This window comes from Streptomyces sp. NPDC056160, from assembly GCF_042268205.1.
In the GTDB taxonomy this organism is placed as follows: Bacteria; Actinomycetota; Actinomycetes; order Streptomycetales; family Streptomycetaceae; genus Streptomyces.
On record NZ_JBHJUW010000064.1, the window covers coordinates 1 to 44,574 of the forward strand.

Sequence of the window (44,574 nt, forward strand, 5' to 3'; positions counted from 1 at the left end):
CGCCCGCGAGGTCTACCGCGCTCTGACCGCCACACCAACCGAACGAATCACCCAAACCGACCTCGCTCCTGCAGCTTGACAAGCATAGGAGCATCCGAAGGCAAGCGCGGCCGAGCGGTGCTGGACGCGCGCATCCGGACGATGAAGCAGTCCTATGACCAGAAGCTGGACGGCCTGCGGGCTGATCTCGCTTCCTCCGGCCTGGTGCTGCGCGTGGGGTCGAGCGCCGAGGACCAGGCGAGTACCGAGACCGACGCGGTCAGCACGGACTTCAAAATCGTCGCCGGTGCCGCGTATGACTTCGACGAGGTCAAGGCGCTGGACCTGCACCACCTGGGGTACGACTTCGTCACCGACGTCGAGATCGGGCCGCACGCACACCAAGCCTTCGTCGAGACGACCAGGGACCGCCGACGGCTGCTGCTGGCGGCGATGGACTACCTGGACCAGTCCGGCCAGGCCGAGGCCATTCCCGATCTGCCGGTGGACGATGTCGCGGCGATGACACGGGTCTCCCGGGAGCTGACACGTCAGCAGACGGACGAGGAATCCAGCACCCTTGCGTTGCGCTCCCGGATCGCGGAGCTGCGCGCCGAGCGCGAGCAGGCCGCGCGGATGCGGCGGTCCAAGGTTTCGTCGCTGGACGCCAACCTCGTCGTGCGGGTCCAGGCCCAGGTCGATCAGGCTGTGACCACAGCGGACGTCGAAATAGCATTCGACTCACAGTCCCTCACTATCCAGACTGACTTTGAACGCGAACAGAAAGACTAGTCGTCGGCCTTGTCGAATGCTCTATGAGAGTATTAGCGTGAAGAGTGTTCGGTGGGACTCAATACCTTGTCCGGACGATGTGACTGATCGCGGCCGACTTGTCAGAGGGCAGTCGGAACAAGCGGAAGGAAGAGATCATGGCACTTCTCAAGGGCAAGGGCGCGATGACCGGAGTCAACCTCATCGCGAAGGTCTACAAGAACGGCGCCACCAAGGACGGCAAGTCCCAGTACGCCGACGTCCAGGTCGACGCTCGAGATCCGCGCGGTCCGGAGCAGACGAACCTGCACCTGAAGTCCGATCGGGTTCAGGGTGAGGACGGCAAGGTCCGCTACAACAACGGCGCTCCGTACTCCATCGGCCAGATGGAGGAGATCGTCAAGGCCGCGGGTCCGAACACCGAGCCGATCCTCAACAAGGACGGCAACGAGGTCGGCACCATCTACGGCTTCAAGGGCAACGTGATGCCCGCGACGCGCGGCACTGGCCTGGTGGTCAACACCAAGTCCGTCGAGGCCTCCGAGTTCAAGGTCGACGACAAGACGCTGGACAACCAGTTCGCGTCCATGCGCGCCGCCCGCGAGGCACGGGCGGCGGCCAAGGAGTCGCAGGCTCAGGCCCCGGCTCCCGAGGCCAAGCAGGAGCAGGCAGCCGAGGTCGAGGTCAATGAGCCGGCGGTCGGCTGAGACCAAGACCGAGTCAAGCCTGATTCGAAAGGCCCTTGGATGTCACTGGGCGAACTCGCCGTCGTCGCAAGCGGAATGCTCGCTGTCGGCCTCGTTGCCGTGGGTGCCTCGATGCACTCGCGGCGCAGCTCCCGTCAGGGCGATCAGCCGGCTTCGCACGGCTGATCCACAGATGCCCTGCGCGTCCGCCGCGCTGGCCGGGGGCCGCGCCTCCAGCGGCCCCCGCACCTCGACGAACACCTCCAACCAAAGGGTTCTTCTCATGCGATCCGCCATCCGCAACGCCGTCATGACAACGACGGCCACCGCAGTCCTGCTCGGGGGGATCGCCGCGACGGCCACCCCGGCCTCCGCGGTCGGCTCCAGCGCGTGCACCCGGAATGACAAGAACCACTCCCTGATCGGCCCCAACCTGGAATGGCCGGCCATCCGCACCGGCCCGGGCGTGGCCTACAAGAAGAAGGGCCAGCTCGACTCTGCCGGCGAGTTCTGGGTGGAGTGCTCCGCCAAGAACAAGTACGGCAACCCTTGGTACTACGGCAAGTCCCTGTCCAGCGGCTCGTACGGCATGAAGGGCTGGGTCGCCGCCAGCTGGTTCTAGCACCACCGCGCGCCGCCGACGCGACGCGCCCCCAGACCGCTCCCTCGCGGAGCGATCGGGCCGATGCGCCGTGACCTGACCACGTGCCAGGCCCCGCCTTCCATGCCTCGGCGATGCCGGCGCCCGACATCGCGTCCATTGGCTGACCACCGACCTCTCGCCGAGGCACACCCCTACCCAACCGCACCCCTTTTATGGAGGTTTGTTTATGTCTGCACGTCGTATAGCCGTGCTCGCGGCCACCGCGGCCGCCGTCGCCCTGCCGCTGCTGTCCGCTCCGGCGGCCACCGCGGCCCCGCAGTCGGTCGCCACCGCGGTACCCGCCTCGTCCTGCACCACCAACCCCTACCTTCCGTGGGCGGTGCACGGCACCAGCGCGGTGACCATGCGCTCGAAGGCGACCACCCACTCCACCGCGCTCGGCATCCTGTACAAGTCGCACAAGTTCAAGGTGCACTCGTGGACCAAGGGCGCGAAGTGGGTGAACATCACCGACAAGAACACCGGCGTCCGGGGCTGGGTCTCCGGCCAGTACGTCTACCGCGACGTGAAGATGCGCCTGGACTGATTCCACCCCTGATCGCGGTGCCCCGGCAGCCCGTGCGGCCGGGGCACCGCCCCCCTTCGGTGGCCGCCGGCCCTCTCCCGCCTCGTTCTCCTTCTCTACCGCGCAGGTATCGCCATGCTCTCCTTCGCCGTTCCTGCGCCGATGGCGCGCAGCTCGTTGATGCGCGCCAGCGACGCCCTGGCCACCCAGACCACCACCTACGCCATCCCCCTGCTCATCCTGGTGACGACCCGCTCCACCGCCCTGACCGGCGCCGCGTTCATGCTGGAATGGCTGCCGCGGCTGATGGCCTTCACCATCGGCGGGCCCCTGGTCGACCGCTTCCGCGCCGACCGCGTCTTCCGCACCGCCGCCCTCGCCCGCACACTGCTGTGCGCGGCCGCAGCCTGCACCCTGGCCGTCGTGCCCGCCGCCGGCACCGCGGCCACCGTCATCGTCATGACCGTCGGCGCCGCCGGCGGGCTGCTCTCCCAGGCCTGCTTCGTCGCGGTCGAGACGCTCGGCGCACACGCCAGCCGCGCCGCCGGAGCCGATGCCCACCGCGTCCAGTCCGTGCAGATCGCCATCGACCAGAGCACCCTGCTGGCCGGCCCGCTCCTCGGCGGCCTGCTGCTGGCGGTCGGCCCCACCCTGATGCTCACCATCGTGGCCGCCCTGTCGGCCACCGCCGCCGCCAGCACGATCACCGCCCCAGCGTCCGCCGGCACCGCCGCCACTGGGGTACGCGTCGTGGCGGCCAGCCTGCGCACCGGGTGGCGCACCGTGCGCGGCATCCCCGCCCTGGCCTGGCTGGTCACCGGACTCTTCGCCAGCAACCTGGCCCTCGCCGTCACCCAGGCCAGCGCCCCGATCACCGTCATGACCAGCTACGGCCACTCCTCGATCGCGGTCGGCGCGGTCTGGAGCGCGGCCGGCCTGGTCTCCCTCGCCGCCGTCGCCGCCTGCCGCTACGCCATCGACCGCTTCGGACTGTGGCCCGTCGGAGCCGCCGGCGCCGCCACCGCCTGCGTCGCCTGCCTGGCCACCGCCCTGGCCCCCAACCTCACCGTGTACGCGGTGACTATCGGTGTCCTGATGGCCGGCGAGGGCGCGCTGACCGTCGTCCTGCGCACCCTGCGCGCCCGCCTCATCCCCGCCGCCGTCTTCGGCAGCACGCTCAGCGTGACCATCGTGCTCGTCGTACTGCCGATGCCCGTGGCTGGCGCCCTGGTCGCCGTCCTGCCCGCCGGCACCCTGCCGGGCCTGCTCCTGGCCTGCGCCGTCCTGCAGGGCGCGGCCATGGCCCTCGCCTTCCGCGGCCTGTGGCACCACCGCGCCTCCTACACGCCGAGCCGAACAGCCGCCGATCCCGCGGGCACCGACCACCTGGCCGCTGCCCAGGCCGACGCGCCGCGCGCGGCCTGATCCCGCCTCCAACCCGCCCGTTTCTCCCGGGAGTTCACCGTGTCCCACCCCATGCTCCTCGTCATCGGCTCCGGTCTGCGCCCCATGCGCGGCTACCTGCTGGAGCAGACCGCCGCCCACTACCCGCTGCTGCTGATCAACGACGCGCCCCTGACCTGGCAGAAGCCCTACGTCATCGACCACGAAGTCGCCGATCTCAGCGACCCGATCGCGGTGAACACCGCCGCCGCCTCCCTCGCCGTGCGATGGCCCATCGCCGGCGTACTGACCTGGGACGAGTTCCACCTGATGGCCGCCGCCCGGCTCGCCCACAGCCTCGGCGGCCGCCCCGGCAACACCCTCGCGGCCGTCGCCGCCGCCCGGGACAAGGCCACCTCCCGCCAGCGCTTCGCCGCCGCCGGAATCCCCTCCGCCGCCTCCACCTGGGTGCACTCCCTGGCCGCCGCGGCCTCAGCGGCCGAACGCGTCGGCTACCCGGTCGTGCTCAAGCCCGCCGCCTACGCCGGCAGCATCGGCGTCATCCGCGTGGACACCCTCACCGACCTGCCCGCAGCCTGGGCCATCGCCTCCGCCGGCGCCGCACACCAGGGCCCGGAGGGAGACGGCGTCCTCGTGGAGGAATACCTCGACGGACCCGAAATCTCCGTGGAGAGTGTCACCCGCCGCGGCGTCACCAGCGCCGTGGCCGTCACCCGCAAAGTGGTCGGCTTCGCCCCCTACTTCCTGGAGACCGGGCACAGCGTCAGTGCCGGCGACCCCCTCCTGCGCGAGGTCGCCCCCGTCGCCGCGGCCGCCCTGGAGGCGCTCGGCATCACCCACGGCGTCAGCCACACCGAGCTCCGCCTCACCCAGGACGGACCGAAGGTCATCGAGGTCAACGCCCGCCACGGCGGTGACCTCATCGGCGAACTCGTACGCCTGGCGACCGGGATCTCCCTGCCCCTTGCCGCCGCCGCCCTCGCCTGCGGCGAAATCCCCAACCTGCGCCCCACCCAGCAGCGCAGCGCCGCCATCGGCATGATCTACCCGCCCGACGAGGGCATCGTCACCCACCGCGACCTGCGCCCCGGCAGCGACCAGCACCTGGAGCACTTCCAGTGGCTGTGCGACGTCGGTGACACCGCCACCCTCACCCCCTCCAGCACTACGCCGAACAACATCCGCGCCGGGTACGCGGTCGTCAGCGGCGACAGCGCGCACGACGCCCAGCAGCACCTCGCCGACGTCCTCGCCCGCGCCGACGTGAAGGTCACCTCCGCCGTCCCCCGCGCCGCGTGAGCAACTCCGTCCCGCCGTATGCTGCTTGAAGGGACCACCCCCATGACCCGCACTGCCCCCGACCGTCTCGCCGCCGCGCTCTCCCACCCCGCCCCCGCCCCCGGAGTGTTCCTGCCGGCCGGCTTCCCCGCCCCCGGCCTGGACCTCGAAGCCCTGCAGTCCTTCGCCGCCGCTGGCGCGACGATCCTCGAGGTCGGCCTGTCGAACCACGACGCCATCTTCGACGGACCCGTGATCACCGAGGCCTACCAGCACTCCCTGCGGCACGGCACCGGCGTCGCGGACGTCCTGCGGACCGTCGACCGGGCGGCGACCACCACCGGTGCCTCCGTCGTCGTGATGTCGTACTGGGCTCCCGTTCGCGATTGGGGGCCCCACTTCGCGCACGACCTCGCGGCCGCTGGCGCCGCCGGTGCGATGATCGTCGACCTGCCCGCAGACGAGGCCGGCCCCTGGCTGACCGCCGCACTGGCAGCGGGAATCCACACCCCCCAACTCGTCTCCCGACAGGCCAGCGACGCCCAACTGCACCAGGTCGCCGCCGCCGCGACCGGGTCGCCCGTGTGTGGGAACGCACTGTCATACCCGGATGGCAGGATGGGGCACATGGCTGAACACGTAGACGATTTCCTTGAGCGGAACGCCTCGTTCATCGCGGGTGAGCCCGTGGTGAAGGCGATCGTCAGGCGCTACCGCGAGGCGGTCAGCGCTGGCAACAACGCCACCGCCACGGCGCTCGGTGAGCTGATGCTTGAGGTCGCCGAACCGCTCAAGGGCTTCACCGGCTACCGCGAGGAGTGGCCGAAGCCCTGACCCGCGACACGCCCGGAGTCCCCTGGAACTCCAGGGGACTTTTTGGTGCCCGGCATACGTTCTGACCTGCGGTTTCAAGCAGTCCGGCAGAGTTGCACCTGCCTTCAGCAAGCTGCGGGCTCCGGCGGCAAACTCGCAGGCCGGGACCCGCACGCACGGCGGGCCGCGTCACAGCTATCCGTCGGCGCCGGCATCAGGCGAGCCGGGATCGCGGTTCAACCCGGTGGTGCGTGAGCGCCAGCCGCAGACTCGGCAGCCGGCGGCTCTCGCTCCCGGGATGATCACCTCCGTGGACACGCCGAAGGCTTCACCCTCGTTCGGCGCGGACCTGGTCGGACGCATGGGCGCGTTGGTGGGTAAGGCCGGCACGGAGGGGAGCAACGAGGCACCGCCAGCGAGCGCTTCAACCGCCGGTTCGAGCAGCCCCCCGACGCCGGAGGGCAACCAGTCCGAATACAGCGGGTGAGCGACCGCGACCAGTGCACGGAACGAAAGGCCCCGGAGTGGACTCCGGAGCCTTTCGCATTATCCATTCAATGTCCTATCGAATGCGACTCATGATAGGATTTAACTGATTTTCCAGTTGAATCCTCAGTCCAGTCGAGAGGTCTTGCGCGGCATGTTCCACGAGGCACAGCTCGATGAGCGCTACCCACTCCTGTCCAAGCTCTCGGAGCCACTGAAGAAGGCAGAGCGCGACATCGTCGGCCGTGAGCACGAGACGATGCAGTTGCTGGCTTCCATGAGCCGCCCCGAGCTGTGCAATGCGCTCCTGCTGGCCGAAGCCGGCAGCGGCAAGACGGCCCTGGTTCAGGCCACGATGCTGGCGGACAAGGACCGCCTCTACCTGGAGGTAGACCCGGCGCGCATGATCTCCGAGGCGGGCAACGCCGAGAACATGGCGGCGAAGCTCAAGGGCTTCTTCGACGAGGCCGAGGACTTCGTCAAGGACGAGAAGCATGAACTGGTGCTCTTCATCGATGAGTTCCACCAGATCATCCAGCTCTCCGACGCCGCCGTCGAGGCGATCAAGCCGGTCCTCGCGGCTTCGGGAACCCGAGGCATCAGGATCATCGCGGCGACGACCTACGAGGAGTTCCACAAGCACATCTCGCCGAACCAGCCGCTTGTCGAGCGCCTGCAGCGCATCAATCTCAACCCGCCCGACCAGGCGACGACCATCAAGATCCTGCAGGGCATGGCCGAACGGTACGGCGTGGCCGACGAGTTCTACGACGACCACATCTTCCGGCAGATCTATGAGTACACCCAGCGCTACATGCCGGCCAGCGCCCAGCCACGCAAGTCCATCCTCGTGCTCGACGCCATGGTCGGCTGGCACCGGTTCACTCATCGGCCGATGGACCGGGACCTGCTCTCGGACGTGCTCATGGAGTCGCTGAACGTGAACGTCGCATTCCGGGTCGACGGCGCGAAGATCAAGCAGCAGCTGGACGCCAAGGTGTTCAGCCAGGACTGGGCGACACGTGCGGTGGCGAGACGGCTGCAGTTGTCGGTGGCGGACCTCAACGACAAGGGAAAGCCGATGGCGAGCCTGCTGTTCACGGGCTCCACGGGCGTCGGCAAGCTCTGCGTCGATTCGACGCGTGTTCCAGTCTATTCGTGGGACGGCAGGGTCGCGTGGAAGCGTCATGGGGATCTGATTCCAGGGGACTTCGTGTTCGGTCGTCACGGTCGACCGATCGAGGTGCTCGGTCACTTCCCGCAGGGCACGCAGGACGTCTACCAGGTCACGCTATGGGATGGCCGCACGCTCGACGTCGGCGGTCCGCACCTGTGGACGGTCTACACGACTAAGCAGCGCTCCAACAAGCACGCTGGCAAGGACGTGGAGCCGGTGACGTTGACGACCTTGGAGATGCTCGAGCGTGGTGTGGTGCGCACGTACGCCGGGGACCCGCGCGAGCACCTCAAGTTCTTCATTCCCGCCAACGAGGCGGTCGAATGGCCCGAGCAAGACTTGGGGGTCGACCCTTACGTCCTCGGTGTGCTCATCGGCAATGGGTGCCTTACGGAGTCGCAGCTGACGCTGTCCTCGGCCGCGGACGACGCGGATCAGACCGTGTGGACGGTCGGCGAGTGGCTGGGGTCGGAGCCGAAGCAGGCAGGCAACGGCTACAGCTGGAACTTCCCGGCCGGATGGGCGCATCCCAATGGCCGGGGCGAGGCTCTGCACCAGACGAAGGACGTTCTGGCTTCCGTCCCGGAACTCGTGGGCACCTACTCCGCTGACCGTCGTATCCCGGAGGCGTACAAGCACGCCTCGGTCAAGCAGCGCTGGGCGTTGGTGCGGGGCCTGTTCGATACCGATGGGACTATCGACGGTACGTCTGGGCGCTTCAACGTGTCGTACTCGACCGTTTCGAAGGACCTGGCCGAGGATCTGCAGGACGTGCTCTTCTCGCTCGGCGTCTCGAACTCTCTGAAGACATGGCGGCGGACCAAGGAGGATCGTCGCGAGCTGGTCGAGTACAACGTCCACGTCAAGGTGGGCAACGCGGACAAGGTGCAGTTCTTCGAGCTCCCGCGCAAGCGTGAGATCGCTGCGCGGGCGGCGCGAGAGACGTCGGGGCGCGAGCGCGTGAAGAAGTTCGACATGGTGGGCGTCAAGTCGATCGAGAAGCTGCCAGAGCAGCAGAGCTCGTCGTGCATCTACGTCAACGACGAGGAGCACCTCTACCAGGCTGGTCAGTTCGTGGTCACGCACAACACGGAGCTCACGAAGCAGCTGGCACGACTGCTGTTCGGTGACGACCAGCGGCACCTGATCCGGTTCGACATGACGGAGTACGCCGAGGACTCGTCGTTCGCGGCGTTCCGTTCCGAGCTCACCAAGCGCGTGTGGGACCTCTCCCACGCCGTGCTGCTTTTCGACGAGGTCGAGAAGGCCTCGGCGATGGTCACGCGCGTACTGCTGCAGGTGCTCGACGACGGCCGGCTCAACGACGACAACAACCGCGAGGTGAGCTTCCTCAACACCTGCATCGTGCTGACGACGAACGCGGGCTCGGAGATTTACAAGGACATCGCGCAGTACGCGGCGGACGACACCGGTTCGGGCAAGCACCTGCTGGAGTACGAGAAGCTCATCCGCCGCTCGATCTCCTCGACGACGGGCGACAACCGGTTTCCACCCGAGCTGCTGGGCCGTATCGACGCGATCGTGCCTTTCCAGCCGCTGTCGCTGCCGACGCAGCAAAAGATCGTGCGGAAGAAGCTGCGCCAGATGGTGCAGGAGGTGTTCGTCAAGCACAACGTGCGGGTCGACGTCGATGCGAGGGTCCTGCAGTACCTCATCGAGGACAAGGGCGACACCGACTCTGATGCCGGCGGTGCGCGTGCGGCTGTGGCGAAGCTGACCGACGAGGTCACCACCGCGGTGGCGACCTTCCTCAACGAGCACCCCTCGGAACGACGGATCCGCATCGACGTCGTCGGCGACCTGGTCAGCGACGACAAGAACCTGTTGAGTTCCGACGCCTACGTCGAGGTCAGCGCGGTGCGATGAACCGGTCGAAGACAGCGGGAACGAGTCGACTCGTGCATAAATAGCCATTCAATGCCCCATGATTGCCCACTCCGATAAGGTGGCAATAAGATACTCATAAACCAGGCCAACTGTGTTTTATTAGCGAAGGGATCGAGTGGCAATGGGCATTCTGGGAGCGGCGCCAGTCAGCCAGAAGAAAGAACGGAAGAAGAAGCCCGACGAGCTTCTGGCCTCCGTGGTGAGAGAGACGGCGATCCCGGCGGCGGTCGAGCTGCTGCGGTCGAACACGCGGTTCGTCTTTCCCAGCGGTACGGCCTGGGTGATGCTCGTGCTTGCAGCCGACGAGATCGGCGGCTTGAGCAAGCGGCACGGCCGGGACGAGGCGAAGGGCTCGATCATCGAGCTCATCAGCTCCGACCAGATCCGCACGGTGGCCACGGCGGAGATGCTCGACAAGGAGGTCTTCGGCATCATCCCCACCGACGAGACTCTCGCGCGCATGGAAGAGTACTCGCTGCTCACCGGTGCCACCTATGCCTGGGCCGTGGTGTGGCAGAAGCCCAGCGGCGACCTGCTCGTCGATCTGGTGAACGATGCGACCTTCGCGCAGGCGCGCTTTGTCGCTGCAGGTACCACGAGCCTCGAAGAAGCCGTGGGCAAGAAAGCGTGGGAAGAACACAGCGGCCTGGTCGCCGAGGCCGGAGCCACTGCCCCCGCGGTCCTCGGGGAGGACGAGGGGGATGCGATCTTCGACGAGATCCCCGGTGTCGAGCGGGCTGACGAGGGCCTGTACGACGAGCCGCTCTTCAGCGACGTCGTCGACGCGGATGAAGGGGCGGACGCACCCATGTTCGATGAGGCCGCCGCAGGTATCGACGACGCGGGCACCGTCCCGGTCGAGTCGGAGCCGGACTACGACGGCGACGAGGTGGCCGGCTACGAGGGCTTCGACGAGACCGACGCCGGCTACGGTATCGAGGGCGACTACCAGAAGGCCGACGACACTGTGCTGCTGGCCGATCAGGCCCAGGTGCGCGACGTCATCGCCCGCCGGTTCCTCTCCGAGGAGCTGGACCTGGACGTCCGGCTGGATGAGTTCAACGCGACCTTCGCCATCGGCGCGCCGGTCGTGCAGATCGCTGTGCCCGAGGGCGCGACGGAGTGGCTCGGGGACCAGGTCGCCCAGCTCAACCGGCAGGCCAACGCAGACCTGATGCAGCTCCGTTCCGCGCATAAGGATGAGCTGCGTGCGCTCTACGTCAACCTCATGTCGGCGCACACCGAGCAGGTCATCCGCGATGTGGCCACCGACCGCGCGGGCTCCCGGTACAAGCTGCTGAAGGACGCCGCCGAGGCCGAGCACCAGCAGCGGCAGACGGAGAAGGACGAGAAGATCCGGGCCCGCCGGGCGGAGATCGCCAAGGACTACGAGTCGCAGGCCTCCAAGGTGGCCCAGCAGGCGGCGCTCTCGGCGGAACTGCAGTACAAGGAGCGCAACCGCTCGAAGATGGAGCGCGAGCAGATCGACTCCGTCGCCGAGATCGAGCGGGACATCGAGGATACCCACGCGCACAACCAGCAGGAGATCCTGCGGGTCCGGCGTTCGGACGCGACGCTGAAGATGCAGACCGGGCAGACGCGGATCTTCGAGGTGCTGGCCGAGCGGCAGTCGGAGTACCTGGCGGCCGAGGAAGAGCGCCTGAACCAGTGGAAGTCCGAGATCCAGCGGATCGTCGACGACAACCGCAAGGCCGACATCGCCCAGTCCGAGGCGCTGGCCGAGCACCTGCGGACCACGGACGAGATCGGCGTCCTACGCCGGGAGCAGCAGGACCTCCTGGAGTCGGTGCGCTCTGAGCACGCCGACCGGATCCGCCGGATGGAGGACGAGCTCGAACGCAACCGCAAGGACGCCATCACGCAGATGACGGCTCGGGACGCCGAGTGGCAGCACAACCTCGACCTGGAGAAGGAGAAGACCAACTCCCAGGCGGCGCGGGTCACTGACCTGCTCCAGCAGCTGTCGACGGTCGAGGATTCAGTGGCCAGGCGGTATGAGGTGCGCCTGGCGGAGATGCAGGCCGACAAGGAGTCCTACGCCAACGAGCTGGCTCGGGCCTCCGAGATGCAGAGCCGCTCGAACAAGATCCTCGTCGTCATGATCGTCACGCTCTCGCTCCTGATGGGCGTGGCCGGCTTCATCGTCGGGGTGGTCTTGACCCGTTGAGCGGACCGGTCATGACCGACGGGGTGATCTGACGGCGCATGGGGCGCGTTCCCCATGCGCCGTCGTCGTCTGCGCAGGCAGGCGCACTGGACAGCAGGACAGCAGAACGAGCGAGGCTCGAGAGTAAGGGGTCACGATGGCCACGAACAGGCGGAGGGCGGCACGGCCCAAGGCGAGCAGCTGGGACAAGATCTCGGCACGGACGCCCGGCGAGACGCTGACGAACCGAGACGTCTACGACAACCAGCAGCTGGACCGCAGCAAGTTCATGACCCTGAGGTCGACCAGACCGGGCATCGTCGTCGCGGTGATTACCGGTGTGCTGGTGACGATCGTCACCTGGGTCTTCTACTCGCTCATCGCCACGGCGGTGCTGTCGGTGGGCACGTCCGTGGGTTCGGGCGTGCCCGGCAACGTCGCCGGCAAGCCGAGCGCGTACTACGTCCAGGACACCACGACGGGTGCGGGCGGCTCGGTCGTGAAGTGTTACCGGCCCCTGACCAAGGACGGCAACCCGGACGTGAAGGCGAAGTGTTACCCCAGCGCTGAGGCTGTTCCGGTCCCCAGCTGGTACACCGCGGCGAAGGACGGCAAGCCCAGCGCCGAGAGGCCGGCTGAGCCCGAGAAGAGCGCGACGACGGTCGGCGAGCATCTGGCCGACGTCTCGGGGTTCAAGCTTTTCATCACGCTCGGTTCGGGTCTGATGATCGCCCTCATCATCAGCACGTGGTTCTCGCGGAAGGTCGCCGCGGCGAACCTGATGAACACCACGAGCGACATCAACCAGCACCAGAACGACCAGCACATCTCCCTGCCGGAAGAGATCCAGCAGAACTACGACTGGTTCCCCGATGCCGGTGCTCACTCAAGCGTGCAGGTCAGCTCGATGCTCAGCCACATGATGCTCAAGAAGAAGGGCCTGGGCACCGTCGAGGTCGCCCAGCGCGCCAAGAAGGACGTCATCGACAAGGAGGGGAACCTCGTCTATTACGCCGGCGAGGTCATGGACGACGACGAGGGCAATCCGCTGACGCAGACCCTGCCGATCATCGAGGAAGACTTCGGCGACGAGTTGTTCGAGGCATCCGGTCTCCCTGATGACAAGACCCTGCGGCAGAAGTACGACACGACGCGGATCCCGTACAACCCTGACGGCAAGAACCGGGACAAGCTCGGCTTCGGGTCGGACACGTACAAGACCGTCGCTGACCTGATCAAGGAGGACTGGACGTTCCCGGCGTACGAGGTCCAGCGCCCGGCCGGGGCGTACGTGGTCGATACCGCGCCGGTGAACACCATGGTGCTGGCCATCACCCGAGCCGGTAAGGGCCAGACCTACATCGAGCCGGTCATCGACATGTGGTCGCGGGAGAAGAAGCCCTCGAACATGGTCATCAACGACCCCAAGGGCGAGTTGCTGGTGAAGAACTACGTGCCCCTGGTCACACGCGGGTTCGAGCCGGTGCAGTTCAACCTGATCAACTCCATGAAGACCGACATCTACAACCCCCTGGGGCTGGCGGCCGACGCGGCGCGTGAGGGCAACTTCACCAAGTGCGCACTGTATGTGGAGAACATCGCCGGAATCTTCTTTCCGCTCGACGGTGGCGAGGACCCGGTCTGGCCCAATGCCGCCAACAACGCCTTCAAGCGCGCGGCCTACGGACTCATCGACTTCTACCTGGAGGAGGAGCGGGAGCTGCGCAGCGCCGCAGCCGTACTGAATATGGACCCGGCGCTGCTGGAGCCGAAGCTCGATGACCTCTGGGGCAAGGTCACGCTCTACAACTGCTACCAGCTCTTCGTGCAGATGAGCTCGAAGAAGATCAAGAACCCTGAGGCCGAGCTGGAGAAGCGGGTCAAGGCCGGCGAGTTCGAGAACAACGAGGACGCCCTGGCCGAGGAGCAGGAGAAGGCGGCGGCCCAGGCCTTCATGTGGGAAGGCAAGGCCGATCAGGACATGCTCAGCCTGTACTTCAACGCGAGCGAGGAGCTACCCCGCAACAACATGCGCACGCTGGTGGGCAACGCCCACAACGCGCTGCGCTCGATGGCTGGCGCGGAGAAGATGCTGGCCTCGGTGTACGGCATCGCGATCACCGCCATGTCGTTCTTCACCGACCCCACGATCTCGACGCTGACCTCGGGCAAGCCCTCGCAGAACACCGATCTGGCCGGCCTGAGCTTCCCGCGTCGCCTCGGCGTGCGCTTCGCGCCGAACTACGTCAAGCGCGACCACCTCGTCGGTCAGCAGGCCGTGTGGTCGGCCTACGCGGACCCGATGTTCACCGAGAACCTGGGTGAGGACTTCGAGCACGAGGAGATCGTCGGCCGCGAAGGTTGGGCCCGGTACAACTTCAAGGGCAAGTTCCCTGACGACGAAGCCTGGCTCAAGCTGGAGCTGGTCAACCCGCAGACGAAGATGCTGGTGCGGACCTTCTACTTCAGCTTCACGAAGAACTACCAGGTCTCGCTCAACGGCCGGCACTACGTGGTCGAGCCGGTGACGGGCAAGAAGATCGTGAAGAACGGCGTGATCCGTGAGCTGAAGCCGGTGCGTGAGGGCGCCACCCGGGACGGGAAGATCCTTTCCTTCCAGCCCGGGGACACCCTCTACCCGGACACGCGACTCGACTTCTCCGGCGGCGGCAACCCGGAGAAAGTCTCGTACCAGGCACGGGCGATCACGCAGACACTGTCGCGCTACTCGGAGTCCCCCAAGGCGCTGTTCCTGGTGACTCCGCCCCACCTGATGAAGTACGCGAAGCTGATCCTGATCCTGATCAAGCAGCTGTTCGACGTGAGCGCCGACCAGGCGTACATGACGAAGTCGAACCAGAAGCCGCTCTACCGCACACGGTTCATGCTCGACGAGCTCGGCAACCTGCAGTCCGAGGGCAAAGGCATCGACGGCTTCGAGACGATGCTCTCCATCGGCCTGGGCCAGGAACAGCAGTTCACGCTCATCCTGCAGACCCTGCAGCAGCTGCGCGACGTCTACGGCGAGAGCGTCGACAAGATCGTGCAGGGCAACACCTCGAACATCGTCTTCTTGAAGTCCACGGACGATTCCATGATCGAGACACTGGAGAAGATGAGCGGCAAGACGCACCAGTCGTACCGGGACAGCAAGCAGATCAGCCAGGATCTCGACAAGGTCATCGGCGGCAAGACCGAGGGCCGGGTCTCCTACACGATGAGCACCAAGGAGGAGCCCCTGATCAGCTACAACGACATGGCCTTCCTCTCGCTGCGCAACTCGATCGTCTTCCGGGCCGGCGACGCGCCGATCTGGAACCGCAACCAGACGATCCTGCCGATGTCGTTCCGGCTGCTGGGGAACACGATCAAGCACCCGGGGCACACGTACTCGCTGCAGACGATCCCGACGCTGTCCAGTGCCCTGGACTTCGACGTCCGGATGAACCAGCCGGACTTCGTGAAGATGCTGGAGAAGCGCATGCGACAGGCAGTCAAGGCCGCAGACGCGAAGGCGCAGTACAAGGAGATCTACGCCTACCAGGAGGTCGACATCGAGCGCCTGGATCCCGATGTCTACGCCGACGAGGTCATGGAGGTCATCACGACGATGACCACGGTCGACAAGGGCCAGGACCCCAACGCGCCCGTGGTCGTCGACCCCGACGCGTACGAGGGGATGAGCATGTTCGACGAGGACCAGTTCATCGAGAACGTCGAGGTCGGGGTTGCGGTCGCCGAGAGTCAGGCGGTCAGCGCCGAGCGGCAGCGTCTCCTCTACGCCGAGGGGACGATCAGCAAGGAGATGCTGGTCAACCCCGACGGCTCGGCGAAGGTCAAGAGCCTGGACATCGAGATCGGCGAGGCCTACAAGTCGGCGCAGACCGAGTTGGAACAGGATCGCGAGCACTTCTCGGTCGGCGGCGACGGCGAACTGCGCAGCGCCGACGGGTCTCAGACGTACATCAGCCAGATCCGCTCGGACGCGTACGCCAATGCGGCCCGCCGGATCAACGGCCACGTGAACGACGAGGACTCGCGGGTGTTCGCGGAAGAGGACGTCACCGAGGAGGACCTGAAGTCCCTGGCGACGGTGAAGGTCCACTCGGCCTTCTACCAGTACCTGGCCTCACTGCCGAGCTGGGAGGTGCTGGCCGACGGCCGGTTCGACCGGGCCATGGCCATCGAGATGAACTCGAAGTAGCCGACGGCCACTTGGGAGCCAGCCAAGGATCACGACCAGTGCCGAGGTCGTCTCTCGGCTAAGGGAGACTACCTCGGCACTGACCTTTCCGAATGACCTCTCACATCCTTTCTATAGGCAAGGTAGTCTCTATGCATACTTATGTAACCCCGAGCTTCCACAGGAGGCTGATTAGCCATGAAGAAGGCGCACGGACTGCGCAGGTACTTCTACGAGTACGTCTACTACAAGGCAGTCGAGCAGGCCCGGGATCAGACCGGACAGGTCATTCCGATCTCCCAGGCCAAGGCGATCCGCGCCCGGGTCGACGAGATCCTCGGACAGCGGGCCACCGCACTGGCCGACCCGCGGCTGGGCGTCACGGACTGTCTCACCGCCATCGACCAGGCATTCGCGGAGAAGGTGTCCGACTACGAGCCGCAGTTCGGTGACCATTCCCCGCAGAACGAGAGCTACCAGCAGTCGCAGCGGGAGTTCACCCGTGCCACCGGCGTCGGTGCCCAGGCCGACCCGAAGACGGCCCGGCTGCCGATCAGCCCCTACGACCCCGACTGGTCCGAACGCGCGACCGTGAAGCGCGCCGGGACCGCGCTGGTGTACCTGCCGGACGAGACGATCGGGCGCGTGGCCGGCGGCGAGGTGGAGACCCTGTCCGATCCCCGGCGCGGGAACATGGTGCTCTGGCGCATCGACGACGAAGGCAAGCCCTTCGAAGCCGGCCGAGCGATGACGAACGATGACGCCGCTGGGCTCACCGCGCTGATGGACAAGATGAGCCAGCAGGAGTACGACCAGGTCCGCGAGTGGGTCGTCGACGGCGGCCGGGATCCCCAGACGAACCGTGTCGACCGCAACCGCTTCATGTCCCGGCGCGCCGTGGCACGCTCGGCAGCACTGCTCGAAGAGCTGAAGGCCCAGGGCGTGTCCTACGAGGTGATGCGCGACCGCGAGCCGGGGCAGATCAAGGCGAAGATCGCCGGAACCGGCATGGAGATCCGTCTCACCGACACGCGCCAGGAGGAGTACGCCGGAGCCCGGATCTATGACAACGGCACCGTGCTGCGCTACTCGACGAACTACCGGGTCCCCGGCGGCATGGCGGTCTACTCCCCCTCGCCGGCGGAGGCCGTTCAGCTGCTGCGCTTCGCCCAGGGCCACCGCGTCGAGCGCACGGATCTGCCGGGGCACGCCGCCGGCGAGACCGGCACGACGCACCAAGAGCGCGGCCGTGGCCGCACGCTGGTGGATGTGCCCGACAGCTACCACGTCGACCGGGAGTCGATGTTCGTGGTCGGCGACTACGTGGCGCCCGGCGAGTCCGGTCCCCGGCCCGGGTCGAAGGTGATGCTGCGCCGGGACGCGAAGAACCGCTCCCTGCCAACCTTCTTCATCGACGCCGAGCCCGCTGAGGCCTACGCGAAGGCCGCCGTCGAGAGCGCGCGGAAGAATCTGCAGGCAGCTCTTGGCGTCGAAGACCTGATCGCTCGTGCTGAGGCCGAGCTGGAGCGAACCGGCGGACAGCTGGATGCGATCGAGCCGCCGGAGTACTCGGCTGACTCTGAGGTCGCTGCGATCCAGCGCTCCTACTGGGACGTGCTCACCGGCGCGCACAGCGATCTGCTGCGCCCGGGGGCGACCGAAGAGATGTACCAGGAACGGCTGGAGGAGATCGGCGAGTTGCAGGCCGAGGAGGTGCCCGAGATGGGCAACCTCGTCTACGGCGGCACCGCCGTCGAGAAGGTCCGGCAGCACGCCGAAGACGTCCCCTTCGAACTCATCGGGACCTGGGAGGCGGAGCCCCACGACGTCGACGGCGAGTGGGTCGATCAGCGCTTCAACCCGGACCGGGTGGCGCGGTACATGACCAGCCCCACCGGGCAGTGGTCGAACCTCGACAACCTTGCCTCGGCGCTTCGTCGTTGCGGGATCTCCCCCGACGAGATGATGGGCTCGACCTTCCAGACGACCCGGTTCAAGGACCGGCTCGTCCGCTTCGACGCCGAGCGCTCCGTGCCGATCGCCGATCACGAATCTGCGTTCATGCGGCGCATCGGGGCCACCGTGCGCGAGAGCATCGAGCGCAACGCGGCGACGGTCTCCGAGATCCTGGTCGACGAGCAGGGCGTCATCCGCTGGAGCGGCGAAAAGCTGCGCCGTGACGGCAAGGGGAGTCCGATCTCGGGTGAGATCGGCCAGGTCTTCGATGTCGGCGAGTACGGCGAGATCACCACCGCCTTCGCCAGCGGGGATAACGCCCTGGTCGTGCCGGGCTACGAGGCCACGATCACGGCCCAGACTCCGGGCGAGGCTCCGACCTCGGTCGAGGAACGCACGCGCCTGCGCGGCTACGAGCAGCTCATGCACGAGCGCATCCAGTACCAGATCGCCGGCGACCTCATCGCCGGGCGCAGCGAGACCGGCGAGCCCTCCTCGCTCAACGCGGTCTACTCGCAGCTGTACGGCACGAAGCACCCGATCGACTTCATCGAGCGCGCCACCACGTACCAGCTCGACGAGTCCACCGGCGAAATCAAGGGGCACCTGGACGAGTGGACGGCCGCGATCCTGCAGACCGAGGCGCGCCGTGTGCGCTACTCCAACGAAATCAAGGCCGGCTCGACGATCTACGCCGAGTACCGGGCCCAGCGCGACCGAACTGACCCGGCTGACGACAACCGCTTCGACGCCTGGCGGCTCACCGGCGGACGGAACATGACGGTGCTCACCGGCAAAGACCGGAACAACGTCGCTGCCCCCAGCGGCTACTTCGACCCGGTGATGACCGGAGGCGCGACCAACCAGGGCATCGTGCGGTACCTGACCACTCAGGCCCAGGTCGGCGCCGACGGCCGGATCGTGCCGGGCGACGAGAGCGTGGCCGGACAGCGTGCGCCGCTCATGGCTCTCCCCGAGCTCGAGACGCTGCGGTACGACCCGTTCGACCGCCAGCAGATGACGGCCTCGACGATCATGCAGTCTTCTGAGGTCACCGTGCCGGCGAAGACGGCGCTGATGACCTTCGGCGGCTGGACGGCTGATGACCCGATCGTGGTGTCGAAGGAGTTCGCCGAGCGCCACCGCATCCGCGGGGCCGGCGGCCAGGAGCGCGATCTCGTCGTGGGCGACAAGATCTCGGATCTGCACGGCAACAAGGGCGTGATCTCGCTGATCGTCGACCGGGACATGCCGCTGCAGGACGCGCAGGAGCAGGATGTCGTCGAAGAGGTCAACTGGTTCCGGGCCAACCCGGGCCTGGACGTGGTGATGAGCCCGTTCAGCCTGATCTCCCGGCGCAACGCGGGCTCGGCGCGCGAGCTGATGAGCGGGAACGTCTCCGCCCTGCGCTCCCCCAACGGAGAACTGCGGCCGGGTGCCCTGGGCGAGATGCGCTTCGTGGTCACCCACATGGCCGTCGACGAGAAGACGAAGATCTACGACGACGAGCAGGTGCGTGCTGGCAAGGGCCGCAAGGCCTCCTCGCAGCTGGCCTGGGCGCTGCAGTCTCAGGACTGCCCGGCGATCATGCGCGAGTTCTACGGCCACAACAGCGGGTCCGAGTCGAACCTGCGCGAGTACCTGCTGGTGACCGGCATGGACATGGAGGCTGACGGCACGCTGCGGGTGGTCGGCCAGGCCGAGGTCCTCGACGAGCGCCCCGAGCGCCGGTTCATCCCGATGCCCGAGCTGCTGCGCACTCAGCCGCGCAAGGAGGGCCAGCTCCCGGGACTGAACACCACGGCGATGCGCAAGTCCTTCGGCGATCTCATCGGCGGCCGCGGCGGCGACATGGAGATCCCGTTCCCACTCACGTATCCGACCGGTGAGCAGACCGAGACGGTGAGCGCGAGCTCGTGGAAGCTGCCGGTGATGTCCTCGCATCTGCGCAGTGGCCAGGAGTTCGAGGACGGGTCCTCGGTCACGCACGACTACACCCGCAGCTACCAGGACGTCTTCGTCGATGCCTGCCGCTACCGCTACATGGCCGAGCAGCTGGATGGCCAGGGCCTGTCCGCGGAGAAGCGCTCCGAGGTGCGTCGCGGCATGAGCGAGTCGGTCTCGCGCGCTCAGCGCGCCTTCGAGGCGATCACGACCGACGTGCAGAACCGGGTGCTCACGGGCAAGAACAACATCTTCAAGACCGGGCTGATGGCCTCGCGGCTGACCGACTCGGCGACGATGGTGTGGACTGCGGACCCGCGGCTGGACGTCGACCAGGTTGCGCTGAGCTCGGTCAAGGCCGAGCAGCTGGGGCTGGCCGAGGGCGACCACGCGCTGGTGTGGCGTGACCCGGTGCTCCGTGATGCCGGCGTGCGCTACATGCGGGTCGCGATCGACGACCGACTCACCGGTGCCGCGATCAACCCCGTGATGGACGCCTGCTTCGACGGCGACTTCGACGGCGACGCGGTCGCCGTGGTAAAGCTGCACAGCGAGGCCGCCAAGGCGGAAGCCCTGGCGAAGCTCTTGGTGCCGGCCAACCTGCTGGACACCGGCGTGGTCAAGGACGACGGCTCGCACCCGCTGGCCATGCAGGTCTCGCTGGACACCCAGGTCGCGCTCTCCAAGGACGCCGGACTGGCCGAGGAGCTGGAGAGCTCGCGGAGCGAAGCGAACCGGCTCAGGCTGCAAGCGCTCACGGGCGCAGAGTCGCCTGAGGACATCAAGCTCGGCCAGCAGGTCGTGACGGAGGAGCTGAGCGCGCTGTACCGCCAGGCGCAGCGTGGAGAGTTCGGTGCGGCACTGACGTTCGCGGATCGCGCGGCGCACCTGCAGAGCGTGCGCGAGGTCTGTGTCGAGACCGGTGCCAAGGGCAGCGAGAAGAAGCTCGCCGACTACGCCCGGAACCTGGGTGATGCGCAGGGCACGCCCGGCATCACGCAGGCCGACCAGGAAGCCTCGATGTTCGCCACGGCGATCAAGGCTCACGGCACCGGCCTGGGCGGCTCGTTCAGCCAGCGCGCCGTGCGCGCGCTGCGCGGCGAAGACCTCAAGGCCGTCCTGGAGGTCACCTACCCGGTGACCCAGTCGATCCTGCAGGCCAAGCACGACGCCGCCGAGGCCCGGCACAAGTACGCGATGCTCCAGGGCCCCGGTCGCGAGCTCTGGAGGGGCCGCAGCATCGAACACGTCGGCCCCGGTCAGTGGCGCACGGCGTTCCTCGACGGTGAGCCGGTCCAGGCCACGGCCGAGGAGTGGGAGAAGCAGTTCATCGAGTTCTACGAGTCCAAGGAGGGCTTCGGCGTCATGGTCAACCCGGACTACGTGGCCCGCGTGGTCAGTGCGCTGGAGGACCCGGAGACCGGGCTCATCCGCAACCTCGAAGAGGACCCGTCGCTGCGGGGCACCGTGATGGACCGGATGGCCTACGGCGGTGGCTTCGAGGCGCTCGTGCAGGCGGCCAAGAACCGCGAGAGCGTCTACGACGGCGAGAAGAACGAGCAGTTCGCGTCCTCGGGGACCCGGAAGGCCCGGGCGGAGATGTCCCGGCAGCTCGATCAGCTGGGCTCCGCCGAGGCGCAGGGCCTGGACAGCGCTGCGATTGCCGTCGATGACTCGGTGGTCAAGCGCGACGTGATCTCTCAGGACGCGGGGGCCTCCCGCACCCGCGGCTCGCACCGCCGCTCTTCGCATGCCGTGGGCGTGGGCGCGTCGCGCCCGGTCTACACGCCGAGCATCGAGATCGATCAGCCGCAGGGCGACGACGACTACGGGGTGGGGTACTGAGGTGGCACAGCGCAAGGAACTGGGGACGGGCCCTACGGACCGCCCGCGTGCGGCCAAGGAGCTTCCGGTGGACGACGATCGGCAGCAGGCCGACGAGCCGCAGAGCAGCGCATACGCCTACTGGGACTCGCGTTCGGACGAGCCGATCGACGCCGAGGTGATCGACGAGCCCGGACCGGAGGACGCAGACGGTTCGCGCGCCTGGCGCGAGCGGCTCCAGGACCGTGCCCGTGGGTTCTTCGGCGCGAAGACCCAGGATCGGATGGCCGACCGCGAGCGCGTGCATGGGATCGACGTCGACCGGACCGAGGACGAGACCGAGGGCCTGGACCAGCGCGAGCAGCTGCTCAAGCTCCGGGCGGAGACACGGCTGGCCGGCGAAAAGTACATGGCCTCGCTGCGGGACTCGAAGCTGCTGGTGCCCGGCTTCAACGACGAGGAACGGACGCAGGAGCTCGGCGTCATGCACCACGTCTACATGCAGATGATGATGCAGTCGTGCCTCAAGCCGCTCTCGCGCGGAGTGAATGCCAACTCGATCATCCAGGCCGTCGGCATGGTGATGGCGATGCGGATGTTCGCCCCGGACTTCAAGAAGGAGATGGACAGCTACCTCCAGCCCCTCAAGGACAAGATCCAGGAGCGCATCGACACCAGGACCCGCGGCATGGTCGCATCTGCCGAGAACGGCATCGCGCACCGGCAGAGGATCTTCAAGGACGTGCCGAGCGACGCCCGGCGCGAGCGCCTCATCGGCAGCACCGATCCGCGTGACCACCTGACGAAGAAGTGGCGCAAGCGCTTCGACGCCATGCAGCACCGCGAGCGCGGCCACCGGGAGATGTTCACCCCGGACTCGGCAGCCATGACCGAGGTCGCACTCATGGAGAACGCCTTCTGGAAGATGCGTGAGCCGGGCGCGGACGCTGGCCTGATCCGCGACAGCTACCGGGCGATGCGCAAGCGGCTGCACGAGCAGATGAGTGAAGACGGCCTGGAGCGCCAGGAGGTCGTCCAGCGCGCGCGAATGATCATCGGCGAGCGGATGGAGTACGAGCCCGAGCTGCGCACGATGTTCAACGGCGTGGCCCACGGCCGGATCGTCAAGGCCCCCGCGCACGAGGAGCGGATCACAGGCTCGGACCGGGTCCGCACGGTCTGGAGCGGGGAGTTCGACGACCATCTGGGCCAGCGTCTGCCCGAGGACGGGATGTTCACGCTGCGCCGGCCCATGGACGCGGACGCCCACCAGGTCCAGCTCGCCGAGACGATGAAGACCTCGATGCTCGACGCGCTGGGCCGCGGCGACCAAGAGGGCTACGGGGGCAACATGCTCGGCTACCTGGTCGGCTTCGCGGCACAGAAGCAGGGCCTGGACACCAGCGGGCTGCCCGACATGCTCCAGCACCGCCTGGACCAGTCCGAGGTCATGATCGCGAGCATTGACATCGACGGCCTGCCGCCCGAGGAGCAGCAGCGAGTTTACTCCAACGCTTACGTCGACGCGATGGAGGCGGTGAACGAGAAGTACCCGGATCTTGAGGCTGAGCTGAAGCTGAGCCTCGGGGAGAACTGGCAGCAGACGCTGCAGACGGCGGTCGACGACCCGGGTGCCTTCTTCGAGGAGCAGCGGCTCAGGCCGCGGTCGCGCCCTACGGGTCCGTCGTCCGAGCAGGAGGCCGGCCCGCAGAACGACCGCCCGAACGCTGAGGCCGATTCCGAGGACTACCAGCCCGCCTGAGGGCGATCCGAGAACACGAACAAGGAGCAGGAGGAAGGGCCATGAGCCAGGAACAGAACGAGGGACAGCAGGTCAGGTTCGGCTCGCGTTTCGCGCGGATGTTCGGCTACGTCACGCCGGAGGACAGGAGCCGATGGGAGCAGCAGCGGGCCCAGAACAAGCCGCACGTCAACGCGACCAAGCAGGGCGCGAAGTCGGCGCTGGGCTCGATGATGGAGTTCGGGGAACGCAACATCGGCGCGAAGCTCGACGCGGCCCACCGCGTGGCGGCGCAGCAGCGGTTCGAGCAGTCCCACAACAAGGTCGTGAACCAGCGCCGCGATCCGAACACGCGGAACATCATCGAGTCGGTCGACTACGAGCCCAAGGACGACCGGGAGGAGATCGAGCCGGACCTGGAGCTTTAGTCAAATGAGTCGCGATAAGCGTATCTAATGCACTCGATAAGCCCGCCCCTCCTTCTCGACTCATGACTATCTTCGATAGACTGGTCTCTCAGCGAAACCGCGGCATGACGGACGACAGGACAGGGTGTGGGTATGGAGACGACGACGAATCCGCGTGTCAGTAAGCGCGCGTTCATCTCTCGGGTCGCGACTCGCAGCGGGTTGCCGATCCGGGTGGTGAACAAGGTGTACGAGTCGTTGCTCGGCGAACTCAGGGGCGCGGTCAGCTGCGGAGAGACGGTCGTGCTCACGAGCTTCGGCCGTTTCTACCGACAGGACCACAAGGGCCACAAGGTGCGCTTCGGCAAGAGCGACGTCGACGACTACGTGGTGCTGAAGTTCTCCGCATCGAGCAGCTTCAACCGCCGGCTCGGCGGCGAGGACGAGATCTCACCGGAGACCTACGGGATGATCGAGGATGCCGACGAGTTCGAGAACGTCGTTGAGGATCGTGAGCTACGGGCCGCATCGTAGGCAACGAGGAGCCAGCAGAAAAAGAGAACCCCCGCGATGCACAGGCATCACGGGGGTTTTCTTTATGGCGGGACGAGCCCAGTTGCGAGGCTCAGCCGTCGGCGATGGCAAAGATCAGTACAAGCACGATGACCGGGACGATGAGCACGCCAGCCCCGGCGAGGAGGTGCTCCCACCCCAGCGGCGAGTTGATCCAGCCCATGAAGTTGTTCCACAGGCCGGCGACGGTGCTCGTGATCGAGGCGAAGAAGCCGGTGACCCATCCGACGATGACCGCCAGACTGACGCCGCCGATCAGACCGAGAGCGGTGATGGCACGAGCGCCCTTGAACATGGTCCCGAACATGACGCCCCGTCCTACTCCCGGTCCTCGAAGAGCAGGTAGTACAGCCCGATGTGCGGGATGACGAGGGCCGCCAGCGCGATCCAGGCCCGCCCCGGGTCCTCGACCACCCAGCCGATGAAGTCCTTGACGGGTCCGACGTAGGCCAGTACGGGGACGAACACCTCAATGCGGAAGATGATGTGGAAGATGCCGTAGGCCATGCCGAGGGCGATTGCCAGTCCGATGCCGCGCCGTACGAAGAGGGCGGAACGAGGACCGATCCGCCGACGGCGTCCCATGGCTGCGCTGGACTGGAGCTCGGCATCAGGAGCAACCACCTGGGCCGCTGGCTCGTAGTCACACATCGCCACCATCTCACTCTTATCAAATCACCATTACCTCCATTCTACGAGAAGTCTTCAATGGTCAGCTGAATAGGGGATGCTAGGTCACTCGAACTGGAGGTCTGGCTCGTTCATGGATGGCGTGTCGAAGCTGCCGATCGAGCGCCGTCGAGGTCGCGAGGGACTCGCGATCGGCTCGCGCTGCGCGGCCAGCTCGGCGAGAGTGAAGCCCACGGGGCGGCCCAGGCGCTGGCCGGCCATGTAGTAGGCTGCCCGTTCGCGCGTTCACCCAGGGCGATGACCTCGCGGGTGACGGGCTCGCCCGGGCGCTGGGGCGCGCGCTCCCGCCAGACGATCCGGTGCGAGGGCTTCGTATTCGGATCCGCGCCGACATACGTGGTCTCGCAATCAGAGAGGTCGGGATAACTGGGCATGCACTCCAGCGGGTGTGTGCTCGGCGCGCCCTGCTTGATCCGGCCCAGCTGGTTGAGAGCCACGCGCAGGAGCCGGTCCTCCGGTCCATGAGGGTGCATCACCGCGGCGTCGTGGAGCGTCTGGAGGTCCTGCTTGAGACCGATGGTCGGCAGGAGGCGGATGGGAGGCTGACGCTCACTCATCACGCTTCTCCTGCTGGGCAGCACGATGCTCATCCGCCCACTGCTGACCGAGCGGGCCGAGGCTCTCGGCGAGCTCTTCGATGGTCATGCTCGCCTCGCCGGAGGCGTCCGACTCCTGGATGCGGCGGGAGAGTTCGGCCTGGAACGCAGCCTCAGCGTGGACGTGGGCCGCGTGGTCGTACTTCATGAGGCGCACGAACGCGGCGAAGGGGATGATCGCGGCCTCGGGCTTGTTGTCGTCGCCGAAAATCAGCGGCGTGATCTCGCCGCGGCGATAGAGGTTCAGCATCGTGACGAGGTCCTCGCGCCTGAGCTGGTCGGTCGGGACGACATTGACGGAGAACTTCGGGAGCGCGGCGTCGGGAGCGCCGTTGTCGTGAGCGTTGCTGTTGTGAGTCATAGCTTCAGCCTAATCAGTCGGGAATAGCTTGTCATCGACTCGCATACGACGATTCTCGTCGAGTCGATAAGGGCGTCAAATTGTGGATCGCTCCGTCTCTGAGAGGCGAGACGGGCAAGAGAAAGAGGAGACCCGTGCTCCAGCCCCGCACGGTGCGGAGCCGAAGCACGGGCCCTGATGGATGGACGGTCGCGACGAGCGCCGCGGACAGAACCTCGTCATCCAGGTCGGCAGTCCCGGCCGGGGGTAGGAGTCAGGGGCGGGCGGCCTGCTCGTCGCGGACGGCCATGGGCAGCATGGCGGCGGCCTGCGACCGATAGTCCTCCAGGGCCTGGCCGAACGTCCCGGCCGCGGTGATCCAGCCGTACCGGGCGGAGTGCAGGCGCCCGGCCCGGAACGTGTAGCCGGTCAGCCGGCCGTGCTCGGTGCGCTCGGCCTGGAACGCCTCCGCGTGCGGGTGCGTGCCGGTCACGCGCGCCCGGGCCTGGTCCTCGGTTATCTCATCCGGCTGCGGGCGGTCGCACAGGCCGCATAGGCGGGTGTTGGGCACGCCGTCGACCGCCTCGTCCACCTCCATGACCACGTACACGCAGCACCACCGGCACGGCACGTCGACGCGGCGCACGCGGCGGCGGTACTCCAGCCGGTCCTCCAGGGTGAAGCGGAGCGGTCCGGTGCTGACGCCGTCCAGGACCAGCCACACGTGGGCGTTCGTGGTCTCGTCCACCTGGAGGTTCTTGACCTTCATCGCCTGGCCGTCGACCACCACCAGGTCGCCGTCCTTGGCGTGGCAGGCCAGGCCCCGGGGGCGCAGCGGGTTGTTGAAGACGGCCGTGGTGTCGCGCATGGTCAACTCCTCGCGGCTGCCGCGGCCGGGGCGGCAGCTCCCCGGGCACCCCAACGTGACGCCCTGCTGGCGGTCGTGCTCGGCGAGGCGGCCGGAGGGCAGCAGGGGCGCGGTGTGGTCGTCGTAGCCACACAGGCCGCGCGGGCCGTCGTAGTCAGCGGGTCCGTGGAACGGCACGGCCAGGCGGCGGCGCAGCTCGGCGGCGGCGGCCTGGGTCACCCGGCTGTTCGTGCCGGTGTACGCCTCGGCGCGCAGGACCGCGCGGCAGCCCTCAGGCTTCCATTCCTGGTCGACCTGCTCGGCGACGGCCAGCACCTGTGCGGCGGGCACGCCCAGTTCGCCGGCGATCTCGGCAACCTCCACGGGCCACGCCTGGGCCACGGCGTCCATGGCGGCGTCCAGGTCGTGGTGGAACCCGACCTTGCCGTCGCGGCGCTCGGCGTAGGGGGCCCAGGCGGCGTAACGGCCGCGGCGCATGCGGGCGCCCTCGTCGTGGACGGTGCCCAGGAAGGTGCCGCCGCGGACGACCGCCCAGCGGCCCGGGCCGTCCTCCTTGAGCTTGACGGTGTCCTGGTCCAGGGCGGCGGCCATGCGCTCCAGGGTCTCGGTGGGCTCGGCGGTCACCAGGGCGATGTGCTCGGCCATGGGTGCTTCGTCCAGGCCGGTGCGGCGGGCGAGGCGGGCGGCCTGCTCGGCCTGCCACCGGTACTCGCTGCCGTCGCCCAGGCTGACGACGTTCCGGGTGGACACCCAGCGGTAGCGGGCGTGGGAGCCGTAGCCGGTGCGGAACGTCCAGGCGATGCGCTCGCCGTCCGGCTGGTCGACTGGCTGGAACGTGTGGGCGGTGGTGTGGCTGGAGAGCACCAGGGTGCGCGCGGCGACCTCCGTCACCAGCTCCTGGCGGCGCGCCTCCTGGTCCTGGTCGGCGCGGTGGAGGACGTGGGGGGCGACGAGGTCGGCGTCACCGTCGTCCCAGCGCACGGCCTGGTAGGCGTACACGTTCGGCAGTCCGCTCCCGGCCATGCCGAACGTGGTGCCGGTGCGCTCGGTGTCCTTGGCGCGCATGACCACGCGGGTGCCGTCTGCGTAGTAGGTCAGCTCCGGGTCGAACATGGTCGGTGCGGTGACGGTGTCGGCGTCCAGGGGGCGCACGCGCTGCTCGATGTCGGCGACCTTGGCGGCCTGGACGGCCTCGGCCGGGGCGGCCGAGGCCTGCTCGGTGGCGTCAGCGGTGGGGGCCTCGGTCTCGGCCGGCGGCTCGGTAGCCAGGACTTCCACGGCGCGCTTGCAGAGGCCGCACGCCTTGCGGTCGGCGGCCTCCTGGGCGGTCAGCTCCCGGGACACTGGTCGACCGCAGCCGATGGTGTGGGAGTGGAACGCGTCCTTGCGGACGTAGTGCACGGCCTTGCCATTGCCGACCTGGGCTGGGGCGGTGGTGATCGCGGACATGGCGCGGTTCTCCTAGTGGGTACTGAAAGCAAAGGGGTGCAGGGCGCGCATGGTTCGTGTGGCGCGCGGGCCATAAGCGCTGCGGCGAGGCCCCCTCGGGCGCTCTCCTAGGCCACGCGCGCCCTGCCGTTTCGGTGTTCGGGGTCAGTCGGTGAGGTCGACGGCGAGGTCCGCGCCTTCGTCGGGGCGCAGCAGCCCGGCGAGAGTGCCGAGCGCGGCGGACAGGACATCGTCGTCCAGGTCGACGGTCGCAGGTCCGCCCTCGTCCTCGTGCTTGTCCTCGTCGTCGTCTTCGTCTTCGTCTTCGTGCAGCTCCACGTCGTGGAGGCGGTAGTCGGCATGGCCCATGCCCAGCTTGGAGTCATAGGCCGCGAAGACGGCATGCGTGTAGCGGGGGCCGTCGGCCGGCGTGAGCAAGCGGACCCGGCGGGCGATCGTGTCGCGCAGGGCGGCTTCCTCGGCCTCGGCGACGGTCTCCCGCAGCTCGGTCAGCATCACCGGGCCCACGGCGTCCAGGAGTGCCCGCAGGGCGGTCTTGCGGGCCCGTGCGCGGGCGTAGTCGGTGGCGACCTGGGCGCAGCACTGCTCGCGCCAGCACACGCAGCGGTGGCAGTCGAGGCAGTTCTGGGCCCGGTCGCAGCCGCACCGGCAGTCGAAGGGGCGGCAGTAGGCACCGTGTTCCGTCTTCGGTGCGGCGGGGATGGCGGCCAGGGAGCGGGATATCTCGGTGAAGTCGCGGTTCTCGTCCACGAGATCGGCGGCCAGAACCTGGCCGTCTTTACGGAGCTCCCCCGCAAGGTCATCGCAGGTCTGGCGCCGGACCACGAGGGCGTACGCCTCGACCTGCGCACCGATCAGCAGCGGGGGCAGAGGCCGGTCCGCAGGCGGCGCGGCGGCAGGCGGGACAGCTTGCGGCCTGCCGGTGACGAGTGCCAGCGACGCGCCGATCAACTCGGGATCCGGGCGCGGGTCCTCCCGCCAGCGCAGGATCGAGCAGCCGGACACCGACCCTTCGTCGATCTCATGCAATGTCGGCTCCTGCGCCCACGCTCGGTCCTGCCAGCCGTCCGGTGGCGGCGTGGCCCCGCCGCGGTCGTTGTCAGGCCAGGTGACGCGCACGGCGCGCTCGGCGATGTCGGCGGTGAACACCTTGGTCCGTTCGGTCATCGGTGTGCTCCGGGTGTGTGGTAGGTGCTAATGCTTGCTGCCCAGCCGGCGAGAGTGGCGAAGTCGTCCTCCGCCAGGGAAGAGGAGCGGGCGCGGCATTGGTGCCGCGCCCCACCCGGCGGCGGGTGCGGTCTCACAGCAGCGTGTCCCGCTCGTCTTCCTCCCAGCGCGGCGGGCAGAGTTCGGTCAGGGCGTCAAGGGCCGCAGTCGTCTCGGGGCTGTCGCCGAGATCGAAGGTGCACAGCTCGCTGCCGTCCTCGGCCACGAGACGGACGCCCGTGCCGTCCCAGAACGGCCCGCGCTTGCCGTCCACGGCCCAAAACCGTGCCAGAACCGCCACCATGGGGTACACCGGGTGCAGGTAGGCCGGATGACGGCGGATCTTGTCGGCCAGGACTTCTTCCCACGCGGTCTCGGCGGCATCCCGCGTCTGCCGCCACCGCTGAATGAGATCATCCGCCGTACGGCGGCGCGCCATGTGCCATAGGGCCAGGTGGATCTCTGTTCCCAGAAGGGCAGGGCCCCGGGCGGCGAGCCACTCCCGGACGGTCATGGCGGCCGGTGCTTCGGCGAGCAGTTCGGCGCGGTAGCTCGTGCTTGACGGCGTGGTCGGAGGGAACTTGCGCACGACGGAGACCAGGAGTGGCACGAGGGTGCTGAACGGGCCTGCGGCGTGCTGTGTTCCGTGCAGGGAGGCGAGACGGACAGGGTCCTCCGGCAGGGTTCCGGCCTCGCCGCACTTGCGGCATGCCCAGGTCCAGCCGACGACGGGAGCGTGGATGATCTGGCCGTCCTGGATGATCCAGTCGAAGCGGTGGGCCGGGCTGTGCTCGTGGGAGGCGAAATCGGCGTCGAACAGTTCGTCAGGCACAGTGAGTTCAGACATCGGTGGGCTCCCCTCGGCTGGTAGTGGGCCCAGGCAGCGCCGGGGCATCGAATGACGAGGTTTCGATGGAGGGCTCTGCACCCGTCAGCCGGACAACCTCCAGGACATGGGCCTCGATGTCGGCGCGGGCCTGGGCGACGACCTGCTCGCCGGCCTCCACGAGCGAGTCGACGGTGAACTGGGCGTTGATGCCCGCACCGGCGACGGCGTTCTCCAGTGCGCTGAGTGCTTCCTTGGTGGCCCTCACGCCCTTCTTCTCGTGGATCGCCTCGTGCAGTGCCGCTGTGGCGGCACTGACACAGGCGTACATCCGGTCGGTGACCTCGCGGACCTCCCGCAGGTTCTCGGCTGTGCGGGGCTGATGTGGGACCTCGGGCACGAAGGGGTCGTTCTCGGTACGCCGGATGGTCACCGGCACGCCGCTGCCGAGACCCATGGAGGACACGAGCGAGCCCCACTGGGCGAGGCTCATCTCGATCTCCACGAGCTCTCGGCCCGGGTGTACCCAGTCGTGGCTGAGGTCGCGCTTGCGCGTGGCCTCGTAGACTGAGAGCGAGATGGTCTCGTTGTGGAGCAGGTCGGACTGGAACAGCGAACGACCTCCGCCACTCCTCCGCGTCACGACCGCGACGCCGAAGGCGGGGTGGATCTCATCGCCCTGCGCTGCGTCAATCACTGGGTCCTGGACAGGACGGCGGCTCATGACTGCACCGCCTCGGTCGTCGGGTGGCTGCTCCGCCGTCGCGGACGGCCGAGCGCGCGGAAGCCGCGCACCAGGAAGCCGAAGACGCGGCTGCTGAGGCGCGTGGACTCCGGTAGGGCAGCCTGCTGGGCCTGGTGCTCGCGGTAGAGCCGCACGGCCAGGTCGATGCCGTAGCAGGTGAACAGGAAGTGGATGTCGTAGTTGCGCAGGTCCCACTTCCAGGTGTCCTCGCCGAAGGTCTCGGAGTTCTCGTGTAGCCACTGGCGCGCCTCGTGTTCGGAGCCGACGTACGTCCGGGCCTCGTCGAGGATCGCGGCAGCGCGTTCGGCCGGGGACTCCCGCTCGATGGCAATACCGGCAAGTCCGTTCCAGTCGTGCTCCTTGGCAAGCCGATCGAACTGCTCGTCCGAAAGGTCGTCGGCGCTCCAGAGTCGGTCCACAGCAGCCGCGGCGGCGTCGCGGCGCTGACGCGCGAGCGTCGTGTGGGAACTCGAGTCGAAGTGCGTCACTCTGGCCTCGGCCACCCAGTGTGTCTTCAGGAGCTCCAGCTGTGCTGCCTCGTCGAGCCCGCGCAGCTCATGGAGCTGCTTCAGCAGCGTGAGCTGCCGCTCGTGGAATGCCTGTGCCTCGTCGCCGATCTCCTCGTGCTCCGCCAGGTGCTCACGCACCAGTTGCAGGAATACGTCAGCGTCATACCTCTTCACCTCGTGCGAACGGCCGCCGCAGAGCTTCTCGGCCCAGTAGCGCACGTCGATGCTCGGCGCGCCGTCGGAGTAGTAGTCGCGGTACCTCCTGGAGACGCTAAGGAAGTCGATCATGTCCAGTTCGCGGGTGAACATGTAGCCGTCGGCGATGTCGCCGGAGGTGGCCAGGTGCCCCGGCCAGGTGGTGATGTCCCAGGACCACGTGCGCGTGCCGGGTTTCTGGATCCTCAGATGGCGGTAGAGACCCTCGTTGTGGAGCACCACGAGCTGGTGCTCGGCGGTTTCGCGCAGGAAGTCCGCGTAGGCGTGGGCGTAGGGGTTGGTCGGCTTGGTCATGATGAGTGTGCTGCGCTTTCTCTGACGTGCGGTGGGATGTTGTGGGAAGACGGCGAGCACGACGGCATGACGAAGCCGGGGCCTCCGTGGAACGGAGACCCCGGCTTGCCGTACGGGGCTCAGCTGACCAGCACGCTCTGCTTCTCCTGGGCCGGGAGCGTGGCGGGGACGGCGTCGGCCACTTCCTTCGCGGGGGTGTCGAGCGGCATCTCGCGCTCGTACCCGTGGCTCCATGAGAAGTCCTGGAACTCCGCGGTGTCGGTGAGCGTGGTCGCCTCGATGGGATACAAGCCGTCCGGGGGCCAGGCGTTCACGGTGGCGCTGTGAAACTGGCAGCACCGCACCATGCCCGCCGGCGCAGCGGCTGGGTACTCGTCGTCGGGCCGCCGGATTTCGACGAGGTGGACCGGGCGCTCGGTGCTGTCTGCGGGCGCCAGGTGCGGGAGAGGGGCGTCAACGGTCGTCATCCAGGGGCTCCAGGACGTCGGCCGCCGTGATGTCGCCCCGGATCAGCAGGAGGGCGACAGCGTGGGCCCGGTCGTGCGTGCCGGTCTTCTTGTAGATGCGCCGCAGGTGGGTCTTGTCCTCGGAGAGGAACAGGTCCACGCCGGTCTTCGCGTTGGACATGCCGCGCGCCACGCGGACGATGACCTGCTTCTCGCGGCCGGTGAGCGGGTGCGTCAGCGAGGGCGGGAGCATCCCCAGGTCGCGCAGATGGCCGCGCCTGCCCCGGTGGAACGCCGCCTCCAAGTGGGGCATGACGGCTCGCAGGTAGGTGGCGACGACGGTGCGCTGCGACAGCCAGGCCGCCCGCGTCTTCTCTGTGGCGTCGGCCAGGTCATGGGTCAGTTCCTCGCGCCAGGTCGGGGGGGCGCGTCTCGGTGGGTTGGGCTAAGGACATATCAGCGCTCCTTGCGCTTACGGAATTTCGAGAATTGCTGGCCGCGCGGAGCATCGGGTCGGCCAGGGCTTGGGCCGCCTCGGGGCGGCAGTTGGGACACGGGCGCGTCGTCTGGTGGGTGACGGGCTGGCCGTCCGGGGTACGGGGTCGGCCGTCGGCGCCCCGCTCGGGCTCCTGCTCGTCGGTGTCGATCCAGCCCGCCACGCACGGAGGCTCGTGCGTGCACTTGCACTCGGCCCACGGGCACGGTGCCCGGCCAGCCGAAGTGGTGCTCTGCGGGCGGCGGGGCCGCTGGAGGCCGGGGCTGCGGACGTAGTCGGGGACGTCGCTCACCACAGCACCTCGTCCACTCCGCGGTCGTTGACCGAGGCGCCGGGGTCGTCGACCGTGCGCGACTGCCGCTCGAACGTCGGCGGCCCTTCCAGCTCGCACCGCAAGGTGCCGAGCGTCACGGGCTTGCCCGGCTCGGCGAGGGCCTTGAGGGCGCGGGTGATGCGCGGTTCGAAGCATGCAACGCCTTCGGCTTCAGGAACCGAGCCAACCAGCGCCTGCGCTCACGCTGTGCGATCACCCGTCGCAGTCGACGGGAGGCGCACCCCTGCTAGTCGGTATCCGCCGGCGGGGCAGCGGCACGATAGCTGGTGCGCGTGCCGGTGCGTGGCCGGAGTCCGGGCGCGCCTCAGCCGGGCTAGACGGGGGCCGAGGCCGGTTTCACGCTTCCTCGGCGTCCCAGGCCGTACGCGATGCGGAACGGCTCGGGCATGTCCCAGGACCCATCGGTCCTGGGGTGCACGACGCCAGCGGCAGTGAGTTCTTCGAGGAGGTCGTGGTAGCGGGCCAGGTGCCGCATGCCGCCGGGGTACGGGTCCGCCGCACGGGAGCCGAGACGGCGAAGACGGTCTGGCAGGCACGCGTGGTCCCACTGGGCGATGACCTGGTCGGATTCGATCGGCAGCTGCTGCCCGGCCAGCGGAGCGAGTGCCGCCCGCACCCACGGCATGGCCTGCTCGACCTCTGCGGCGCGCGCACGCGCTCCCTCCGGCACGCCCCGGCGGATGTCCCGGTGGTGAAGGGCGCGCGGGTGGTCGGGGTGCTCGTCCAGGGCGTGGCGCACGGCCTGCCTCAGTGTGATGAGGAACGGGCGCGGGCTGAGTCCGCCGACGCCGTCCTGGAGATGCGTAAGCATGAATCGGTACGTGGAGCCCTTGCGGGCGGTCGCGCCCATGTACGGGTCCGCGATCACGGTGAAGAGGCGTTCCTGCGCGGCGGGATCGGAGGTCAGTTGCTTGGGGGCGCTGAAGCGGCCGTCGGGGGTGAGCCTCCAGCCCGGGGTCAGAGAACGGAAGGCGGCGGCACCTTCACTGGGGTGGTTCGCCAGGAGCTGGAAGAACAGCCCGTAGAGGTGTGTTCCGGTCACCCGGCCCCAGTCGTCCGGCGTGCTCCAGTTCAAGTCGGCCGTACGCAGAGCACGTCGGGCCTCGGACGTGAGCGCCCACAGGGCCGCGTCGAGGGTGTCGGGGCGTATAAAGACCTTCGCTCTCACGCGCGGCCCGAGGCGGGCCAGGTCGGCAGCGAGCTGGAGGACTCCGGAGGCGAGGCGATCCGTAATGCGCTGATCGGGGTGGAGCCGGTCCAGGCTGTCGAAGACAACCAGATGAGTGCGGCCCTGCGAGTTCAGGTCGGCCACGGCCTGGCGCAGGGCGGCGGGGTTACGCAGCAACCACTGCCCGCGGTCGCGCCAGCTGGGCAGGTGTGTGAGGTCACAGACGCCCAGGGCGGTCAGGGCGACAGCGGTCCACACCGTCACGGGGCGGATTCCTTCGCCGAGCAGTGCCTCCAGCTCCGGCGCGGCCGGATAGCCGTCGTTGTCTCCTGCGGCTCCAGAGGCGGAGATCACCCGGGTATCCCCCAGGCGCGGCATCTTCAAGTCATGGGCGGCTGCCGCACGGAGGTCAGGGTCGGTCAGGGCCCGGGCCAACAACGTCTTGCCGACTCCGGGGCCGCCGCGGACCACGCTGCTGTCGATGAACAGCGCGGGGCGGCAGCCGGGCGTGTAGAGCATGGAGGCCGGCAGCGTGGCGGCGTCGCGGGTCAGCGCTGTGGTGAGCGCGTCATGTATGAGCGTGCGCAAGTGGCCGGGGGTGGGGAGCGTCATCACAGGGTCGTCCTTCCAGGAGGGGCGGGCGGCACGCGGGCGTGGTGGTCGCCAGCGGGCGATCAGTCGTAATCCGTCTCGGACAGCCGTTGGGAGCAGCCCTCCCGCAAGAACCAGCCGCGCACGTTGGCGTCGTCAACCTGGGGTGCCGCATCCCGTGTCGGTCGCGGGTGCGTTGTGAAGTCAGTCGTAGTTGGTGGCGAGCGGGATCAGTACGACTGTTTCGCCGCCTTGGTCGTCCCATTCGACGGAGCCGGTCTGCTCCAGTTCCACAGCTGCGGCATACAGGTCGTCCGGGGTCACGTGGCGAGTGGTCATGAGCGCGGACATGCGTCGGGGTGGTTGTCACTGGCACACCGGCCCCGGATTTCCCGTCCCTGATGGCCTCGATTCCGGCGGATTCTCCGGCCCTGGTGGCTCGCCCTGAAGCTCCGGGTCATCGCACACCACTTGCTCGTGCCAGGAGGTGCCCTTGTCGGTGGGCTCCCTGGTCCGCTTCAGGTAGCCGAACTCCTCCAACGGCGGCCTGGGGGTCTCGTATCCGGCCTCTTCGAGGTGGTGCTTGAGCTGGTTGACCAGGTGCTGCAGGTCGTGGGTCGTGCCTGTCACTGTCAGCCCTCGATCTCCTCTTCGCCGGCCTTGCCGATCTCTTCGTCGATGTACGCCGAGAGGAACTTGCTCGACAGCAGGTCGAAGCCGTGCCGCTCTGACCAGCGCTTGAGGTACTTGACGGGCTCAGCGTTGCCGGGTTCGTCACGCACCTTGCCGATGGCCTCGGCGATCCACTTGAGGGTGTCCGTGCCGGGCCACTCCGGCGAGGTGCCCAGGCCGAGCGCGATCGCGTCGACCACGTCGGTGTCAGTGAGTGGCGTGCTGGCCCCGCGGCTGTTCGCGCGGGAGAGCGGCTGCTCGTAGTCCGGGATGAAGCCCATGCCGAGGAGCACGCTCTCGGGCAGCTTGTAGGCGTCCCAGATCGCTTGGGTCGCGTTCGTGGGGGTGTCGCCGTTGGAGGGCCCGCCGGAGATGTAGAGCCTGTAGTCGGCGACCGTGAGGAAGGTCGTCTCCCGGGAGTCGAGGGCCTCTTCGAGGTTGTTGATGATGACGAGACCGGCACGCCGGGCGTACTCGATGAGCACTTCGCCGTTCTCGTCGACGAGGTCGGACTCGCCGTCCAGATCCGGCAGCAGCTCCTCCAGTTCAGCCTCAGGCTCGTCGAAGGTGAAGAGCGAGGCGTCTGTGATCTCTTCGAGCAGCTGACGGCCTCGGTCGAAGTTCGGCGGTTCGGTGCTTTCGGCCGGGAAGGCGATGGTGGCGGTGAGCATGCTCGCGCCCATGATGATCTGCTCCTTCAGTATGGGAGAATTAGTGGGTCGGATCAGTCCTGCATCCAGCCGAGGACGTCGTCGACGTCCTGGTCGCAACTGGCCTTGATCGCCTGGCGCGGGGTCGCGCCGGGGTTTTCGAGGTAGTGCAGCGCGGCGCTGTCGATGAGGTTGACCGCGTCACATACCTGCTCGTTCTCAAGCGCGAGATCGCTCACGTCGCTGGCGGCTCGGCTCACGGCGTCGCTGATGCGCTCCTGGAAGAGAGCCTTCGTGCTGGCTGAGCCGTCGAGGCCGTCGCTGAGGGACCATCCGGCGACCGCCCGCGCACCACCGCTCGCGCGGGCCTTGGGCCCGTCGGTGAACACCCGTGCCCTACCCCTCCTCCGGCGACCGCGGCGGGCTTACTGTCGTGCGCGGCGCACGTCGCTGGGACGAGGTACGCACGATCAGCTCGGTCGGTATCACCTGCTCGACCGGGTGATCCGAGTCCACCCCTTCGATGGCGTCGGTGAGGAGCTGGACCACCGCCGTGCCGATCCGGCGCGGCTTGCGGGAGAGCGTGGTGACGGGCGGCTCGGTGCTGGCGTACACGGTGGACTCGCTGCAGCAGACCAGCAGCAGGTCGTCCGGTACCCGCAGGCCGTAGCGGCGGGCGGCGGCGAGCAGATCGCTGCCGTTCGGGTCGAACAGTCCGTAGACGGCGTCGGGCCGGTCGGGGCGGGCGAGCAGCCGGTCGGCGGCGACGGCGCCCGCGCACGGATCGTGCGCCAGGTAGGCCTCGTACACCGGTTCCTGGCCGACGCGTTCGCACCAGCGCAGATAGGCGGTGGTCGACAGATGGGTGTACGGGTCCGTCGTCGTCCCCGTCAGCAGGCCGATGCGGCGGGCGCCGGCGTCGGCCAGGTGGTCGAGGATGCCGAGCACGGCGGCCTCGTGGTCGTTGTCGACCCATGCGGTGACCGGGAGCGAGCCGGCCGGGCGGCCGTCGGAGACGACCGGCAAGCCCTGGCGGACCAGTTCGCTGACGACCGAGTCGTGGTCGGAGGGGTCGGTGACCACGGTGCCGTCCAGGGCGACGTTCGACCACACGTCGTGCCGCGAGGTCGCGTGGAGGATCACAAGGGCGTAGCCGCAGGTGAGCGCGGCGGAGGTGGCCGCACGGGCCATCTCGGTGAAGTACGCGAACTCCGTGAAGGTGAAAGGTTCATCCCCGAATGTCGTCACGGTCAGGCCGATGAGTCCCGACTTGCCGGTACGGAGGGTGCGTGCGGCGGCCGAGGGCCGGTAGCCCAGCCGGTCGGCGACCTCGCGGACATGGCGCCGGGTGGCATCCGGGAGCCGGCCCTTGCCGTTGAGGGCATCGGAGACGGTCGTGATGGAGACCCCGGCGGCGGCGGCCACGTCTCTGATGCCCGCCCGGCCCGGCCGACTGCCTCGACGTGAGGTTTCCGCGCGGCTCACCGGGTGCTTCCCTGAGTGCGGGTCGTCCGAGGCCATGAGTTTGCTCCTGATGTGTGTCGGGGTGGTCAGTACTTCTTGCGCCGGCGCGCGAGACGCCAGCGGTAGAGGGGGCTCGGCACGCGGTTGGACTTCCGCCGGTTGTGCCGACGGCAGAGCATCTGGCCGTTCCACAGTTCAGTCGGCCCGCCGCGGCTCCAGGGGTGTATGTGATCGGCCTCGGTTCCCGGTGCCGGGCACCGGAACCAGAGGGGCCGCTTGTGCTCGCACCGGCCGTTGGCCTGGCGGATGAGCTGCTGCTTCTGGGGCCAGATGAAGAGCCGGGTGGGATCACGCCAGCGCCGCTTACGGCCAACGCCGATGGCGAGGCACAGGACACCGAGCGCAGCGACGGCCAGGCAGGAGAGCAGGACAGTCGGATCTGGCTGCATGGCGCTCAGTGCAGGTCGTTGCCGAAGGAGATCAGCTCACGCCTGGTCGCCCAGAACAGTTCCTCGGAGTTGATGACCGTGACGAGACGGTCCTTGCCGGGGCAATGGTTGGCCCTTCGGGGCTCACGATGCTCTGCGCCGGGGCGGGGCTCGGAGACGATGCGGTACTCGGGCATGGTCGAAGGCTGCTTTCTGTACGGGAACGCGTGAGCCGGACAGCGAACCGCCGAGGAGACCGGAGTGGCTCCTCGGCGGTTCGGATGGGGGCGTCCTCAGAAGTCGATGGAGTACTTCGGGGGACGGCGCAGGATCACCGCGGCGGCACGCAGGTCCTTCTCGTCGTCGGGCGACCTGTCGTCCTCGTCACGGAGGTCGGTGAGTGTGAAGGCACCATCGGGGAGCTGGTAGCCGTCCTCGGACGGGACGGCGTCGCGCATGCGGAACTGCAGCCCGGTGCCGGTGTCCCAGTCGTTGATGGTCTGCAGGCTGTCGCTGTTGAACAGATCGACACGACCGTCGAAGACGTCGGTGTCGCCGTTCTTCCAGGTGATGTGGGCCTCGATCCGCGAGCCGGCGTGCTCGCTGCGCTTGATGTTCAGGTCACCGATCACCTTGGCAAACGACTCTCCCAGGCGCAGCTCGAAGGCGATCGCCCGCAGGTGGTCGAAGTTGATGTCGTACTTCCGGGAGAAGTCGACGATCTCGGCCACCTGCTTCTCGGCCACTCCGGGCACCTGGTGGCGCAGGTAAGTGGCCACCGTCTCGGGCTCGGGGTAGGCGAAGCGCATGTGGTAGTGGAAGCGGCCGGGGCGGTTGAGCATGTAGTCGTTGACGCGGTGCAGCTCGTTGACCGACAGGACGTAGAGGCGCTTCGTCGTGCTCAGCCCGTCGAACAGGCTCAGGAACTGGTTCTGCGACTCGTTGTCCTCGTTGGAGAAGATCTTTTCGAACTCGTCGAAGACAACGACGACTTCGCCCAGCTCGTCGAGGAAGGCGGCGAGCCCCGGCGTGTCGTGCTGCACGAGCACGGTGGGCAGGTGGTGTTCCTCGCGCATGCGCTCGGCAAGCAGGCGGAGCATGAGGCTCTTACCCATGCCCTTGTCGCCGGAGAGGATGACGCCGAGCGAGCGGTCCATGGCGCAGTAGCCGGTGACGATCCGCTGCACGCGAGAGGCGTGGCTGCCGTAGACGGCCTCCTCGACGGATGCCAGCGGCTCCGTCTGGCGCAGGCTGTAACCGGTCATCTGAGAGAAGGAGATCGCGTAGGTGGCCACGGGCAGATCAGCGAAGGTCTGCACAGAGTCCCCGTAGAGGCGGAACTCCCCGCCGGAGGCGACGATCGTGGATGCGGGCATGAAGAATTCTCACTTTCGCAGGAGTAGCTGTGTGGTGGTGACTCAGCGGATGGGCAGCACGCTGTTGTTCGCGGGTTCGAGGGCGGCCGGCTTCACGCCCTGCCCGCGCCGAGACAGCTCGTAAGCCTGAGCCATGTCCTCCACAGGTACACGCCGCTCGGCGGCCCTTGGTGAGCTCGCGAGGGAGGACCGGCGCAGCACCGTGACGGTCCGGGCCTGTGAACAAGGACGGCCCCCTGATACCCCGGGTCGGCGCTCCCTTCACGAGGCGCCGGCCCGGGGTATCACTGGGCTGGATCAGGACTGCGAGGTGGCGATCATCGTGGTGAACTCGTCTTCGGTGACGACCCGTACGCCCAGCTCGCGGGCCTTGGCCAGCTTCGATCCGGCGTTCTCACCCGCGACGAGCAGCGTCGTCTTCTTCGACACGGAGCCGGAAGAAGTGCCGCCCGCGTTCTCGATCAGCTCCCTGACACGGTTGCGGTTCAGGGCGGCGAGCGCTCCGCGCATGCCGCCGGTGACGACGACGGTCTGCCCGGCCAGCGGGCCGTCGGCGGTGTCCGTGACCGGCTCGGTCATGTTGACCCCGGCGTCGACCAGCTTGTCGATGACCCGCCCCATGGCGGCGAGGTGGGCAGCGATCTTCGGCGCGTTGGCGGGCGGCACCTTCTTCACCTTGGCCAGGGCGTCGGCGTCGGCCGCGCGGATGGTGGCCATGGTGCCGAAGTGCCGTGCGATCTCGCGGGAGAGGGTCCGGCCGGTGCGCACGATGCCCAGGGCGCAGAAGATGCGGTTGAGGGGCTTGTCCTTGGCGGCGGCGATCTGGCCGAGGATGGTGTCGGCCCGCTTCTCGCTGCGGGCCGCCGCCGTGAGCTGGTCGCGGTCGAGGGTGAACAGGTCCGCGACGTCCTCGACGTCCCCGGCCTCGATGAGGGCCTCCAGGTAGACGTCGCCCAGGCCGTCGATGTCGAGCATGTCGCGGGCGACGGCGTAGCGCAGGGCGGCGAGCAGGCCGCAGCCGCCGCCGGAGGAGTCGGCGCACTCCCAGCGCTTGCCGCTCTTGTCGATCTCGCCGCCGCACTCCGGGCAGGCGTCGGGGAAGGCGACGGGGGTGACGTCGTCGCCGCGCAGGTCCGTGACCGGTGCTTCGATGCGCGGGATGATGTCGCCGGCCTTCCACACCGTCACCACGTCTCCGATCATCATGCGGCTCTTGGTGATGAAGTCGGGGTTGTGCAGGGTCGCGTACTGCACGGTGCTGCCGTCGACCTCGACCGGCTCCAGGACGGCGCGCGGCGCGATGATGCCGGTGCGGCCCACGCGCCACTCGACGCCGAGCAGCTTCGTCTGCCGCTCGACCGGGGGGAGCTTGTAGGCGATGGCCCAGTGCGGGTGGCGGGTGGCGAACCCGGCCGTCTTCTGCTCGTCGAAGCTGTTCGCCTTGATCACGACGCCGTCGATGTTGAAGGGGAGTTCGCCGCGCAGCGCGATGATCTCCTCCACGCGGGTCTGGACCTCCTCCAACGTGGAGAACACCCGCAGACCGACTTCCGTGGCCGCGGTGGTCTGCACGCCGAGTTCGGCGACCTGCGTCATGAAGGTCTCGTGGGTGTCCCCGCGCAGGAAGTCCGTCCCGTCGAGGCTGACCGCCCCGTACGCGAAGAACGTCGTCATGATCGTGTAGTCGCGGGACTTCGCGCCGCGCAGCGTGCCGGCGGTGCCGTTGCGCGGGTTGGCGAAGGGCTTGTCGCCGTGCTCGGCGCGCAGGTCGTTGGCGGCCTCGAACTGAGCCCTGGTCAGCAGGACTTCGCCGCGGATCTCCACGGTCGCCGCGCTGTCCAGGCGCTCAGGCAGGCCGACGATGCTGCCGATGGCCGCGGACAGGTCCTCGCCGTGGTGTCCGTCGCCGCGCCCGACGAGCTTCGTCAGCACGCCCATGCAGTAGCGGGCGGCCACCGCCATTCCGTCGAGCTTCGGCTCGGCCGCGTAGCCGCCACGCACCGGGGCGTCCAGGCGGCGGGCCAGCGATGCACCCCACTTCACCAGCCCCGCGGCGTCGAAGACGTTGTCGAGGGAGAGCATCGGGACGGTGTGGGGCACGTCTCCGGCCGGTGCCGCGCCGCCGGCGACCTTGCCGACCGGTGAGTCGGGCCGGATGTGGCCGGGGTGCTCGCGCTCGTAGTCGGCCAGCTGGCGCACCAGGGCGTCGTAGGTGGCGTCGTCGAGTTCCGTGCGCCCGTCGCCGTAGTAGGCGGCGCAGGCGACGAGGGCGGTGTCCACGGCCGTGTCGTATTCGGCGCGGCTGGTCAGGGCGGTTGCGGTGGTCATGCAGTGATCCTTACGTAGGGGACTGACATCGGGGGTCTGCTGTGTGCGCAGGTCAGCGCTTGGGGACGGGACACAGCCCGTGCGGGTCGAGGAGGATCTCGCCGTCGCTGAGGAACCGGGACAGGTCGTGGTGCGCGGTGGCCAGGCCGCCCAGCCCCTGCCCGCGCAGGACGTTGGTGTCCAGCGCGTAGTGGGGGCGCACCAGCAGTTCACCGACCAGGAACTGGTGGCTGCGGTTGCTGCCGTAGCGCAGGGGGTGGCCTTCGTCGGCGCGGACGCGGCTGGAGCCGACGAACGACACGGTCCCGTCGCCGACGTTCTGCACGTAGAGCCAGGCCGGTACGTGCCATACATGCGGGTCGAGAGCGATGTGGGCCAGGGCGGCCTCGGTGGGCTGGTGGCGCACGGCGGACTCCTTCGGAGGGCGGGGCGAGGGCGGGGCGCCGCGGACGGGCGGCGCCCCGTGAGGGGTGCGGTGACGGTGCTACTTGGGCGGGTCGAGGCGGATCGGCATCAGCAAGTGGCGGTAGCCGTTCGCGCCGCTCGGGTCCTCGCCCAGCAGCACCGGCTTGCGGGACTGCCCCTGCTCGAACTCCTGCACGTGCACCGTGACCGTCTCCTGGCCGATGAAGGCTTCGAGTGCGTCGAGCAGATGCGCGGAGTTGAAGCGGACGCTCATCCCCGAGACGTCCTCGGTCGCACCGTGGGCAAAGGTGAAGGGGATGTTCATGCCCTTCACCCGGTCCTGGTCGGCAGGCGAGCCGATGACGGGCGCGAGGGCGAGCGCCCCCGCGGCGTCCCAGTGCAGGGCGACGGGACTGTGCTTGTAGCCGACGGCCTGAGTCATGGCCCGCCCCTTCTTGGCCGCCCTGACCAGCGTGGCCCGGTCCATACGGACGCTCGCGACGAACTCGCTCGGGAAGAACGAGGCGTAGGTGGGGAACTTCCCCTCCCGGGAGCGCACGGTGATGGTGGTGTCCCCCAGCGACAGCGTCGCGCGGGGGATGTCGCTGTTCTGGTCGCTCAGCAGACCGACGCCGATCGGGCCGTCAAAGAACTTGGACTGCTTCAGGACCGCGGACAGGACGTCCGCGGAGAACAGGACGTGCACGGCAGCGGCCGGCGGCTGCACGGCCGCCTCGGCCGCGATGCGGCCTTCGGCGAGGCGGTAGCGGTCGGTCGCGGCCAGGGTGAGGGTCTGACCAGGCGCAGATGAACGGAGGTCAGCAGCGGCAGGGTGTCCTCGCGGCCGGCGGCCGGAAGGACCCGCGCCAGCTCGGCGAAGAACGCCTTCGCGTCCACCGTCGCCATCGCGGGGACCGGCTCCGGCGGCCGGGTGAACTCCTCCGGGTCCAGCGCCGCGAGGGGCACGGTCAAGTACTCGGTGAACAGCAGATCACCGGTCAGCGACACCTCGGCGCGCTCGGCCTAGGCAGTGTCTTCAATTGATCTTGAGTGGTGGATCATGGTCGAGTGATACGTCGTCATGAACTGACCGACATGGAGTGGGAGTTCGTCCGGCCGTTGCTGCCCGAGTCACTGCGCGGGCGGAAGCGTCTTGATGACCGCACTGTGCTCAACGGGATCGTGTGGAAGTTCCGGACCGGGACCGCGTGGCGGGATGTGCCCGAGCGGTACGGGTCGTGGCACACGCTGCACACCCGCTTCCGCCGGTGGGCTCTGGACGGCACGTTCGAACGGATGCTGCGGGCCGCCCAGACCCGGGCGGACGCGGCCGGTGACATCGACTGGCTGGTGTCGGTCGATTCCACCGTCGTCCGGGCCCACCAGCACGCGGCGGGGGCCCTAAAAGGGGGCTCCGCAGTCCCGGTCTCGGACGCTCTCGAGGCGGGCTGACCAGCAAAATCCACCTGGCCTGCGATGCCTACGGCCGCCCGCTCGCCTTCACTGTCACGAGCGGAAACACCAACGACTGCACGCAGTTCACCGCCGTGATGGAGGCGATCCGGGTGCCCCGCCCGGGACCCGGAAGGCCGCGGGTCCGGCCCGCCCACGTCCTGGGCGACAAGGGCTACAGCTCCCGGGCCATCCGGACGTGGCTGCGACGCCGGGGCATCTCCCACACCATCCCCGAGCGGGCCGACCAGATTCGCAACCGGCTCCGCCGCGGCAGCCGCGGCGGGCGGCCGCCGGCCTTCGACAGACAGCTCTACAAGCGGCGCAACGTGGTGGAACGGTGCTTCAACCGCTTGAAGCAGTGGCGCGGCATCGCAACCCGTTACGACAAGACCGCCGAGTCCTACCAAGCAGCCGTCACACTTGCCTCGCTCCTGATGTGGGCGTGACAATTGAAGACACCGCCTAGTGTCCCGAGTCTTGGGAGGACTGCATATCTAGGATTTGGGGTTCGGTAGGCGGTTCAGGTAGCCGGCGAGGCGTTCGAGGATCTCGTCGG

At 68.1% G+C, this 44,574-nt stretch carries 41 protein-coding genes; 16 read left to right on the forward strand and 25 right to left on the reverse strand.

Annotated features, from left to right (window positions below; genetic code table 11):
• The first annotated feature begins 117 nt into the window (after positions 1-117).
• Positions 118-771, forward strand: coding sequence for a hypothetical protein (locus ACFC02_RS23250; protein WP_376360458.1), 654 nt, complete (start codon positions 118-120; stop codon positions 769-771).
• A gap of 137 nt (positions 772-908) precedes the next feature.
• Positions 909-1,457 (forward strand): hypothetical protein, encoded by a 549-nt coding sequence (locus ACFC02_RS23255; RefSeq protein ID WP_376360461.1) that lies wholly within the window; start codon positions 909-911, stop codon positions 1,455-1,457.
• 42 nt (positions 1,458-1,499) lie between these two features.
• On the opposite strand, the gene ACFC02_RS23260 is transcribed toward ACFC02_RS23255, so the two are convergent.
• Positions 1,500-1,721 (reverse strand): hypothetical protein, encoded by a 222-nt coding sequence (locus ACFC02_RS23260; protein ID WP_376360464.1) that lies wholly within the window; start codon positions 1,719-1,721, stop codon positions 1,500-1,502.
• On the opposite strand from ACFC02_RS23260, the gene ACFC02_RS23265 reads away from it, so the two are divergent.
• The 12 genes from ACFC02_RS23265 to ACFC02_RS23320 all read left to right on the forward strand — a co-directional run bounded on the left by ACFC02_RS23265 (position 1,720) and on the right by ACFC02_RS23320 (position 24,427).
• Positions 1,720-2,058, forward strand: coding sequence for a hypothetical protein (locus ACFC02_RS23265; protein WP_376360467.1), 339 nt, complete (start codon positions 1,720-1,722; stop codon positions 2,056-2,058). The genes ACFC02_RS23260 and ACFC02_RS23265 overlap by 2 nt on opposite strands.
• A 208-nt stretch (positions 2,059-2,266) precedes the next feature.
• A complete protein-coding gene (locus ACFC02_RS23270; RefSeq protein ID WP_376360470.1) occupies positions 2,267-2,626 on the forward strand; it encodes an SH3 domain-containing protein in 360 nt (119 codons plus the stop codon).
• A gap of 114 nt (positions 2,627-2,740) precedes the next feature.
• Positions 2,741-4,030, forward strand: coding sequence for an MFS transporter (locus ACFC02_RS23275; protein WP_376360472.1), 1,290 nt, complete (start codon positions 2,741-2,743; stop codon positions 4,028-4,030).
• Positions 4,031-4,069: 39 nt separating this feature from the next.
• On the forward strand, positions 4,070-5,308 hold the full coding sequence (locus ACFC02_RS23280) for an acetyl-CoA carboxylase biotin carboxylase subunit family protein (RefSeq protein WP_376360475.1): 1,239 nt from the start codon (positions 4,070-4,072) through the stop codon (positions 5,306-5,308).
• A gap of 42 nt (positions 5,309-5,350) precedes the next feature.
• Positions 5,351-6,121 carry a tryptophan synthase subunit alpha gene (locus ACFC02_RS23285; protein ID WP_376360477.1) on the forward strand — a complete coding sequence of 257 codons (771 nt, stop codon included), beginning with the start codon at positions 5,351-5,353 and terminating at the stop codon, positions 6,119-6,121.
• A 619-nt stretch (positions 6,122-6,740) separates the two neighbouring features.
• On the forward strand, positions 6,741-9,650 hold the full coding sequence (locus tag ACFC02_RS23290) for an AAA family ATPase (protein ID WP_376360480.1): 2,910 nt from the start codon (positions 6,741-6,743) through the stop codon (positions 9,648-9,650).
• A 142-nt stretch (positions 9,651-9,792) separates the two neighbouring features.
• Complete coding sequence (locus tag ACFC02_RS23295) at positions 9,793-11,859, forward strand: hypothetical protein (RefSeq protein ID WP_376360483.1); 2,067 nt, start codon at positions 9,793-9,795, stop codon at positions 11,857-11,859.
• A gap of 136 nt (positions 11,860-11,995) precedes the next feature.
• Entirely contained in the window at positions 11,996-16,042 is a 4,047-nt protein-coding gene (locus ACFC02_RS23300; RefSeq protein ID WP_376360486.1) for a type IV secretory system conjugative DNA transfer family protein, read from the forward strand.
• A gap of 177 nt (positions 16,043-16,219) precedes the next feature.
• Positions 16,220-21,766 carry a hypothetical protein gene (locus ACFC02_RS23305; protein ID WP_376360489.1) on the forward strand — a complete coding sequence of 1,849 codons (5,547 nt, stop codon included), beginning with the start codon at positions 16,220-16,222 and terminating at the stop codon, positions 21,764-21,766.
• Positions 21,767-21,833: 67 nt separating this feature from the next.
• Positions 21,834-23,507, forward strand: a complete 1,674-nt coding sequence (locus ACFC02_RS23310) for a hypothetical protein (RefSeq protein WP_376360491.1) — start codon at positions 21,834-21,836, stop codon at positions 23,505-23,507.
• Positions 23,508-23,548: 41 nt separating this feature from the next.
• Complete coding sequence (locus ACFC02_RS23315) at positions 23,549-23,914, forward strand: hypothetical protein (protein WP_376360494.1); 366 nt, start codon at positions 23,549-23,551, stop codon at positions 23,912-23,914.
• Positions 23,915-24,046: 132 nt separating this feature from the next.
• Positions 24,047-24,427: an HU family DNA-binding protein gene (locus ACFC02_RS23320; protein ID WP_376360497.1), complete on the forward strand. Its 381-nt coding sequence runs from the start codon at positions 24,047-24,049 to the stop codon at positions 24,425-24,427.
• A gap of 91 nt (positions 24,428-24,518) precedes the next feature.
• Here ACFC02_RS23320 and ACFC02_RS23325 read toward each other — a convergent pair whose 3' ends face one another.
• From ACFC02_RS23325 to ACFC02_RS23440, 24 genes are all read right to left on the reverse strand, one after another.
• Positions 24,519-24,773: a hypothetical protein gene (locus tag ACFC02_RS23325; RefSeq protein WP_376360499.1), complete on the reverse strand. Its 255-nt coding sequence runs from the start codon at positions 24,771-24,773 to the stop codon at positions 24,519-24,521.
• An 11-nt stretch (positions 24,774-24,784) separates the two neighbouring features.
• Positions 24,785-25,051: a hypothetical protein gene (locus tag ACFC02_RS23330; RefSeq protein ID WP_376360502.1), complete on the reverse strand. Its 267-nt coding sequence runs from the start codon at positions 25,049-25,051 to the stop codon at positions 24,785-24,787.
• 176 nt (positions 25,052-25,227) lie between these two features.
• A complete protein-coding gene (locus ACFC02_RS23335; RefSeq protein WP_376360505.1) occupies positions 25,228-25,746 on the reverse strand; it encodes a hypothetical protein in 519 nt (172 codons plus the stop codon).
• Complete coding sequence (locus tag ACFC02_RS23340) at positions 25,706-26,113, reverse strand: hypothetical protein (protein ID WP_376360508.1); 408 nt, start codon at positions 26,111-26,113, stop codon at positions 25,706-25,708. Before ACFC02_RS23340 ends, ACFC02_RS23335 begins: the two co-directional genes overlap by 41 nt.
• 253 nt (positions 26,114-26,366) lie before the next feature.
• Positions 26,367-28,409: a hypothetical protein gene (locus ACFC02_RS23345; protein ID WP_376360511.1), complete on the reverse strand. Its 2,043-nt coding sequence runs from the start codon at positions 28,407-28,409 to the stop codon at positions 26,367-26,369.
• 144 nt (positions 28,410-28,553) lie between these two features.
• On the reverse strand, positions 28,554-29,576 hold the full coding sequence (locus ACFC02_RS23350; protein WP_376360514.1) for a hypothetical protein: 1,023 nt from the start codon (positions 29,574-29,576) through the stop codon (positions 28,554-28,556).
• Between the two features lie 133 nt (positions 29,577-29,709).
• Entirely contained in the window at positions 29,710-30,462 is a 753-nt protein-coding gene (locus ACFC02_RS23355; protein WP_376360517.1) for a hypothetical protein, read from the reverse strand.
• Entirely contained in the window at positions 30,455-31,138 is a 684-nt protein-coding gene (locus ACFC02_RS23360) for a hypothetical protein (RefSeq protein WP_376360520.1), read from the reverse strand. The genes ACFC02_RS23355 and ACFC02_RS23360 overlap by 8 nt, the downstream gene beginning before the upstream one ends.
• 23 nt (positions 31,139-31,161) lie before the next feature.
• A complete protein-coding gene (locus ACFC02_RS23365; RefSeq protein ID WP_376360523.1) occupies positions 31,162-32,205 on the reverse strand; it encodes a hypothetical protein in 1,044 nt (347 codons plus the stop codon).
• A gap of 119 nt (positions 32,206-32,324) precedes the next feature.
• Positions 32,325-32,672, reverse strand: a complete 348-nt coding sequence (locus ACFC02_RS23370) for a hypothetical protein (protein ID WP_376360526.1) — start codon at positions 32,670-32,672, stop codon at positions 32,325-32,327.
• Positions 32,659-32,964 carry a helix-turn-helix transcriptional regulator gene (locus ACFC02_RS23375; protein ID WP_376360528.1) on the reverse strand — a complete coding sequence of 102 codons (306 nt, stop codon included), beginning with the start codon at positions 32,962-32,964 and terminating at the stop codon, positions 32,659-32,661. Before ACFC02_RS23375 ends, ACFC02_RS23370 begins: the two co-directional genes overlap by 14 nt.
• Positions 32,965-33,435: 471 nt before the next feature.
• Positions 33,436-33,558: a hypothetical protein gene (locus tag ACFC02_RS23380; protein ID WP_376360531.1), complete on the reverse strand. Its 123-nt coding sequence runs from the start codon at positions 33,556-33,558 to the stop codon at positions 33,436-33,438.
• Between the two features lie 236 nt (positions 33,559-33,794).
• Positions 33,795-35,261, reverse strand: coding sequence for a hypothetical protein (locus tag ACFC02_RS23385; RefSeq protein ID WP_376360534.1), 1,467 nt, complete (start codon positions 35,259-35,261; stop codon positions 33,795-33,797).
• Positions 35,262-35,444: 183 nt separating this feature from the next.
• Positions 35,445-35,579: a hypothetical protein gene (locus tag ACFC02_RS23390; protein WP_376360537.1), complete on the reverse strand. Its 135-nt coding sequence runs from the start codon at positions 35,577-35,579 to the stop codon at positions 35,445-35,447.
• A gap of 27 nt (positions 35,580-35,606) precedes the next feature.
• Positions 35,607-35,870 carry a hypothetical protein gene (locus ACFC02_RS23395; RefSeq protein WP_376360540.1) on the reverse strand — a complete coding sequence of 88 codons (264 nt, stop codon included), beginning with the start codon at positions 35,868-35,870 and terminating at the stop codon, positions 35,607-35,609.
• A gap of 2 nt (positions 35,871-35,872) precedes the next feature.
• Positions 35,873-36,595, reverse strand: coding sequence for a hypothetical protein (locus tag ACFC02_RS23400; RefSeq protein ID WP_376360543.1), 723 nt, complete (start codon positions 36,593-36,595; stop codon positions 35,873-35,875).
• A 41-nt stretch (positions 36,596-36,636) separates the two neighbouring features.
• Positions 36,637-36,951, reverse strand: coding sequence for a hypothetical protein (locus tag ACFC02_RS23405; RefSeq protein ID WP_376360546.1), 315 nt, complete (start codon positions 36,949-36,951; stop codon positions 36,637-36,639).
• A 7-nt stretch (positions 36,952-36,958) separates the two neighbouring features.
• Positions 36,959-38,083: a LacI family DNA-binding transcriptional regulator gene (locus ACFC02_RS23410; protein WP_376360549.1), complete on the reverse strand. Its 1,125-nt coding sequence runs from the start codon at positions 38,081-38,083 to the stop codon at positions 36,959-36,961.
• 29 nt (positions 38,084-38,112) lie between these two features.
• Positions 38,113-38,475 (reverse strand): HNH endonuclease, encoded by a 363-nt coding sequence (locus tag ACFC02_RS23415; protein WP_376360552.1) that lies wholly within the window; start codon positions 38,473-38,475, stop codon positions 38,113-38,115.
• A gap of 5 nt (positions 38,476-38,480) precedes the next feature.
• A complete protein-coding gene (locus ACFC02_RS23420; protein WP_376360555.1) occupies positions 38,481-38,651 on the reverse strand; it encodes a hypothetical protein in 171 nt (56 codons plus the stop codon).
• Positions 38,652-38,747: 96 nt separating this feature from the next.
• The gene (locus ACFC02_RS23425; RefSeq protein WP_376360558.1) at positions 38,748-39,830 is read right to left on the reverse strand and encodes an AAA family ATPase; all 1,083 of its coding nucleotides are present in this window, start codon (positions 39,828-39,830) and stop codon (positions 38,748-38,750) included.
• Between the two features lie 297 nt (positions 39,831-40,127).
• Positions 40,128-42,158: an NAD-dependent DNA ligase LigA gene (gene ligA / locus ACFC02_RS23430; RefSeq protein ID WP_376360561.1), complete on the reverse strand. Its 2,031-nt coding sequence runs from the start codon at positions 42,156-42,158 to the stop codon at positions 40,128-40,130.
• Between the two features lie 52 nt (positions 42,159-42,210).
• Entirely contained in the window at positions 42,211-42,564 is a 354-nt protein-coding gene (locus tag ACFC02_RS23435) for a hypothetical protein (protein WP_376360564.1), read from the reverse strand.
• A 78-nt stretch (positions 42,565-42,642) separates the two neighbouring features.
• Positions 42,643-43,290 carry a hypothetical protein gene (locus ACFC02_RS23440; RefSeq protein ID WP_376360567.1) on the reverse strand — a complete coding sequence of 216 codons (648 nt, stop codon included), beginning with the start codon at positions 43,288-43,290 and terminating at the stop codon, positions 42,643-42,645.
• A gap of 105 nt (positions 43,291-43,395) precedes the next feature.
• Between ACFC02_RS23440 and ACFC02_RS23445 the strand changes: the two genes are divergently transcribed.
• Together ACFC02_RS23445 and ACFC02_RS23450 are read left to right on the forward strand one after the other, a co-directional pair.
• Positions 43,396-43,590 (forward strand): hypothetical protein, encoded by a 195-nt coding sequence (locus ACFC02_RS23445; protein ID WP_376360570.1) that lies wholly within the window; start codon positions 43,396-43,398, stop codon positions 43,588-43,590.
• Positions 43,591-43,634: 44 nt separating this feature from the next.
• A protein-coding gene (locus ACFC02_RS23450) for an IS5 family transposase (RefSeq protein ID WP_376360573.1) occupies positions 43,635-44,464 on the forward strand; the annotation gives its coding sequence in 2 pieces (ribosomal slippage) (positions 43,635-43,965 and positions 43,965-44,464; 831 coding nt in all).
• Positions 44,465-44,574: the final 110 nt, after the last annotated feature.

What these genes read in the sequence shown, in the direction of transcription:
- ACFC02_RS23255 (WP_376360461.1), top strand. Translation starts at nt 909, where the DNA reads ATGGCACTTCTCAAGGGCAAGGGCGCGATGACCGGAGTCAACCTCATC.
- ACFC02_RS23265 (WP_376360467.1), top strand. Translation starts at nt 1,720, where the DNA reads ATGCGATCCGCCATCCGCAACGCCGTCATGACAACGACGGCCACCGCA.
- ACFC02_RS23260 (WP_376360464.1), bottom strand. Translation starts at nt 1,721, where the DNA reads ATGAGAAGAACCCTTTGGTTGGAGGTGTTCGTCGAGGTGCGGGGGCCG.
- ACFC02_RS23270 (WP_376360470.1), top strand. Translation starts at nt 2,267, where the DNA reads ATGTCTGCACGTCGTATAGCCGTGCTCGCGGCCACCGCGGCCGCCGTC.
- ACFC02_RS23275 (WP_376360472.1), top strand. Translation starts at nt 2,741, where the DNA reads ATGCTCTCCTTCGCCGTTCCTGCGCCGATGGCGCGCAGCTCGTTGATG.
- ACFC02_RS23285 (WP_376360477.1), top strand. Translation starts at nt 5,351, where the DNA reads ATGACCCGCACTGCCCCCGACCGTCTCGCCGCCGCGCTCTCCCACCCC.
- ACFC02_RS23290 (WP_376360480.1), top strand. Translation starts at nt 6,741, where the DNA reads ATGTTCCACGAGGCACAGCTCGATGAGCGCTACCCACTCCTGTCCAAG.
- ACFC02_RS23295 (WP_376360483.1), top strand. Translation starts at nt 9,793, where the DNA reads ATGGGCATTCTGGGAGCGGCGCCAGTCAGCCAGAAGAAAGAACGGAAG.
- ACFC02_RS23300 (WP_376360486.1), top strand. Translation starts at nt 11,996, where the DNA reads ATGGCCACGAACAGGCGGAGGGCGGCACGGCCCAAGGCGAGCAGCTGG.
- ACFC02_RS23305 (WP_376360489.1), top strand. Translation starts at nt 16,220, where the DNA reads ATGAAGAAGGCGCACGGACTGCGCAGGTACTTCTACGAGTACGTCTAC.
- ACFC02_RS23315 (WP_376360494.1), top strand. Translation starts at nt 23,549, where the DNA reads ATGAGCCAGGAACAGAACGAGGGACAGCAGGTCAGGTTCGGCTCGCGT.
- ACFC02_RS23320 (WP_376360497.1), top strand. Translation starts at nt 24,047, where the DNA reads ATGGAGACGACGACGAATCCGCGTGTCAGTAAGCGCGCGTTCATCTCT.
- ACFC02_RS23325 (WP_376360499.1), bottom strand. Translation starts at nt 24,773, where the DNA reads ATGTTCGGGACCATGTTCAAGGGCGCTCGTGCCATCACCGCTCTCGGT.
- ACFC02_RS23330 (WP_376360502.1), bottom strand. Translation starts at nt 25,051, where the DNA reads ATGGGACGCCGTCGGCGGATCGGTCCTCGTTCCGCCCTCTTCGTACGG.
- ACFC02_RS23335 (WP_376360505.1), bottom strand. Translation starts at nt 25,746, where the DNA reads ATGAGCATCGTGCTGCCCAGCAGGAGAAGCGTGATGAGTGAGCGTCAG.
- ACFC02_RS23340 (WP_376360508.1), bottom strand. Translation starts at nt 26,113, where the DNA reads ATGACTCACAACAGCAACGCTCACGACAACGGCGCTCCCGACGCCGCG.
- ACFC02_RS23345 (WP_376360511.1), bottom strand. Translation starts at nt 28,409, where the DNA reads ATGTCCGCGATCACCACCGCCCCAGCCCAGGTCGGCAATGGCAAGGCC.
- ACFC02_RS23350 (WP_376360514.1), bottom strand. Translation starts at nt 29,576, where the DNA reads ATGACCGAACGGACCAAGGTGTTCACCGCCGACATCGCCGAGCGCGCC.
- ACFC02_RS23355 (WP_376360517.1), bottom strand. Translation starts at nt 30,462, where the DNA reads ATGTCTGAACTCACTGTGCCTGACGAACTGTTCGACGCCGATTTCGCC.
- ACFC02_RS23365 (WP_376360523.1), bottom strand. Translation starts at nt 32,205, where the DNA reads ATGACCAAGCCGACCAACCCCTACGCCCACGCCTACGCGGACTTCCTG.
- ACFC02_RS23370 (WP_376360526.1), bottom strand. Translation starts at nt 32,672, where the DNA reads ATGACGACCGTTGACGCCCCTCTCCCGCACCTGGCGCCCGCAGACAGC.
- ACFC02_RS23375 (WP_376360528.1), bottom strand. Translation starts at nt 32,964, where the DNA reads ATGCCCCACTTGGAGGCGGCGTTCCACCGGGGCAGGCGCGGCCATCTG.
- ACFC02_RS23385 (WP_376360534.1), bottom strand. Translation starts at nt 35,261, where the DNA reads ATGACGCTCCCCACCCCCGGCCACTTGCGCACGCTCATACATGACGCG.
- ACFC02_RS23390 (WP_376360537.1), bottom strand. Translation starts at nt 35,579, where the DNA reads ATGACCACTCGCCACGTGACCCCGGACGACCTGTATGCCGCAGCTGTG.
- ACFC02_RS23400 (WP_376360543.1), bottom strand. Translation starts at nt 36,595, where the DNA reads ATGGGCGCGAGCATGCTCACCGCCACCATCGCCTTCCCGGCCGAAAGC.
- ACFC02_RS23410 (WP_376360549.1), bottom strand. Translation starts at nt 38,083, where the DNA reads ATGGCCTCGGACGACCCGCACTCAGGGAAGCACCCGGTGAGCCGCGCG.
- ACFC02_RS23415 (WP_376360552.1), bottom strand. Translation starts at nt 38,475, where the DNA reads ATGCAGCCAGATCCGACTGTCCTGCTCTCCTGCCTGGCCGTCGCTGCG.
- ACFC02_RS23420 (WP_376360555.1), bottom strand. Translation starts at nt 38,651, where the DNA reads ATGCCCGAGTACCGCATCGTCTCCGAGCCCCGCCCCGGCGCAGAGCAT.
- ACFC02_RS23425 (WP_376360558.1), bottom strand. Translation starts at nt 39,830, where the DNA reads ATGCCCGCATCCACGATCGTCGCCTCCGGCGGGGAGTTCCGCCTCTAC.
- ligA (WP_376360561.1), bottom strand. Translation starts at nt 42,158, where the DNA reads ATGACCACCGCAACCGCCCTGACCAGCCGCGCCGAATACGACACGGCC.